The sequence below is a fragment of the Tetragenococcus muriaticus DSM 15685 genome (genome assembly GCF_000423785.1).
In the GTDB taxonomy this organism is placed as follows: domain Bacteria; phylum Bacillota; class Bacilli; order Lactobacillales; family Enterococcaceae; genus Tetragenococcus; species Tetragenococcus muriaticus.
The window spans coordinates 1-47,983 of sequence record NZ_AUIQ01000012.1; the positions used below are offsets into that span (position 1 = coordinate 1).

Sequence of the window (47,983 nt, forward strand, 5' to 3'; positions counted from 1 at the left end):
CCTTTTCGAATCCCTAGAAATTCATCTAAGGGATAACGAATGTCATTGGCTTGATTTTTCATTCGGCGACGAACATAGGTCACCGTGCCAAACAAAAAGGTGATGGTTCTTTCGCTTTTGCGGTCGACGCGAAAGCCTTCTTTCTTCCATTGGGCACAAATTTCTTCATCGAGCGTTTGAAAAGCTAGTTGGGTGATTGTCGCTATCAGTTGCGCAAAAAAAATCATCATGGCTCTTTCTCTTGCTAAAAAATTTCTTTCCTTCTTCATTACTTCCACTAAATCTGTTACAATAGAATCCATAAGAAACTGCCTTTATTCATTAGTGCCTGTCAGCCCAATGAATAGAGTAACGGTTTCTTTTTTATTCGTCTAGAGGAAACCTCAATAAATTTTACACTTAGTTAAGTCAAGTTCTTTTTGTGAGTCATTTAATTCTCTTTCATATAAGAGCAAATGCTCATCGTAACTATCAATCTTATTAGACAGCTGATTGATACTTTTATCAAGTTCTTCCCTTTTTTGGACTAAATTTTTTCTTTCTTTTTCCAAAATTTCCTTGCGCTTTTGTATTGTTTGATCGCCCTCTTGGAAAAGTTGGGTGTATGTTTTTAAAGACTCTACAGGAAGACCTACCTCCCTCATACACTTAATAAACTCAATCCAATTTATATCTATTTCAGAGTAATCACGAACACCACTACGGTCTCGATGAATAGGCGGGATTAACTTCATCATCTCATAATATCGAAGTGTTGATGGTGTTAGATTAAGTTTATCTGATACTTCGGAAATCTTCATTTATTGACCTCCTAAACTAATAAAAAAACCAATTTTAAAGCAGCTATAAAAACAAGTAAGCAATACTCAAACAGAAAATACCAAGTTCCATTTAAGTATTGCTTAGGTCAAATCACCAAAATAATGCTTGTCTTCTAATCATCAAAAATTTCTTTAGCTAGGCTGAATGCTGACCAAGCTTTAGGCCAACCAGTATAGAAAGCTAAATGCGTAATGACTTCCACGATTTCTTCTTTGGTTACCCCATTTTGTTTTGCCATGTTTAAATGCGCTTCTAATTGAGGCACCCCTTGGGTTAGTAGACTGGCTACAGTCACTAAACTCCGATCGCGAGGGGATAATTGTTCTTCTCGATCCCATACTTCACCAAATAGGACATCATCATTTAACGCCGCAAATTGAGGTGCAAAGTCTCCTAAATTGTCGCGTCCTGCCGTTTGTTTTGCCATAAATCCATTCCTCCTTTATTTCTTTTTAACATGCATCTTTTTATTTGTCTAACTGATCATAAATTTCATCAGAAACTGGTTCTAACCATTCGGGAGTGCCTGCTGTAATCGCAATATGTTCAAACCAGCTATCTTTGGTTGCGCCATGCCAATGCTTAACGCCGTCATGTGTCACAATCACATCGCCTGCTTGTAAGAATTGCGCTTCTTTTCCTTCTTCTTGATACCAACCTTCGCCACCGGTGACCAAAAGAATTTGATAACCATCGTGGTGAATGTGCCAGTTATTACGGCAACCAGGTTCAAAGGTCACATTGCCAACACCCACATTAACATCCGAATCTGTCACTAGAGGTTGCAAATAACTTTGTCCTACGAAATATTGCGCAAACGCTGTGTTTTTTTCGCCACTGGAAAAGATAATCCCATCTTTTACTTCTTCATTTTTTGCCATACTTTATCCCTCCATTTAATTTGTATTGAACAAGCCAGTTTTCAATTGCTATATCAACTCTAGACAGCCTAGACCCTCTATAAGGTAATCCTTTTTTAATAGTTGAATTTGGACATATGTTTTTTAGCTCAAATAGACTTCGACCAAATGCACTTCCCTCATGAGTACAAAAAGGATAAATGATTTGTTCCGAAAAATCATGATTTTCTAAAAAATGAGCGATGATTCTAGGAAATGAGCCGTCCCAATTAGGAAAACCAAGAAAAATTTCTTGCGAATTGTTTAAGACACTTTCATCGATAGGAAAATACTCAGGACGAAGTTCTTTTTCTCTCTCACTCTTAGCAACTTCTATCATTTCTTGATATTCTATCGGATAGCTTTTTTTAGGGACAATTTCCATTATTTCACCTTGAATTTTTTGGTGTAGCTTCTCAGCTAAAAATTCTGTATTTCCTTTTTCAAGATAAACAATTTCGCCATTTACAAAATTCTCATATTTTCTTGAAAAATAAACAATCACCGCCATCTGTGTTCACCAACCTAAAAAGCTATAAATTAAAAACTAATTTGTTCAAGTAACTTTAGCTTACAACTTTTGCGTTGTTTAGTCTAATGCTTAAGATGACACCCGGCATGCTTAAAAAGCATGCTTTATCTTTTCTAAAAAAGTGTCTATCGTAGGTGATAACATATTATTTTTGCGCCAAGCTAGCACACAGTTCGTTTTAATTTCTGGGAAAATGGGTAAAAATTTTAAAGTATTTAACATTCGATTTTTTACAGCGCCCTCAATGGTTAGAGCAAAACCAACTTTATTTTCTACTAAAGAAAAAACATTAAATATGAGATTGTAAGTCCCGATAATATTGAGCTGCTTATCTATGCCCGGCCAAGAAAAAAACATATTTTTAATAGCTGTTCTTGAAGGAATCATAAGCGGTAATCCGACTAAATCTTCTACATTAAGGTAATCTTGATTTGCTAAATAGGAATCCGTGGATACTAGTATTCCCCACCGTTCTTGTCTTGGGAAAATGATTTTTTCATACTTTTCTGTTGATATAGGTTCTAAAAGCAAGCCTAGATCCAACACCCCTTTGTCTAAACGCTCAAGTATATTATCTCCAGTACTACTAAAGATATCAAAATTCACTTGGGGATGCTCTGCAACCATTTCTTCTAAAAACATGGCTATAGTATCTGAATTCTCAGCCTCAACAGATCCAATAGAAATATTGCCACTTAATAGTTCTTGTGATTGATTTGCAAACTCTTGTTCTGTCTTATCGTGTATAGTTAAAATCTCTTCTGCTCTACGTTTAAGTAATATTCCGAATTTCGTCAAAAAAAGTTTATTATTTTCTCTAACAAATAGATCAGCGCCTAGATCCTCCTCTAGTTCTCTAATCTGTCTACTAAGGGTGGGTTGAGTAATATGTAACACTTTGGCAGCTTGTGTAATACTTTGCTCTTCAATAACTATTAAAAAATATCTCAACGTTCTTATTTCCATAAGCGCATCCCCTTGTTTGGTTTCTACAATTAATCATATATCAATTTCATAATTTTAGAAACTATAAATATCTAACCAAATAAAAATGGGAAGAATGAACTGCTTTTCCATTGTATATAACCTTTTCTATAGTGCAAACTAAATGACCACATATGCCAAAATAGCACAAAAATGAGTTCTTGCCAAAAAGCAAGCGAGCTGTTATTCTTTTTAAATACTAATTAATTAGGTTTCTTTATTATACGAAAACATTTGGAGGATAAATAATTGAGAATAGTCGTTTTAGCTGGTGGAAAAAGTGATGAGCATGATGTTTCGATGTCATCTGGAAGTATGATTGCTAACGCTTTGATTGCTAAAGGACATCAAGTACTTTTATTAGATTTATCGATGGATCTGCCTGATGTTTCAGATTTCGATACAGCTTACCAAAAATATAAAAAAGAGCAATATAGTGCAACGATTTTATCCACTTTTACAAAACAGCACGGCAAAGAAATCGGAGAAAATATTATCGAAATATGTCGTACAGCACAAATGACGTTTGTAGGCTTACATGGTGGCATAGGCGAAAATGGCAAATTAGCTGCATTATTCGATATTTATGATATTAAATATACCGGAACAGGCTATCAAGGCAGTTTACTAGCAATGAATAAACAAATTTCAAAAGAACTTTTGCGTTTTCATGGTTTTTTAACTGCTAACTGGAAAGTAATAACAAAAAATTATGAGCCTTCAACTATCAGCCTCCCTGCTGTCGTTAAACCGATAGATAATGGTTCTAGCATAGGTGTATCCCTAGTAAATCATTCGGACGATTTAAAAACAGCAGTAGAAGAAACATTAACCTATACGAATAATGGTAAACTTTTAATTGAAGATAAAATAGAAGGCAGAGAATTTTCAGTAGGGGTATTAGGAAAAAAAGTATTGCCCGTTATTGAAATTCGCCCTAAAAATGGGTTCTATGATTACACCAATAAATACCAACAAGGTTTAACTGAAGAAATAACACCCGCAGTTATTGCAAATGAAACAAAAATGAAGCTTCAGCATCTTGCAAAAGAAGTCCATGAACTCTTTTCATTAGAAGTATACTCACGAACGGATTTTCTCCTTTCAGACAGTGGAGATATTTTTATCATAGAAGCAAATTCTTTACCGGGAATGACGCCTACTAGTTTGTTCCCCCAAGAAGCACAGGCTGAAGGAATAGAGTACGAAGACTTGTGCCAAAAGATTATTGAATTGTCCATGCAGAAATCGTCATAGTTTTAGTCTTCAAAAAAACCAACGAACGTATTTAACAAAACATATGGTTCGTTGGTTTTTTGCTTCCACTATCTTTTTTTTGACAAAATTATTAAAAGCACACTTTTTCAATTTATTTCCGTATTTTTAACCCGCGATAACGATTCAACGCTGCACAAAATTCTTGTTTCCTTGGTAAGGCTAAATTACCTGGGTGTCCACTATAAGGAGAAATCGCATCTAACCCATTATCTTCAATATAGTTATACATCTGATCTGTCGCTTGAATGAGCGTCTTTTTTTCATCTAATATATGGTTTTGGAAGAAATCGATCATTCTAGCAATACAATTTGTCTGACTGTCGTCAACTAATTGCTCCAAACCAGAAATATCAATAGGATCGTGTCCATATAAAATTTTATGCCTTCCTTGTGCTTTTAAGCGTTGTTCTTTCCCCGAATGAGAAAAACTAGACTTTAAAGGAATTCTAGTAGGAATCCTACCAAATTCCTTCTGAGAAAATGCTTGTCTTTGATAACCTGTAGAATTTGCTATGGATTTAGCTGTATTTGTTACATCTTTTAGACAATATTCGTCCATCATAAGAATTTGATCAGCCACATCAAAATAATCTCCAGAACCACCTACTATAAGAATGGTAGAAACATTGAGTGTATCATATAGAGGCCTTACTTTATTCGTAAACGGGGTAATAGGTTCTTTTTCTGACGCTACTAATTCCTGCATGCGGCTATCTCGAATCATAAAGTTGGTAGCCGAAGTATCTTCATCGATCAATAGCAAAGAAGACTCTGCTTCTAAGGCTTCCACCACATTAGCAGCTTGCGAAGTGCTTCCACTAGCATTTTCCGTAGAAAATTGAGTCGTATCTTTTTTCCCAGGTAAATTATTAATAAACGCGCTAATATTAACCTTTTCTATACTTCGACCGTCTTCAGCACGTACTTTAACTGCATCCTGACGAGTAATAATCATTTCTCTTCCATCGCCTGCAATATGGTAATAACCCCCTCGTTCTAAAGCGTGTAATAGCGTAGATTTCCCATGAAAACCTCCCCCGACGATCAAACTAACACCTTCTGGAATGCCCATTCCAGTAATCGTTCGACCACTAGGCAAATGCATCTCAACAGTAAAATTTTCTGGACTCTTAAACACTACAGCATCTTTTAATGGCTTATCAGACACCCCACTACGACGTGGCAAAATCGAATCATTTGCTACAAAAGCTACCAAATTCCTGTGAGCTAATTCCTCTCTAATAAATACCTGGTCCAACATCAAGGTCACTTGTTGTTGTAAAGCCTTTTGATTCAAATTGCGATATAATAGAGACTGCTCAACGATTTGAGGTAATACATCCGTCAAAATACGGCTGGCTTCTTTCCCTAAAATTTTTCTACCAGCAGCTGGTAAGCCGACTTCAAAACGAGCTTCTATTTCATTTTCTTTAATTATTACAGAAGTTCGTTCCAAAATTTCTTGACCACAACGATCAATAAGAATCTTTCCGTTCGTACCAGACCCCTTAGTTTCCTTATTAAAAGGTTGAGCTTTTTCTCCAAATGTTCTTGTTAAAAAATCAGAAACAGCAATAGCTTTATCTTTAGTATCTAACCACTTAGCTGGAATACCTGCCGTTTCTCTTTTTATGTTTACTCGCATTTTAGATGGTGGCGCATAAGGATCAACTTGAATATGATCAACTGAAAGTTGAAAATTTCTAAACTGATAACTTCCTTGAAGCTTTTTATAAGCGCCATATTTTTGACCATCTAAAGATTTTAATAATCCTTCAAATTCTTTTGCGCTTTTCATGCAAAATCCCCTTCAAACTTTTTTCTTCATCATTTTAATAAAAATCTTTGTTCGATCCAAAAGCCTTGGTAGCCTGATCTTTTTATAATAGATAAAAATAACGAAACGATCAAAAGACCATTTCGTTATTTTTATCTATTATTCGTTCGAATTAGAATCGTTGCTACTATCTGAGTCGTCCTTTTGTTCGTCTACCTGTTTATTGATTTTTTCAGCTACTTTATCAGCAACTTCTTCTGCTTTATCTTTAGCTTTACCAAGACCTTGTTGCGCTTTGCCTTTGAGTTCTTCAGAACTATCGCCGGTTGCTTTTCCCTTAGCTTCGTTGAATTTTCCTTTTAAATTATCTTCATTTGCGCTCATATTATCTTCTCCTCTCTTGGTATTTTCATAATATCATGGTTCTTTTCCTAGAACAAACAAAAACCACTCGAACTTTCTTTGTTACGTTTTCTTTTTCTTCTTTTTTTTCTTTTTCTTGGTCTTTTTCATGGAACGATTCATGGCCATTTTACCAATCTTACCTTTGACGCCACCGCCAAGCATTTGCTCCATACCAGGAATATTCTCCATGTTTCCTTTCGACATTTGTTGCATCATCTTGCGCGATTCTTTAAACTGTTTGATCATGCGATTGACTTCAACCACACTATTTCCAGAACCTGCAGCAAGTCGCCGTCTCCGACTTGGATTCAATAATTCCGGATCTTCTCGTTCTGCAGGTGTCATCGAATAGACCATTGCTTTTTTTCGCTCAATATCTTTTGGATCAAGTTGCATATTTTCAATGCCAGACATTTCATTCATCCCTGGAATCATCTTCATGATATCTTCCATTGAGCCCATACCAGATAACTGGTCCATTTGGTCAATAAAATCATTAAAATCAAACGTATTTTCCCGCATCTTTTCGGCCATCTCTTCGGCCTTTTTCTCATCATAATCTTGTTGGGCTTTTTCAATCAATGTTAACATATCGCCCATGCCTAATATGCGACTAGACATACGGTCCGGATGGAAAACTTCTATATCGCTTAATTTTTCTCCAGTTCCCGTAAATTTAATAGGAGCGCCAGTTACTGAACGAATAGATAACGCAGCACCACCACGAGTATCTCCGTCTAGTTTAGTTATAACAACTCCAGAAGTCCCTAGTTGTTCATTAAAACTTTCAGCGACATTGACTGCATCTTGACCAGTCATAGCATCCACAACTAATAATGTTTCATTGGGTTGAGCCACTTCTTTAATATTTTGTAACTCTTGCATCAATGCTTCATCTACGTGCAACCGTCCAGCAGTATCAATCAATACATAGTCATTTTTCTTTTCATGAGCCAACTCCATCCCCTCGCGAACAATATCTACAGGGTTCGCTTCCGTTCCACGATCATATACCGGAACAGATAACTGCTGACCTAATACTTTTAATTGATCCACCGCTGCTGGCCGATAAACGTCACCTGCAATCATCATAGGTCGTGCGTTCTCATTTTTCATCAGATGATTCGCTAATTTCCCAGCAAAAGTCGTCTTTCCTGCACCTTGTAAGCCAACCATCATGATTACTGTTGGAATTTTAGGTGCTTTATTAAGCCCTACTGCTTCAGAGCCGAGGGTCTTAGTAAGTTCTTCATCTACAATTTTAACAATTTGTTGTGCAGGAGATAAGCTTTCTAATACATCGGCTCCTACTGCACGTTCTCGTACATTTTTAGTAAATTCTTTCACTACTTGTAGGTTAACGTCTGCTTCTAACAAAGCTAGACGGATTTCGCGCATCATTTCTTTTACGTCAGATTCTGAAATTTTTCCTTTTTTGCGTAATTTTTTCATCGCTTGTTGCAAGCGATCAGTTAAACTTTCGAATGCCATATTTTATTCCTCTTTCTTTATTCATCAATTTCTTGAAGATCACGGACAAGGTTGGTTAACGTTTCATCTGTTGGATAACTTTCTTCTATGTACTCAGCTAACTGGTCCAATAGTTCATTTCGAACTCTATAATCAGAATACATGGACAATTTATACTCATAATCTTCTAAAATCTTTTCTGTTCGTTTTATATTATCATATACTGCTTGACGGCTGACATCAAATTCCTCGGAAATTTCCCCTAAGGAAAAATCATCTGCATAATACAGCTCCATATAATTCATTTGCTTTTTAGTTAATAAAGTGGCGTAGAATTCAAAAAGTGCATTCATACGGTTTGTTTTTTCAATTTCCATCCTTTTCATCTCCGCCTATATATTCTTACGCTTCAATTATCACTCTAAACAACTTATAAAAAGTTCTTTTTAAAATCGATTCTAATTATACCATTTTATGAACGCTTGACATAGCCCTTTTACTGATTCCTATAAATTTGAAAAAGACATTTACTCACAAAAAGAATCGAACAATCTACATTTACTTTCAATAAATATAAAATCGCTCGATTCTAGCTTTTTATACGCTCATTAATTTAATTTTTATTGTTCTCCATATAATGTTTCATCCGTTTCAATGCTTCTTCTAGATCTTCCATACTAGCCGCATAGCTAAGGCGTATATAGCCTTCGCCTCCCACACCAAAAGCAGCTCCAGGTATAACGGCTAAACTTTCTTTTTCTGCAAGATCTACACAAAAAGCCATTGAATCCTGTATATAACCTGAGGGAATTTTAGCAAAAATATAGAAAGCCCCTGTAGGTTTAGCTAACTCAAAACCTAAATTTTGTAATTTCTCATACACAAAGTCGCGACGTTTTTGATACTCTTCTCTCATTGGTAAAGCATCATCAATCCCATTAGACAAAGCATTAATGGCAGCTACTTGAACTGCTGAAGCAGCTGAAGTAACTAAATACTGATGCGTTTTAATAATTTGTTTCGTTAACTCTTCCGGAGCAAAAATTAAGCCCAAACGCCAACCTGTCATTGCATGAGACTTAGATAGCCCATTAAGTGGAATCGTTTGCTCACGTGCATATTCAGCAATTGAGACATGCTCACCTTCATAAGTTAACTCACTATAAACTTCATCGCTAATAACAAATACTGGATATTTTTTTACAACTTCAGCAATCGCTTGAACTTCTTCTCTTGAATAAGTCACTCCAGTAGGATTACTAGGATAATTAAGTATGATCGCTTTAACTTGATCTCCATATTTTTGTAAAGTTTCTTCTAGTACTTCTGGAGAAAGAACAAAATCGTTCAAGCTTGTATCAATGTAAATCGGCTCAGCACCACTTAATGTAATGATTGGTTCATAACCAGGAAAAATAGGAGAAGGCACGATCACTTTATCACCAGCTTCCAATACGCTAATCAAACTGGCAGAAATCCCTTCTGTAACCCCTACAGTGACTAATACTTCTGATTGAGAATTATAAGATAAATTATATTTATCATGAACAAACTTAGAAGCGGCTTTTCTTAAATCCAAAAGCCCGGACATCCCTGTATAATGACTATAATTTTGCTCGATTGCAGAAATTCCAGCTTGTTTCACATGTTCTGGGGTATTAAAATCTGGCTCACCTAATGTTAATTTTAACATATTAGGGATATTGGAAACACGTTCATCAAATTGTCGAATCATGGACACCTCAATTTGATCTAAACGTGAATTAAATCTTTGTGTAACGTCTACCATTTTTATCATTCCTTTAACATAAACTTACAAATCTAATTGTTATTATCCTAACATAACTTAAAAAGCTAGAAAATTCAAAAGTTTCTCACGATTTTTTGAATTTTAAAAATGGCTGAAAGAAAACTATCCAGCCATTTTTAAATTTTATTTCAAATAAATTCTTTCTATGTTTATATGGTCAAGCAAACGAGCCTTTTTATCTTGTTCGCCTAGAACCTCGGCAATAACGTTTTTGCCAGATACCTTTTGTCGTGATTGATATACAATTTTTCCTGATTGTTTCAATTCATTAAGCATATCTGTTACACCACCAAAGCCCGTTTTTCTAGTAATGAAACCATGAGATACCATTCGTTCATCCAACGTTTTTGCTGAAATACTTGTTTCACTCATTAGATTTTCTTGCAGTTGTTGATATAACTCTTCTAAACCTGTATCAACAACTCTTTTTTCTATTATTTCAGGTGATTTTGACAACACATTTCCCTTACCATGTAAATCATCTAATTCTTGTACCAAGGCTTCGTATTGCTCTTGAGTTAGCATCACACCCGCTACTTTCTCCCGATTAAAAACATATACAGCCGTTCCTGCCTGTTTCGCTTGTTCAAATACCTCCATTGGTGAACGTTTCACTTCGGTAATGGAAGTCGTCGGAACTTCAAGCTTTTTTAGTTCCATTGTACTCCCCCTCTCATCAATTGTATTATAGCATAATAATTTCACCAGTTCACAATTTCAAATAGTAAAAATAAACACAAAAACAACAATCGCTTTGTAGAAAGACTCTTTTTGTTTAATAAAAAAAGCAGGCATTTTATCCCCTGCTTTAATTTATTAAGCTTATTAAATTACATAAGTTTCGCTGTATAACCTGTATCAATGATCTTTTTGGCAATTTGATTACTATCTATTTGTGTATCATCAAATTTAACTACTCCATTTTTACGTTTTAAATGAATACTTACCTTTTGAATTCCAGGTAATTCATTAATTGCTTTTTCAATGCTAGTAACACAATGGTTACAGTTCATATCTTCAATGGAAAACTTTTGTTTCATTCATCATTCCCCCATTTCATCTTCTTTGCATATACATTGTCCAGGGATGCAATTACAAGCAACGTCTGTTACTGGTGATTTTTTCAATAGAGCATCTTCAATATTATCAATATCTTCTTGAGATAACTCAGCTTCTGAAATCATATCTGCAATCGTACTTCCTACTTTTTTGGCACATATGTGTGAAAAGATGTTTTCTGTAGCACTACGCACCGTTTGCTCTTCGGTAACTTTTGCAGAATAAACGAACTTCTTTCCGGATTGTTCCGTTTGTAAGACATCTTTTTTGACCAATCTACCGAGTAATGTTTTTATGGTTGCTAATTTCCATCCTTTAGAGTGGCTTAATAAGTTATTGATTGTTTTAGCGTCTGTTTTCCCCTTGGTCCAAACAACACGCATAACTTCCCATTCGGAATCACTGATTTTTATCGGTTCCGATTCTACCAAGGTGTTCATAAAAACAGCCCCTTTCTCATACAATAAGTTTACAACTGTAATCATAATTTGTCAAAAAAACTATTTTTTTCTTCATAATAGTTAAAATAAAAGTTGGAAGTTAGTGATTTAACTTCCAACTTTTATTTTTTTTCATGTTTATTTTTATGTTTTGTTTTTTTTAACACATTTTGGCGATACCTACGATTACCCACAAATTTCAGTGTTCTCATTAATGGTTGGCGGTTTTCTCCTACTAATCCGATTAACTCAATAAATAATTCTAATCCAAACAAAGTACTTATCACCAATAAAACAATTGCCCAAGCACTAGCGTAGTTCATCAATAAAGCAATCATAGCAAATACCATCGCTAGCGCGTAAATTGTAAGTACAGCACCCCGATGAGTAAAACCTAATGAAAGCAAACGGTGATGAAGATGCATTTTATCTGCAGAAGAAATCGGCTTTTTATTAAAATAACGACGCAACATCGCATAAACGGTATCAGTAATTGGCACTCCTAAAATAAACATCGGAGTCAATACTGAAATAAATGTCGCATTTTTTAACCCTTGTAAAGAAAAAACCGAAATCATAAAGCCTAAAAATAAAGCTCCTGTATCTCCTAAATAAATCGCTGCTGGATGAAAGTTATAAGGGAAGAAACCGGTAATCGCAGCAACCAAAGAAAAAATCATAATCGCTAACGGTACGCCGTTGGTAGGTAAAAAGAAATAACTAGTCAAACCAATAGTGACCAAAGCAATAACTGCCACACCACAAGCAAGGCCATCTAATCCATCAATCAAATTTACCGCATTAGTAATAGCTAAAATCCAGATAAGAGTCATTGGAAGACGTAACCAATCAAGTTGGAAAGAACCAACAAAAGGAATAGAAAGAGTGTCAATCCCAATGTCGCCTATAAAGTATACCACTAAAGAAGCAAAAATAATGCCTAATGTTTTTTGGGCGGGAGTGATTTCATAGATATCATCCATTAAACCTGTTAATACGATAACAAAGGCAGCTATCAGCATAGGCCACACTCGTTGCGAGTCTAAAGTATTGTTAAATTCCCACAAAACAGCTACTGTAAATGAAATAAAAATACTTAAGCCACCAGCAGTAGGCATCGTCTTATTATTAACACGACGTTCGTCAGGGCGATCCACTGCTCCGATTTTAAAAGATAATAATTTTAACAACGGAGTTAAAATTACTGACAAGAACATTGTCGCAATTAATTTTAATATGAATTGAAAAGTAAATCCCATTCGCCTTGCTCGCTTTCATTCAACTTTTTCAGTGCTTGAACATTTTTTATTTATCAGATATCTCGTTTGCCTGTAGTTTACCATGATAAAATTCTTCCATTGAAGCATTCAACACACTACCTAAGATAATGATCATTGCTGCGAAATTTAGCCATAACATCAACACGACAAAACTCCCGATAATTTGGTATCCACTCACGGTTGTGGCAAAAAATCTCGCATAAAGTCCAAATACTTGCGATAATAACATCCAACCCACCGTTGCAAAGACTGCGCCTGGCAGAATTGAAGCTATCTTCATTTTGATATTTGGCACCATCCAATAAATAATTGCCATTAATAAGAATAAGGCTACAAAAGTAAGCGGCCATTTTACTGTTTGGAACACATTTAAAAAGGAATCAGGAATTTGGAAAATCGGCTGTATGGCATCTAAAAGAACTTGGCCCACTCCAATAATAAGAGATAAAGCAACCATCGCAAACAAAAAGACAATCAAAACAAGGACAGAAAGAACTCTAGCCACAATGCCGGCTCGTTGCTCAACACCTAAACTCTTGTTCATCGCTTTTTGTAAAGCATTAATACTCTTGCTTGCAGACCAAATAGTTGTAAGAGCTGAAATAGACAGTAGGCCTCCAGAGCTTTGTGTCAATAAATCTTCAATTGCCGGCCCCAAAAAACGATAAATAGTCCCAGGAATAATTTCTTGAATATAAGGTAAAACCGAATCAGGATCAATGTTTAGGAAAGGAAGTATATTTCCCACAGTAATCAGTAATGGAAAAAGAGATAATAATAAATAATAAGCTACTACAATAGAGTATGTAGTGAACTCTGAAACCTTAACTCTTTCTTTTAAAATATTAAAAAATCTCGAAAAACCCTTCTGGTCATTAACTGCTTCCTTTTTACTCATCGCCTTCTCCTTTTGCTAATATGTTCCTTCTGTACCTTGCGAAGTTAAAATACGTGGCCCTTCCTTAGTAATAGCTAGACTGTGTTCATATTGACAACTCAATCCGCCATCTTGTGTATAAGCAGTCCAACCATTGGAATCCATCTTCATTTCCCAAGTACCTGTATTAACCATTGGTTCAATCGTGATAACCATACCTTCTTTTAGACGCAAACCTTTGCCTTTATGCCCATAATGAGGAACAGCAGGCTCTTCATGAATCGTAGGACCAATTCCGTGTCCAATAAAATCACGCACGATCCCGTAGCCTTCACCTTCCACATAGGTCTGGATCGCATGTCCTATATCTCCAATACGATTACCAACTTGTGCTTGTTCAATACCAAGATATAAAGCTTTTTTCGTAACTTCCATTAAACGCTTGACTTCATCAGAAGGCTGTCCAACAACATAAGCCCAACAAGAATCAGAAACAGCCCCTTTTAAATCTACACACATATCAACTTTAATCAGATCTCCTTCTTTTAATGGCCTTTTTCGTGGAAAACCATGACAGATCTCATCATTAATACTCGTACAAGTTGCATATTCATACCCTTCGAAACCAATTTGTGCTGCAATTCCCCCATGACTTTCAATATAGTCTCGGGCAAATTCTTCGATATCCCAACTGCTCACTCCTGGTTTAATAAATGCTCGTAATTGTTTATGTACATCAGCTAGTAGGGCACCAGATTCATCCATACTATCAACTTCTCTTTTTGATTTTAACGTAATCATTTCCTTATCTCCTTTATTGAAATCTTACTTATTTTACCACAACACCCTCTTTTTTTCCAAATTTCATAGGTGAAAAGCTATGGGCTTATTATTTCTTTTTATCACTTATTTTGCTATAATGATAAATAATCAAATAAAAAATAATGCCTCTTTACCTATATAGTATAAATATCAAGGAGGAACTTATGCCTTTAGCAAAAATTATTTATGGTAGCTTAACAGGAAATACCGAGGAAATGGCGGATATTGTTTGTGAAGCTTTAGAAAAATTAGACATCGAAGTAGAAATCGATGAATGTACTCAGGTGGAAGCTTCTGAATTTACCAATGCAGATATCTGCATTGTCGGAGCCTATACTTACGATGAAGGAACCATCCCTGAAGAAATGCTCGATCTTTATGAAGATTTACAAGAATTAAACCTTAACGGTAAAGTATTTGGTGTATGTGGTTCAGGAGATACATTTTATGAACACTACGCAACAGCAGTAGACAAATTCGAGGAGGCTTTTCTAGCAGCAGGAGCCAAAAAAGGTACAGAAAAAATCAAGGTAGATCTAGCTGTAGAAAAAGAAGACATTCAACAACTAGAAGCCTTTGCTTCGCAATTAGTTACTACATACCAAACAATATAAGAAAAAAGCAAGAGCACTCACTAAAAAGAATGTCCTTGCTCTTTTTTAATGGAATTTAAAGTCTGAAAAAATTTGGTTTAACCTATCTTCGTTACTTGTCAAGTTTTTAATAGCTTCAGTTAATAAAGTGGTAATTTCCTCGTCTGAAGGTTTCATTATATTTGCAGAAGTCAAAGCAGCAAGACCGGTCACTATAATCCAAAAACCTGTATACAAAGCAGAAAGCTTATCTTGTGGTAAGTCTTTATACTCGGGTTCTTGTTGTGCAAGGTTGACAAAATAATCGAAAGAAAACTTTTGAATTGAACTGTCTTCCAAATTTTCTTCTAAATATAAGGCCTTATACAATTGCTTTTCTTTAGTAGCAAACTTAATATAGTTAAACCCTAAATCAACTAACTTATCTCCAGTTTGTTCTTTTGGAAGAACTTCAGCAGAAAGATAGTCAAATATTTCTTTAAGCAATTCTTGCTTTAAATCTTCCATGTTTTTGAACTCTAAATAAATTGGCTGTGTGGAACATTTCATTTTGGCCGCAATATTACGCGCAGTAAACTTAGAAAAACCCTCTTTTGCAACAACTTCGTAAGCCGCCTCTAAAATTTGATTTCTAGTAATCGTTTTCTTTCTTGCCATATATTCCTGCCTCCTTAAATGATTATACCGTTATTTATCATTTTATTTATTTTACCATTTTTTTTCACTAAAGCAAAATAACAAGTAAACTTCTTTATTTTTTTAAAGTAAACATTAAAAAAGGGGCCCGCTTTACTACTTCCAACAAGTTGTTTCTGTTTTATCTTAGTGTTATTATACTAAAGTATACAAAGGAGGAAAGAAATATGGATCTAGCAAAATTTGAAGAAAATTTAAACAAATACGCTCAATTAATCGTAGAGGTTGGCATCAATGTCCAACAATCACACACCGTTGTGTTACAAATTAGCGTCGAACAAGCCCAATTAGCACGTTTGATTACTAAAAAAGCTTATGAGCTTAAAGCTGCTGAAGTTATTGTAGAGTGGTCAGACGAAGAAATTCAAAAAGAATTTTTAACAAACGCAGCATTTGATCGGATACAAAATTTCCCTCAATATAAAATTCAACAAGCTAATGAATGGATCGAAAAAGGAGCAAGCCGCATTTCAGTAATATCTTCTGATCCACAGGCCTTAGCAGACGTTGACAGCCAACGTGTAGCTGCTTATCAAAAAGCAGCCGGCAAAGGGTTAATCAATTTACGTAAAGCAACTCAGTCAAATAAAGTGAGCTGGACAGTTGTTGCAGCAGCAGGAGAAAATTGGGCTAAAAGAGTGTTTCCTGAATTATCAACAGATGAAGCTGTAAAAACGCTTTGGGAAGAAATATTCAAAACAACTCGCGTCGATCGTAAAGACCCTATTGCTGCTTGGAAAGAACATGACGAAGCCTTAGAGAAAAAAGCCGATACATTAAACCAACAACAGTTTGCCGCTCTTCACTATCAAGCTCCTGGAACAGATTTAACAATAGGTCTACCAGAAAATCATTTGTGGGAAGGCGCAGGTAGTTTTAATTCAAGAGGAGAAAAATTTATTGCAAATATGCCAACCGAAGAAGTATTTACTGCTCCTGATAGTCAAAAAGTGAATGGTGTTATTGCAAGTACAAAACCATTAAGCTATGCCGGAACAATTATTTCCGGAATGAAATTTACTTTTGAAAATGGAAAAGTTGTAGATTTTTCAGCGGAAAAAGGACAAGATGTATTAGAACAACTGTTAGAAACTGACGAAGGAGCTAAATACCTAGGCGAAGTTGCATTAGTGCCTGATCCTTCTCCTATCTCTCAATCAGGCATTATTTTTTTCAACACCTTGTTTGACGAAAATGCCTCCAATCACTTAGCACTGGGATCTGCGTATGCCTTCAACTTACAAGGTGGTACTGAAATGGATGAACAAGAACTTGAGGAACGGGGGTTAAATTCGAGTCAGACACATGTTGATTTCATGGTAGGTTCGAATCAAATGTCTATTGATGGTATAAAAAAAGATGGAACAGTTATTCCAGTTTTTCGTAATGGCGACTGGGCGTAATTAAATTTCTAATAGGGGCGAAGATAGGTCTTTTTCGACGATATTTCATCAAGTAAACATCCAAGTCAATTTGTTATTGTAAAATATGTTTATGTGTGAATACATTATGGTTAGAAAATGCTGTCTAAGCCTCTTTTTCTATCTTTTGCATCATAAGTTTTTTACATAGTAAAAAAAGCAAATTTTTGATAAAATCAATTTTATATAGAAGGGATGAAAACAATGACCCCAAATCGTGAAGATTACCTCAAGCTTATTTTAGAATTAGGTGGTGATCAAGTAAAAATCAATAATAAACAAATCGTTTCAGGTTTGGTAGTATCTCCCGCTTCCGTTAGTGAAATGATTACGAAATTAGTAAAAGAAAAACTTGTCGAACACACTCCCTATCAAGGCGTCCAATTGACAACTACCGGCTTAAAAAAAGCCAGTGCGCTTGTGAGACGTCATCGACTTTGGGAAGTTTTTTTAGTTGAACATTTAAAATATAGCTGGAATGAAGTACATGATGATGCTGAAGTCCTTGAGCATGTTACCTCTGAAACTCTGGCTGATCATTTAGACGACTATTTAGAGCATCCAAGTTATTGCCCGCATGGAGGAATGATTCCTAAAATAGATCAATTAGTCCATGAGAAAAAAAGAGAAAAACTCAGTGATTACCCAGTAGGAGCAAAAATTCGAATTGCTCGTGTTCTTGATGAACGTGAGCTATTAGACTATCTAGTTTCTATTGACTTAGTCATCAATGAAGAGTATACAATTACTGACATAGCTGCCTATGAAGGAGATATTACTCTTAAAAACCAAAAGAAAACCGTACAAGTAAGCTATAAAGCAGCAGATACTATATTTGTTGATAAGCTTTAATGGTTACTTTTTTATTCAAAGGAGTGAAAAAAATGGATCAAAAAAATGTATTGTTTACCATTTTCGGAGGAACAGGTGACTTAGCAAGACGCAAATTATACCCTTCCTTATTTCGTTTGTATCAGAAGGGAAATTTAGGCGAAGATTTCGCTGTCATTGGTACAGCACGTCGCCCATGGAGTGATGAAACGTATCACGAAGTAATCAAAAGCTCTATCGCTAGCTTCCAGCCATCAAACAAGGAGGCAGAAGATTTTGCTTCCCATTTTTATTATCAATCTCATAATGTTAAAGATACACAACATTATGACGCATTAAAAAAATTAAGCGATGAATTAGATGAGAAATACAGTATTCAAGGAAACCGGATTTTTTATCTAGCCATGTCTCCAAATTTTTTTGGTACGATTGTCTCCCACCTAAAATCTCAAGGATTACTTAATACAAATGGTTACCATCGTGTCATTATCGAAAAACCATTTGGCAATGACTATCAATCAGCGGCTGACTTAAATGATGAAATTAATCAAGTTTTTACTGAAGAAGAAATTTATCGTATCGATCATTACTTAGGGAAAGAAATGATTCAAAATATTTCAGCCATTCGCTTTGCTAATTTGATTTTTGAATCGATTTGGAATAATCGATACATTGATAACATTCAAATTAGTTTAGCTGAAGACGTAGGCGTTGAAGAACGTGGCGGCTACTATGATAAAAGCGGCGCTCTAAAGGATATGGTACAAAATCATATATTACAAATGCTATCATTACTAGCAATGGAACCCCCAGTTGCTTTTTCGGAAAAAGAAATTCGTACAGAAAAAATTAAAGCTTTAGAATCCATTCGCATGTTTTCTGAAGAAGAAGTACGAAAGAACTTTGTACGCGGACAATATGTTGCCGGAGAAATTGGTGATGATCAGTTCCGAGGTTACCGAGAAGAAGAAAATGTAGATGAAAATTCATTAACGGAAACTTTTGTTGCGGGTAAGTTTTTAATCGATAACTTCCGTTGGTCCGGAGTTCCTTTTTATGTACGTACTGGTAAACGACTAACAGAAAAAGGAACTCGTATTAACGTAGTCTTCAAACAAGTACCTGTAAATGTTTTTAAAGATTCTGTCACTGGTCCTTGCGATCAAAAAAGCCTAGCTCCTAATATTTTAACCATTTATATCCAACCAACAGAAGGTTTTTCACTAACTTTAAATGGCAAAGAAATTGGTCAAGGATTCCAAACAGATCCGATAAAATTAGAGCATCGTAATAGTTCCGATATTATCGAAAATACGCCAGAAGCTTATGAAAAATTGTTACTCGACGCTTTAAATGGAGACGGAACAAACTTTACTCATTGGGACGAAGTCGCTCAGTCTTGGAAAATTGTAGATCGCATTCGAGAAACATGGGATAAAGATCAACAAACACCTCCTGGCTATCGAGCTGGAACAATGGGACCTGATGAAGCCTACCAATTACTCGAAAAAGAAGGACGCCATTGGGTTTGGGAACCAGATGAATGGTACCGCCAGCGAGGCTTATTAAAATAGCAAAAATACCAAAGAGCTAAAGTAAATTTTTTATAATAAAAATACCCGAACTATATAGAGAAGAGGCAAAATGGCCTTCTCTTATAGTTCGGGTATTTTATTTTGCTTTTAGGCTATTCGAATCCTTCTTGGATAGCTTCTGGATGTTCATCTTCTACAATTGCCGCACAATGCGCACACATTGTAGGGAAATGTTCATTTTCTCCTACGCTTGTCCTCATTTGACGACAACGTTGACAAACTTCCCCATCGGCTTTTTCCACCATGATAGCTACATCTTCAAAAACTACTGCCTCTTCAGGTGCTTTTTCATTAGCATCTTTAATTGTGAAAAAGTCAGGAGAGACAATTAATAATTGAGCGATATTAGCATCCACAGCATTCAACATAGCTGATACTTGTTCATTAGGATAAATCGTTACCTTAGCTTCCATTGATTTACCAATTAGTTTTTCATTTCTAGCAATTTCTAAAGCTTTCAATACTTTATCCCGGAAATTCATAAACGCCGTCCAAATATCCATTAACTCTTCTTGGTTAGAATAAACTTGGTAAGCAGGAAAATCTGTTAATTGAACATATTCTTCCTCTTCTTCGACATAAGACCAGATTTCTTCGGCTGTATGTGGAACAATTGGCGTTAACAATTTCGCAATAGCTACTGTAGCTTGGTAAAAAACAGTTTGCATGCAACGACGTTCGTAACTATCTTCTTCTTCAATATAAACAACATCTTTAGCAAAATCTAGATAAAAGGAAGATAAGTCATCTGTAATAAAATTCAAAATTGTACGATAAACATGTAAAAAGTCATATTTATCATAGCCATTATCACGTACTTCTTTGATTACTTCATTTAAACGAATCATCATATACTTATCCACAGAACGTAAGTCAACAAATGCTATGCCATCTGTTTGAGGATCAAAATCACTTGTATTAGCTAATAAAAATCTCACCGTATTTCTGATTTTCCGATAAACTTCAGATACTTGTTTTAAGATATCCATCGAAACTCTGACGTCTGATTCATAATCAACACTGCCAACCCACAAACGTAAGATATCTGCACCCATTTGTTTAAGAACTTTATCTGGCACGATCGTATTGCCTAAAGATTTACTCATTTTCCGACCTTCGCCATCTAAAGTAAACCCTTGAGAAAGAACGGATTTATAAGGCGCCACACCATTAATAGCCACGCTAGTTGTTATATTAGAATTGAACCAGCCGCGATATTGGTCAGAGCCTTCTAAATACATATCAGCAGGAAATGTTAATTCAGGACGTTGTTGTAAAACTGCTTCGTGAGAAGAACCTGAATCAAACCATACGTCCATAATATCAGTTTCTTTAGTAAATTTACCATTTGGCGAAGCAGGATGCGTAAAACCTTCTGGTAACAAATCTTTAGCTTCACGTTCAAACCAAACGTTAGAGCCATATTCTTCAAATAATTGAGCCACATGCTCAACTGTTTCTGGTGTAATAATAGCATCGCCATTTTCTGCATAAAAAATTGGTAATGGAACACCCCAAGTACGCTGTCTTGAAATTACCCAATCTCCTCGATCACGAATCATATTATACATACGTGTTTCGCCCCATGGGATAATCCAATCTACTCTTTTGACTTCATCTAAAATATTTTGACGAAATTTATCAATCGAAATAAACCACTGCGGCGTTGCTCTATAAATGACCGGTTTTTTAGTTCGCCAATCATGAGGATAACTATGAACAAGAAAATCGAGTTTTAACAATGCACCTTTTTCTTGCAATAGTTCAGTAATCATCGGATTGGCCTTATCATAAAAGACACCTTCAAAACCAGGGGCTTCTTCAGTAAATACACCTCGACTATCAATTGGTGAAAGAACAGGAAGTCCATATTTTTTGGCTACATAGTAGTCATCTTCCCCATGTCCAGGTGAAGTATGAACTAGACCAGTACCTGTATCTAAAGTGACATGGTCTCCTAAAATTAATAAAGAAGTACGATCATAAAACGGGTGCTGTGCTGTTATATTTTCTAATTGTGCTCCCTTAAATTCTTGTAGAATTTTTACTTCTTCCCATCCTAATTGTGCTTGAACATCTTCTAATAAATCTTTAGCAATAACATATTTATTCCCATCTGCCTTTAGTTGAACATAAGTAAAATCTGGATGAACAGTAATCGCCAAGTTAGAAGGAATCGTCCATGGTGTAGTTGTCCAAATGATAAAGGAAGTATCTTGATCTAAAAGACCTTTGCCATCAACTACCTTAAAGGCTACATAAATCGAAGGCGATTTGATATCCTTGTATTCAATTTCTGCTTCTGCTAGGGAGGATTCACTTGAAGGTGACCAATGAATAGGCTTCATCCCTTTATAGATATATCCTTTTTCTGCCATTTTCCCAAAAACACTAATCTCTGCAGCTTCGTAACTAGGAGCTAAAGTTAAATAAGGATTTTCCCAATCGCCTTGAACGCCTAAACGTTTGAAGTCTTCTCGTTGTTTATCAACTTGAGTTAACGCATATTCATAACACTTTTGTCGATACTCTGCTGTCGACATTTCTTTTCTTTTAATTCCTTTATTGGCTAATATTTGCTCAATTGGTAAGCCATGTGTGTCCCAACCAGGAACATAAGGAGCTCGGAAACCAGACATTGATTTTGCCCGCATAATAATATCTTTACTAATCTTATTTAATGCGTGTCCAATATGAATATTTCCGTTAGCAAATGGAGGGCCATCGTGTAAAACAAAGGTTGGTTTGCCTTCATTTATTTTTTGGCGTTTGCCATAAACGTCATTTTCTTCCCATTCTTGTTGCCAATTTCCTTCACGATTAGGTAGATTGCCGCGCATTGGAAATTTGGTCTTTCCTAAATGAAGTGTATCTTTCATTTTCATCCTATTCATCCTCTCATAAAACCCATTTTAAATTTTTTATTCAAAAAACTTCAAAGCACGCACAAAAAAATAACTTATACCATAAAATTTCCATTAAAAAAACGCTCGCCCATAAAAGGGACGAACGTGTCGTGGTACCACCCAAAGTTTGAAAATCTTATAATTTTCCTCTAGGGTCATTAACGCGACCAACCGTTATTCTTTACTTTTTTCAAGAATAAGACTTGTAGAGGATCTAACGGAATGTAGGGTTTACCGGACTTTCACTAGCACCGGCTCGCTTTGAAAATACAAACAGTTTTTCTATTCTACTTACTATCGACTATATTCTTCTGTATCTTCGTGATCATCTGTAGAAACAGGAACCACTCGATGGCTTGAATCAACTACTGAAACATCTTCGTCTTCTTCATCTCCATCAGCTGCTTCTGTTTCTTGCTCTGAAGTTGCTTGTTCCGAGTTTACTTCAGAGTCGTTTTCGTTGTCAAGTTCTTCAGCTAATATTTCGCGAAAAACTTCATGGCTATCTTGCACATAACTTGAAAATGGAGCAAGAATTTCATCCCATTCTGGGCTTTTCACTTGTTCTAACTGAGTTTCAAGCATTAAAGATAAATTATTATGGAATACTCTAGTTTTCTTTTTCAAGTCATTCGTTTCAGTTGTTAATTCACGCGCTTTTCGTGTAGCATCGCTCAAAATTTCTTTAGCACGTTCTTGAGCGGCTTGAGTTAGTTGGTCTGCTTGTTTTTCTGCATTAGCTACCAACTCATCAGCTTTATTTTGTGCTGAAGTAACAACCACTTCAGATTCCTTATTAGCACTCTTTTTCACTTTATCAGCTGTATCTTGCGCAACAACAATGGACTGATTTAATGCATCTTTTAATTCATTAAAATACTCTAATTTTTCTTCTGCGTGTTTTAATGATTTTTCCATTTCACGATTTTTTTGTACGACTTCTTCATAATCTCTTACAACAATGTCCAAAAAATCGTCAACTTCGTCTTTTTCATAACCTCTCATCTTTGTTTGGAAACTCTTATTCTGAATATCTAGCGGAGTTAATGCCATTTTCTTACACCTCTTTATTTTATTTACGTAATAGGCCTAAATTCAATCGAATTTTCCCTTTTTTAGTTGTACCTTCTATGTCTTGAATTTGTAAACGCCCAAAACCTCGGATAGAGACAATATCTAATAAGTCTAAAACAAAATCCGGGCGTTGGGTAACTGCCCAGTTTACCTTCACTTTCTCACTTTCAACTAATTGCTTTGCTCGCTGTCTGGATATATTAAATAAAGTTGCTATAACATTATCTAGCCGTAAGGAGCTTACTGTTGTTGTTTCATCAGACCAACTATCCTTTGGCATTAAAATATCAACATAAGAGCGTTCTTCCAAGCGAGCTTTCACGTTGCCAATCTTTGTCAATTGTAATTGGATATAATGGCTAATTTCTTTAGCGATAAAAACTTGCCAATTTTCACCATCTGATATGATATCACCGAGAAACTCCCGTTTAATTCCTGTACCAATCAAACTTCCTAATATTTTTCCATGACTCAAAACTGCAAATTTTTTAGGATAATGAACGTTAAATAATTCAATTTCAAAATCTTCTTGCGTAGGTTCGTAATACTCAGGAAAAATTAAACAACGTTTTCTTTCAGCAGCCTCATATCCTCCAAAAAGGCGAAAACGTAAGTCTGACTCTTGCCTAACAAGCGTTTCTAAAATAAATGCTTGTCTAGGATCTAAAAATTCAGTCAATACTGGAGCGTATTGAATGTTTACTTGCTCAATCCAATCTTGAACTGTATCAATAAACGGGCGTTCCTCGCTTCTAAAATGCTGATATACATTGGCATCCATTGTTTCTTACCCCCTGCTAAAAAATAGCGACTATGATACGAGTCAATGCTTGTACGGCAAGTTGAAGTACAATAATAGCAAAAGCTATATTAAAATTTATCGGCCCAAGCGATAAGTTCAAATGATCAAATAAACTTAAATATGGTTCACATATCCTACGCAGAAAGCGCCCAATAGCCGAATCATATCCCCCTGGAAACCAAGATAAAAGTGCATATACTACCAGTAAAATAGTGTACAAATATACAATATCATTGACTAAATTTAATAATTGATAAAGTACGATGATACTTCCTCCTCTGGACTATAAATCAAATAAATTACTTTCAACTAGTGACTGAGCTGTCCCATCTATTTCTACTTCTTTAGGAGTGCATAAAAATATCTCGTCTGCTACTCGCTTGATATCACCGTCTTCAGCGTACACTGTCCCCGTTAGAAAATCGACAATACGACGGGCTTGGGTTTCTTCAATCAAACGAAAGTTAACAAGTACTGATTGACCTCCAATGACATACTTAGCAACTGTCATTGCTTCTGCATACGCCCTAGGCTCAATGATCATAATTTTACCTGACTGATGTTGTTGTGTTTGTTTAGGCTGATTTGCTTTCATCTCAACTACGTTATTTTCTGAGCGGTTTGGAGTTGGCGTTTGTTGTCTTACTCTTTGTTCATTCGGTCGTTTATTTTCAGTCATACGTGTGTTTTGTAACGACTGTTTTTCTGGTTGAGCCTTTTCATACATTGGTTTACGAACAGACGCCCTCGCATTGGAAGCTTGTGAGGTTGAACTTTTTTTCTGACTAGGCGCTGATTTTTTTGCCGTACGATTTTGCTGTACTGTTTTTGCTGCCACTTTTTGTGTTTGTTCTCTTTGTTCATTTCCCGCATATTCTTCATCTTCCAAACCAAAAAACGTTGAAACTCTTTCCATAAAAGACATGTCACGCCCTCCTTCTAATTTTTAAATAAAGATGTCCCCACTCTAATAAAAGTCGCTCCTTCTTGTATCGCAATTGAAAAATCATTACTCATTCCCATACTTGTTTGAGTACAAGGAGCATAATCTAACCCTTTTTCTTGAATCATTTCTTGTAAGCTTTTTAGTTTAGCAAAAAGTTCATGTTGTTCTTCTTGAGTCGATTGTAACGGAGCTAAAGTCATCAAGCCGATCACTTTTATTTTATCAAAGGGTGCTAATTGCTCAACAAAATCTTCTAAGTTTGCATCAGCAATTCCTTGTTTGGAAATCTCTCCACTTACATTAACTTCTATAAAACAACAAACCGTTGTCTTTGCTCTTTTTTGAATCTCACTGGCAAGTTTCAAGCTATCTAAAGCATGAAAATAATCCACTTCATTTATGATAGACTTTACTTTTCTTCGTTGTAAATTTCCAATAAAATGCCACGAAAGATCAGTAAAATGACTCATTTCTTCTTTTTTTGCTAAAAATTGATCAGCTCGATTTTCAGCTAAATGTTTGACCCCCTGATTAGCCAATTCAATTGTTTGTGCAGTATCTACTGACTTTGTCACGCCAACTAATGTGACTTCTGTGCTAGAACGTGAAGCAAGAGCACAAGAATCCTGTATCTCTTGCTTCACCTCCCGCAAGTTATCAGAAATCATGTGCTCTTCCTCCTTATCTTTTACGACGGAAAAATGGGGGTGTATCTAGTTCGTCGTCGTCGGATTTTGGTGTATCTCTTTTGAAAGTATCAAAATCTTTTTTTTCGATTTCTTCAAATTGTGTATCATCAATTTTAGGTCGGGTACTTTCTTCTTTTTTTCGAATGTCCCAGTCTGAAAAACTATTACTTTCTTCTCTTTGCGTAGGTTGTGCTTGGTCCATATCATAAAGTGGTCTTTTCGCGCTTGTTTGATTTTGGCTTTGGTTTTGTCTAGAAGCGCTACCGGGCTTTTTTTCGCTTTTTGTAGGATCAATTCCTGTTGCAATTACCGTCACACTAATTTCATCTTCCAACTCTTCATTAATAGATGTTCCTAAAATAATATTTACATCACCTGTTGAAGATTGGGAAACAATATCAGAAGCATCTTGTGCTTCAAATAAAGTCATATCTAAACCACCTGTAATGTTAAGCAACACTTGTTCTGCCCCATCAATAGATGTTTCCAATAATGGAGAGGAAATGGCTTTTTTGGTTGCTTCAACAACGCGCTCCTCACCACTAGCAACACCAATACCCATTAATGCTGTTCCTTGATTTTTCATTACTGTTTTAACATCAGCAAAGTCCAAGTTTACATAGCCAGGAGCTGTTATTAAATCAGAAATACCTTGAACCCCTTGACGTAACACATTATCTGCTTCACGAAAAGCTTCCAGCATTGGAGTTTTCTTATCAACAACTTCTAATAGTCGGTTATTTGAAATAATCAATAATGTATCCACATTATCTTTTAATTGAGCAATACCTTCTGCGGCAAAATGACCACGTTTTGGACCTTCAAAAGTAAAAGGGCGTGTTACAACGCCAACAGTCAGTGCGTCCAATTCTTTAGCAATACTTGCTACAATTGGTGCAGCACCGGTACCAGTACCGCCTCCCATACCAGCAGTGATAAAGATCATATCAGCTCCACCAAGAGCATCGCGAATAGCATCCTCACTTTCTTCAGTCGATTTTTGTCCAACTTCTGGTTGTGAACCAGCCCCTAAACCTTGTGTAAATTTAGGGCCTAATTGTATAACTGTTTCTGCTTTTGAATTTTTTAAAGCTTGCACATCAGTATTGACAGCAATAAATTCAACGCCTTTGACGTTTTCTTCAATCATACGATTGACGGCATTACCGCCTCCACCGCCAACGCCGATCACTTTGATCACTGCACCTTCGTTGACGATATTATCCATTGAAAATTCCATAGTCTATCTTCCTTTCACGGTTATTATTCAAAAATGTTCGAGAAAAAGTTTTTGACCTTATCGCCAAAACCTTCTTTAGGCTCTGTCTCTTCTGGTTCTTGATAGTTTTGTTCTTCTGGTTCATACGACGTTTGTTCGTATATGGGTTGTTCTCTTGTATAAGATTGCGGCGTTTCTTGAATTTGAGTCGGTTCACCAGTTACAGCACTTTTAGCTAGCTGATAAACATCTCCAAGTTCAGCTGTATATTCTAGGATACTTATCACATTTGTAAAAACAGGGTTCCTAAGCCCCATATGATTTGGTACATGTAATTTTACATTCACACCAAAAATTTCTTGTGCCAGTTCTACTACTCCTGGGAGACTCGCAGCGCCTCCAGACAGCACAATCCCGCCTGGTAATTCTAATGCCTCAATATCATCAAGAGCCTCTTTTGCTTTCATAAAGATTTGTTCAAGCCGAGCTTCGATAATTTCTGATAAATACCGTTCGTCCACATTTACCGGTTCTGATTGTCCAATAACATCTACTGGGAATTCTTCACTAGTAGATGTCCTATCAGGGTAAGCATCCCCATAGTTAATTTTTAATGCTTCTGCATTGTTAAACGATGTATTTAGCACAGTAGAAATGTCTTTTGTTACATATTCTCCGCCTTCTTGATCTACATAAGTAAATTTCAATTGTTTATTATGCATTACAGCCGCTGTAGTTTGACCACCACCAATATCAATAACTGTAGTTCCAAAGTCTTGTTCGCCATCTGAAAGAATCGAACTTGTTAAAGCTAATGGAGCAATAACCATTTCGTCGATAAATAAACCCGCCTCTTCAACGCATTTACGAACATTATGAATGATCGTCTTAGGGCCGGTAAAAACTACACCATTTATTTCTAAACGAACACCAATCATCCCTCTAGGGTCTTTAATACCTTCAAAACCGTCAACGGTAAAATCTTGTGGCAGAATCGTGATCATTTGTCTTTCAGGAGGGATAGAACGGACAAGAGCCGCGGACGCCACGTTTCGAACATCTTCATCTGTTATCTCTTTCGATTCATTGTTAACAGCAATCATGCCTTGGCAGTTTTCAACCTCTAAAAGATTGGCAGGCAAACCAACACAAACATTACGAATTTGTATTCCTGCTTTTTCTTCTGCCTGTGTAACAGCACGTTGAATTGCTTGAACCGTTTTATCAATATCGATCACAATTCCTCGATCGATCCCTTCTGATTTTGCATTTCCTACACCAATAATGTTCATTTGGCCTTCTACATATTCTGCAACAACAACTTTTACCGAAGTCGTGCCAATATCTAGTCCAACATACATTCCAGTTTTAGCCATGGCTGGGATTCCCTCCTACTTTTTTGCATCTATCGCAAATAAAAATTGTTCATATTTATGTTTTTAAAGTCTTCCATTATTCACTGTGACTAATTTTACCATAGTTAAGGCGTTTTGAGAAAGAAGTTAATGAAAAATATTCAGATATTTAGCCTAAAAATTATATTTTTACTCAGCTTCGTTTCCATCCTGTTCGTCTTCTGTTGAATTTTCATCATATGGACGTACAAAAATGCCAACTTCCATATCAACAATACCATTATCATCCATTTCTTGTGCTACTTGTGGATAGTATTGCATTTGTTGCTCCATATTAGAAATGTTTACTATTACCCGGTTTCCATCGTTCATAAAAATCGTTAATAACTCTTCATTATTTCTTGAAGGTGTGTAGTTGATTTGTGAAACGTCACTTTGGATTTCATCCGGGAGATTATAATAATTTTCAATCGTCGGCATAATTTGGTTTTGAGAGTTAAAGTTTTCTAAAATGACTTTATTTTCATCTGCCCTTTCCTCTGGTTGTCTAACTACCTCTCCATTTTCTAAAATAGGATAATACTTTTTATCCTCAGCCAATAAGGAAACCTCTTCGTGCTCAGTAACATCAATTGTAAATTGATTTAATGCAGAAAACTTAATTTCAGCATTTTTCACTCTAGGAAGCTCCTGAACAATTTTTCTGGTAAACTCTTCGCGATCCAAATACTGACTCCATAATTTCTGGCCTACTTGCAAATCAGAAGAAGCAATAATTTCTTGTGAATCAATATTTTGGTTTCCCTCCACCTCTACTTTAGATAAACTATTTAAAGGAGAAATATAATAAAGGGTGACAAGTAGAGGAATAGTAAAAAGCGTGATGAGTATAAATAAACGCTTATGTAATTGTTTATGATGACTTTTTAGCTTAGGCAGACGATCAGTAAAAGAAGTAGACTTGTCCTTTCCTTGTTCTTGGTCATTATTATTTTCCGTAAAATCTCCTTCTTGGTTTTCTTCAGAAATTTCCGCAGGATTTGTTGGTTTACTTGTCTCTTCTTTTTCTCCGCTTCCATCTTTTTCTTTTAAGTATCGTTGGTGTTCTTTTTGCCAAGGAGTTAAATTCTCTTCATTCTCTTCTTCTCTTTTTTTTGAAGAATTACGGTTAAATATTCCTTTTTTACTGATGGTATTCGCCTCCTTTGCTAAGTTTGGCTTTACTGTTATTAAATAATGGTTTGAATAAATTGGTATAAGCGTTTAGAAGCATCAGGAATGCCTTGCTTTTTTGTTTGCTCTATCATTTGTTGCAAAAGGGCTTCATCTTCCATAATTTCGTCCACAGTAGCCACTAAGTTTTCTGCGGTTAATTCGTCATCTTGGAGCATTTTTGCTGCTCCTTCTTTAACTAAACTCATCGCATTTTTTGTTTGATGGTCATTTGTTACATAAGGACTCGGGATTAATACAGCTGGTAATCCTAAACCAGTAAACTCTGCAATCGAAGTTGCTCCTGCTCGTCCAACCAATAAATCACAATTTACCATTACTTCTGTCATATTTTTGATATAAGGTTGGATACTAATATTAGTAAAAGCATCTTTGTTCATACCAATCGATTCATTAATTTCTTCATAGTAACGTTCACCAGAAGCATATAGTACTTGATAATCCTTTTTAGCAAACTCAGGAAGAGCTGCGACAACAGCTTGGTTAACTTTTAACGCCCCTTGGCTACCCCCAAATATTAAAACTGTCTTTTTTGCCGGGTCTAAATCAAATTTATGTAACACGTCTGACGGTTGCATCCCTACTACTTCTTGAGCCCTTGGATTTCCCACTAGTATCGTTTTATTTTTAGGGAAATACTGGGATGCATCAGAAAAAGCAAGTCCAATTTTATCCACATAACGCGCTAAAAATTTATTTGTAATTCCTGGAACACTATTTTGTTCGTGAACTACTGTAGGAACCCCTAACTTTGCAGCAGCATAAACAACGGCCCCAGAAACATAGCCCCCAGTACCAAGGACTACATCTGGTTGAAAATCACTTATGATTCTTTTTGCTTGCTTAATACTTTTTAAAAATAATTGAATGGTCTTCAAATTTTCAAACGTCAACTTACGTTTAAACCCTTGAACTTCTAGTGTTAAAAAAGGGATATCTGTTTGGGGCAAAATCTTATTCTCCATTCCTCGTTCTGCCCCCACGTATAAAAAACTAGAATCGGGCTCTACACTTTTTACATAATTAATAAAAGCTAACCCTGGATAGATGTGACCACCTGTGCCGCCACCTGTGACTAGTACTCTCATTGACTGCTCCTTTTCATTTGCCTCAACTGTTCAACTGCTGACATAAAACGTTCTCCGCGAATTTCAAAATTATCATATTGGTCCCAACTTGCATTAGCAGGAGACAACAAAACGGCATCGCCTCTTTCCCCTAGTTCAAAGGCAGTATTTACTGCTGTTTCAGCATTTTCAGCAAAATATATGCTAGTAATACCTGCTTTTTGAGCAGCTTCTTCCAGTTTATATTTTGTTTGGCCAAATAATACTATCGCTTTGATACCACTTAATGAAGAAACCAATGGATCAAAATCATTGCCTCGATCTAAACCACCACACAATAAAATAAGTTTATGCGGATCAAAACCTTCTAAAGCTTTTTGTGTTGCCAAAATATTCGTTGCTTTAGAATCATTGTAAAACGCAATATCATCCACTTTGCCAATATATTGCGTACGGTGCTTAACGCCTGAAAAACTACGTAAAGTATCTGCAATAGTTTGAACATTTATTCCCCAAAGAGCAGCTGTCGCAATAGCTGTTAGTGCGTTTTCTATATTATGGGTGCCTGGTATTCCAATTTCATCAGCTGCCAGAATAGCTTCATCCTTATAATAAAGTTGGCCATGATATAAATAAGCCCCATTTACTACTTCTTTAGTAGAAAATGGAATCACTTTGGCCTTTGTCTTTTGTGCTAATTCTCGAATCTCTTTTTGATCCCAATTTAAAACGAGAGAATCATCATAACTCATATTTTGCTGAATTCGCCATTTAGCAGCTACATAGTTTTCCCAGCTGCCATGATAATCTAAATGGGCTTCATATAAATTAGTAAGTACAGCAATTTTAGGATGAAACTGTTCAGTCCCCATTAATTGGAAACTCGATATCTCCATTACAAGACAATCATTACTTTCGACTTTTTTTGCTATTGTACTTGCTGGATAGCCAATATTCCCTGCCAAATGTGCTTTAGAATCAACCATACCAGCATTTAAAATATGCTCTATCATAGTGGTAGTGGTTGTCTTGCCATTTGTTCCAGTAATAGCAATGACTGGAGCTTCAGCAATTTGGTAAGCTAGTTCGACTTCCGTAATAATAGGAAGCCCTTTTTCTTGTGCTTTTTGAACTAATGGGTGAGTATAAGGAATGCCAGGATTTTTCACCATCATAAAAAAATCCTCGTCTAACAGCTCAATTGGATGACTGCCACAAATCACTTTGATCCCTAAAGCTAATAAATCTTGGGCTTCTGGGTTTTCTTTAAACGGTTTTCCGTCATTAACGGTAACAAATGCGCCCAACTCATGTAATGTTTTGGCCGCACTCACCCCGCTTTTAGCTAATCCCAAAACAAGTATTTTTTTATTTTGATAGGTTGTAACGTTTTTCAACTTTTTCATCTCCTGCAAGTATTAACTGCTATTTTTATTTCATTAATTTAAACAAATGATTAAAGTAATAAGAGAAAAAATAAAAGCGGTCGTCCAAAATATACCATCAATTTTCCATTCAGACCAGCCGCCCATTTCAAAATGATGATGAATAGGCGACATTTTAAACAGACGTTTTCCTGTTAATTTGAAACTAACCACTTGTAAGATGACACTTGCTGTTTCAATCACATAGATCATTCCAATAAGTAACAAGGTCCATTCCTGATGTAAAAGAATAGAAATAGCTGCCAACAAACCACCTAAAGCAAGAGAACCTACATCCCCCATGAAAATCTTAGCTGGTTTACGGTTATAAAGAAAGAAACCTACTAAGGCTCCTACTACACTTAAGCAAACGATTAAAATATCTAATTGGTTCTGGTACCAAGCAATTATTGCATAAGTCGTAAAAGAAATGATTGCAAGTCCTGAAACGAGCCCATCAATCCCATCAGCTAAATTTACAGCGTTGGAAAAACCAACTAACCAAAATATGACGAACAATCCATAAAAAACGGATAATGGAACAGCTAGACCAAAAAAGTTTAACGTATTTATGTTTCCTTCATACAAAAAAACCAAATAAAAGACAAGCGCACCTACGATTTGTCCTATCAACTTTTGCATTGATGTTAAGCCCATATTTTGTTTTTTGAACACTTTGATAAAATCATCTAGAAAACCTAATAAACCATAAAGCATTAAAACAAAAAGCAAAATTAAAAGCGATGGGGTCAGCTCTGTTTGCCATAGACCAACCCAAACGCTCGTAATAACTGAACCAACTAAAAAAACGAGACCACCCATTGTCGGAGTTCCAGCTTTTACGTTATGCCATTTCGGCCCTTCTTCACGGATCTCTTGTCCATATTTTTTCATCTGGAAATAACCAATAAATAATGGCGTTAAGATGACTGTTATCGCAAAACCACTCGCAATCGGCAGAATCATTTTTGTCCAATCCATATTCTTTCTCTCCCTATATCCAATATATCATTTATCGTAAATTTTTAACTTTCATTATCGGCTAATGTAAAACTTAATTATCATCTGTAATTTGATTATAAACTGCAACGCTCTGTTCGGTACATAATTTTCTCCCTCAAATTCAACTTTCATTTTTTGCACATTACTAACTGCAGCATCGGCATCTAAGTTACGTTAATCTTCTACTTCAACTTCTTCATTACTAGTTTCTTCGTTTTCTTCCGTTTCATCAACATCATGAAGATCCATAGCCCGCTCTAATAATGGATTTGCTATACTTGGTAATACATCTGTATCCTCTTGGTCCGGTCGATCCAACGTAAGATACATCACATATTGTGGGTCTTCAGAAGGAGTCATTAAAACAACAGAGTGTAAGTAGTCTCCTTGCCCATTAAGATAACTACCATCTTGAGAAATTTGTGCTGTTCCTGTTTTAGCAGAAACATTTTCATTTGGCACCCTATACTGATCATAAGCAGTTCCGTACTCTTCACTTTCCACTGTATCTCTCATATATTCACGCACGTCTTCTGTCGCCTCTTCAGAAACAGGATGACCTACAACTTCTGGTTCTGTCACCGTTTGATCATTATTCGCTTCATCAACAATCTTGTCGATAACTTGCGGTTTTAACATTTCTCCATCATTAGCGATAGCACTAAATGCTTGTAGCATTTGGAATTGAGTAACACCAATAGCTTGTCCAAAAGATGTCATCGCATGACTAACGACATTATCTTCTGGCAAAGTTCCACTCTTTTCGCCAGAAAGTCCTGAATGAGTACTTCTGCCAAATCCAAACTCTTGTAAAGAACGTTGCCAGCCTTCTTTCATCCGCTGTTCTAACTTGACCATTCCTACATTACTTGACCATGATAAGGCTTGACGCATCGTTAAACTTGGTTTAGCTCCTCTTTGATAGTCCCAATCTCTAATTGTAGCATCAAGTAAGTCTATTTCCCCAGGTTCATACGTCTCATCAGGGTCAAAAACCCCATTATCAATTGCACTAGCCACTGTCATTATTTTCATAGTAGAACCAGGCTCATAATTGTCTTCCACAAACAAATTAGACCAAACAAAGTCTTCGTCATTGATTCCTCTTTTTGTTTCCGGATTAAAAGTAGGTCGTTGTGACATGGAAACAATTTCGCCTGATTCAGCATCCATCAATACGGCTGTCATGTCTTGGGCATCTACATCTTCCCACGCTTGATCCATCAATGTTTCTAGATAGCTTTGTAATCGACTATCTAAAGTTGTATAAATATCTTGTCCATCAACAGCTGCTTGTGATTCAGCAACAGTACCAGGCAACGGATTTTGGTAATTATCTTTTTGATAAATAATTCTTCCGTCTTTTCCTTTAAGGATATCATCATAATCTTTTTCAATCCCCATACGCCCAACAAGACTTTCTTGATCCGTATCCTCCTCATTTTGAACGTCAGCATAACCTATAAAATGAGACGAAAATACTCCATTAGGGTAAATTCTAGATGGATGTTCTGTAAAATATAACCCAGCAATATCCTGATCTTCCATCTCGCTTTCGATTTCTTCTCTTTGCTGCAAGCTTATACTTTTAGCATTAGGAATATCTACTTGGTATCTATCTTCTTCAGCCCCTTCTTCTAACACATCGAGCGTGTCGTCTTCATCTACATCTTCAACTGTATCTGAGATAATTTCTGCTAACTTCTCAAAGTTTTTTTGTTCGGCATATAATTTTTCGTCGCCATTTCTATAATTTTCTGACAAAACGGCGTATAAAGAGTAAGAAGTTGCATCTTCAGCTATAGCTTCACCATTACGATCATAAATTGTACCTCGTTTGGCTTTTACAACTTCTGAACCTTGATATAAATTTTTTGTTCGTGTTTCTAATGATTCCCCGGCAACGTCACCTACAACAACAATATAACTTAACCGTGCGACAAATAAAAAGAACAATCCAATACTCGTAGCAAAGAGAATAATTCCTACTTTTTTGCGATTGTTCCTTGTAGACAAATTTTTCTTTTTAAAGTATTGCCGGATTTTTTCTATCATACGCATTTAATTCACTTTCCTTAAATGATCACTATCAATAGATAGCCCCTGATCTTCAGCAATTTCTTGAATTCGTTCGCTTTTAGACAACTCATTTTTTTCTTGTTGTAAACGTGTCACTTCTTCTTCACCTTGATTCACATTTTCTTGCAAGGAGGAAACGTCTTGTTCAACCTCACTAATAGAAGTTCGTAAACTAATGGTCAACAAACCTAAACCAATTAACGCCACTAACAAACCAGCAACTAAAATCTTTTCCAAGCGGGAAATTTTTGACAATTTACGGCTAGGGGATAAAGGAACGACCACCACATCCGGTCGATTAGGAGTATCCGACGGTTGAGTATCCATCTCTTCTTGCGATAGTTCATCTTCCATTTCGTAAGAAGCATCTTGTGCTTTCAGTTCTGCCATTGGTTTTACTCCTCCTTTATCTTTTCAGCTACACGCAATTTGGCACTACGTGAACGATTATTTTTTTGGACTTCCTCTTCATTAGGAAGCATTGGTTTTTTTGTTACATTAAAAAGTATAGGCTGAAACTCTTCTGGTATTATAGGAAGACCAGGGGGTGTTTCCTTTGCTCGGCTATATTCTTTAAATATATTTTTAACAATACGATCTTCTAAAGAATGAAAGGTAAGAACAGCGACGCGTCCATTTTTTGTTAATAATGGAATTGCCTGTTCCAAGGAATCTTCAATTGCACCTAACTCATCATTTACCGCAATTCGAATAGCTTGAAATACTCTTTTTGCGGGGTGCCCTCCTTTTCTTCTTGCAGGAGCGGGGATAGCTGATTTTATAATATCTACTAATTGGGTAGTAGTTTCAATTGGCTGGTTTTGACGAGCTATTTCAACCTTACGAGCAATTTGTTTAGAGAACCGTTCTTCTCCATAACGAAAAAATATTTTTACTAATTGTTGATAATCATATTCATTGATAATTTCGTAAGCAGATAATGCTTGGTTTTGGTCCATTCGCATGTCAAGAGGAGCTTCTTGATGGTAGCTAAACCCACGGCTAGCTTCATCCAACTGGGGAGAAGAAACGCCTAAATCATAAAAAATACCATTTACTTTTTGCACGTTTAATGCTTCAAGTTCTTCTTTTAAAAAGCGAAAATTCTTTTTTATGAACGTTACTTGACCATTTTTTATATAATCCTGTAAATGAACCTTAGCATAATCAATTGCTTGTTGATCTTGATCAAACGCATATAAATGTCCATCAGATGCTAACTGTTCTAATAAATATTGACTGTGACCGCCCCCACCTAAAGTACAATCAACATAAATGCCATGTGGGTCAATATTTAAATTGTCTACAGTTTCTTGTTTCATTACGGTAAAATGTTGAAACATTACCATCTAACTGCCTCTTTCTACAAACCAAAATCAATCATTGATTCGGCAATATCGTCAAAATTTTCTTCTGTTTTTTCAGAAAAATCGTTCCAACGTTGTTCATCCCAAATTTCAATACGGGTAGAAACTCCAATAATCACACAACGTTTTTCTAAACTCGCGTGCTTTCTCAAAGTCGTTGGAATATTAATACGACCTTGTTTATCAATTTCACATTCAGTGGCTGCGGAATAAAAGAAACGTACAAAACTTCTTGCGTCTTTTTTAGCAAGAGGCATTTGATCTAATTTTTCTTCTAACTTCTCCCATTCAGTCAGAGGATAGCCAAATAGACACCCATCTAAACCTCGTGTTACAACAAATGTTTCACCTAGTTGCTCACGGAGCTTGGAAGGTATGATCAAACGACCTTTTGTGTCTATCGAGTGTTGAAATTCACCCATTAGCATCTTAATCCCTCCGATTACCACCTGATAAACACAGTCTACCACAATCCCCCACTTTCTACCACATTTTGTATGAAATTGCTGAAGAACTTTTTTGACTATTTTTTACCAAAAGGAAATATCGGGCATAGCGAGATTTTTCAAAGTCTTTTAAAAAACTTTTTCTTAAAAAAGTTTAAAATGATTGGATTATACTAAAGACAATTAGCACTATATACAAAAGTAAAGTAAGCAAAAAAACCAAACGCCAATACATTCTAAAAAAGCGTCGGTAATCAATGGCATCAAAATAATAAGCATGTAAAATAGCTAAAGCAATTCCCAACAAAAAGAGAGTGAGTAAAAAATAAGGAAAAATGGAGAACCGAAAGCTAAGACTTGAAAGTCGATGAATACCTACTAGCAAAAATGGCACAGATAAGTCAACAGCTTTTAAACGAAATCTTTTTTTTAACGAGAAAGCAGTAACGCATAATTTCCCTGCAAGTAAAACAATGACAGGAAATACATACCAAAATAAATAAATCGGAGAAAATATAGTCATAAAGGAGCCCTTTCTAAAATAGTTTCTTTTGAGATTCTAAATTATATTATTGTTTTTTTATTTCTGGTAAAATAGATACGACGCAACAAAGGAGGGGGACAACATGCTTTATTATTATACATTTGATGAAAACTACTTGGCGAGACAGGAGACGCTCAAACAAAATACTTTATGGATCCATGTTGAAAAACCAAGTACCCAAGAAATCGACACTTTGCGAAAAAACTATCACTTGCCTAAAGATTACTTAACAGCTGTTTTAGACGATGAAGAAAACTCTCGCAGCGAAGGATTAAATCAACAACATATGAAAAAGGCCGCACTTTTGCTCTTACAGTTTCCTTACGAAGTCCAAAGCCCTTCAGGTTTTCAACAGTTCGAAACTTATCCGTTATCCTTAATTATAACGCCAGAAAATAGAATCATTACAATAGCTAATTATTTCTTGCCATTTTTTCAAGCAATTAAAAATCATTACTTCAAACCCAACGATAATGTCCCTGAAATGAATATTGCATTAGAAATTTTATGGCAAGTAGTCCTTTCTTTTAATAATCGTTTAAAAACTACAAAGGATCATTTAGATCGCTTGGAAAAACAGATTAAAGTTTCCACACAAAATGAACAATTATATCAAATTATGGATGTTCAAAAAAGTCTAGTCTCTTTTGATGAAGCAACCTCAGCTAATTTGGACACTTTAAAAGCTTTATCCAATACAGAACTAATTCAATTAAAGGGACATCATGCATTTAAACACCATTTACGAGATGTTATTGAGGAAACAAAGCAATCTTTAACTTCAGCAAGCATCCAACTAAAATTTGCGACACATATGAATGATACTTTTTCGTCTGTTGTTTCTAATAATTTAAATAATGTCATGAAAATTTTAACTTCAATCACCTTAGTTCTGACTATACCAACAATTATTAGCGGAATTTATGGCATGAACGTTAAACTACCGCTAGACACATATCACAATACTTTTTGGGCTATTATGTTAGTTACCATTATCATTAGCTGGATTGCGGTAAAAATTTTAAAGAAAAAAAGTCTTTTATAATATCCTTGAGGTATTTCCTTGTTTTCTAGTCGCTTAAGTTGTAAACTATCACTAAAATATTAAAAGGATGAATAAATATGCGGGACAAAAAGCCAACCAACACTTTTTCGAAAATTATGAAAGTTGTCATATGGATTATGTTGATCGTAACCGTTGGCACTATCGTATTAAGTGCTGTTACAGCTCTCCTATAAAATTTGCAACACAGCTTCTTTTTTGGAAGCTGTGTTTTTTATGCAATTTTACCGGCTTTTGCCAACATTTCTTTGGCGTTTTCCATTGTTAATTCAGTGATCTCAGTTCCTGATAGCATTCGTGCAATCTCTTGGATACGTTTAGTCTCGTTAATTTCTTTGACCACTGTTCGTGTTCTTTCATTTTGTATTTCCTTATTAATAAGATATTGATAATCACCGACTGCGGCAACTTGTGGCAAATGCGTAATGCAAAGAACTTGTGAGTTATAAGCAATTCCGCTAATTTTTTCTGCGATAGCTTGTGCAACTCGCCCACTAACCCCAGTATCTACTTCATCAAAAACGATACTTGTTTTTTCTTGAGCTCTAGAAAAAATTGATTTTAAAGCTAGCAATATACGTGATAATTCTCCCCCAGAAGCGACTTTAGCGAGTGGTTTTACAGGTTCACCTAGATTAGTTGTTAAATAAAATTCAATTTTATCAAACCCTGTTTGATTTAAATGCTTTTCTTCAGAAAATCGAACCTCGAACTGAGCATTTTCAAGATATAAGTCTGCTAATTCCTGTAGAATATCTTTTTCTAATTGACGTGCAACTTTTTTTCGTTGAGCATGCAATTTTTCAGCCATTTTCCAAATTTCGTCATTCTGTTTATCTAACTTAGCTTGCATTTCCTCTAAATGGTTTTCTGTATCACCTGCTTGAGTTAATTCTTCTGAAATTTTTTTATAATAACTTAAAATTGCATCTATTGAATCCCCATACTTGCGCTTTAACTGACGAATCACTTCTAAACGTGCATTAACTTCTTCCAAACGTCCTTCATCTAACTCCAACTGATCCAATGTATCAGAAATCTCTCCAGCAGCATCTTGTAATAAATAATACGCATTTTGAACATTTTCGTTAATTTGTTCATATTCTTTATCCAAATGAGCTACTTCTTGTAATTCTTGAGCTACAACTCCGATTCCATCTAAGCTATTTTCGGTTTCTGAGGCTAAAGCCTCATGACTTTTAGCAAAGGCATCTACAATTTTTTGGAAATTTACTAACTTGTCTCGTTCTTCTACTAGTTTCTCTTCCTCATCTATTTGTAAATCCGCTTCTTCAATTTCTTGTTTTTGAAATTTCAACATATCAATTCGCTGAATATAGGACTGTTCGTTTTCTTGTATATCTCGAACTTTTCTTTCGAGTTCACGAAATTCACTATATTTTTCTTTAAAAACAGCTAACTGATCTTTAAAATTCTGCGAACCAAAATTATCAACCATCTGTAAGTGTTTTTCTGGCTGCAAAAGGTCTTGATGCTCATTTTGTCCCTGAATATCTACTAAGTAGTTTCCAATTCTTTTTAAGTTTCCTAGGTTCACCATTCTACCATTTACACGACAAATGCTTTTGCCAGAATTTGTGATTTCACGTTGAATAATTAGTAATTCATCTTGTTGATCAATTCCCAATTCCTCTAACAATGTATTAAAAGAAGACAATTTAGGTAATTCAAAAAGCCCTTCTAATACACACTTTTGTTTTCCCTGACGAATGTAATCTATCGAACCTCTCCCACCTGCTAGTAATCCCATTGCATCAATAATAATTGACTTACCAGCTCCAGTTTCTCCAGTTAATGCCGTCATTCCTTTATGAAAGGTTAAATGAAGGTCTTCTATAATGGCAAAATTTTCAATAGACAACTCTAACAACATATGTAACACCCCTTATTAGATATACTTTTGCAGCTCTTGAAATAAGCGTTCTCTAGCTTGAGTTGTCTTTGTGATCATCAAAATATTATCGTCATCATTTAAAATAGCAAACAGCTCTTTAGTAAAACGTTTATCGATCAAATTAGCAATGGCAGAAGCATTGCCGGGCAAGGTTTTTAAGGTGACAAACTTGTCCATATGGTCCAGTGACACAAAAGCATTTTTTATTAATTTAGTTAGTTTTTCATTCATTTCCTCGTCTGATTCTACAGGAAGACTATAACGATAACCATCTCCTGTGGCGGGAACTTTAATCAATTTTAATTCTTTAATGTCTCTTGATACAGTTGCTTGTGTTACTGCAATATCACGTTCTTGCAAAGCCTTTACCAATTCCTCTTGTTTTTGAATATTTTCTTTTTCTAATAATTGGATAATGAGTTGATGCCGTTCTTCTTTTTTCACATTATGCCTCCTTTTCCCTTTATTTTTAAGTGAATATTCTTGTTTTCCTATTTATCATAACCTATTTTAAATGATAAGGAAAGTTAGAACAAAAAATCCCATTCCGTATAAAAAAACAAAATAAAAAAGCTGAGGCATTTCATTCCCACAATGATTGCAAATAAGCATTGTCGAATTCTATTGCCCCTGCTTTGTTATTTGTCTAATGCCTCATGCGCTTCATTTACTACTTCAGCGATGCTTTTATCTTCTCGGTTTATACCTAGATCTTCCGCTTTTTTTAAATGAGCAATAAATTCAATATTACCCTGGCCACCTGTGATCGGTGAATAACTTAGTGCTCGTACATCAAAGCTTTCACCTAAAGTAAAGTTTACGACATCTGTTAACACTTCTTGATGTACATTAGCATCGTGGATGATTCCTTTTTTCCCCACAGAGTTTTTCCCTGCTTCAAATTGCGGCTTAATTAAAGCCATTACTTCTGCATCACTTGTAAGTATCGAATACAAAGCAGGTAGTATTTTTTTTAAGGAAATAAAAGAAACATCAATCGTCGCGACTTCAGGTATTCCTTGCGTAAAATCGGAAGGAGTACAATAACGAAAATTTACCCTCTCCATTACAACAACACGTGGATCTTGTCTTATTTTCCAAGCTAGTTGATTATATCCTACATCAAGAGCATAGCTTAATTTTGCCCCATATTGTAATGCACAATCTGTAAATCCACCAGTAGAAGCACCAATATCAAGTAATATTTTACCTTTTACATTAAAATCAAATATCTTTAATGCTCTTTCTAATTTCAATCCACCACGAGAGACGTAGGGGAGCTGTTCTCCAATGATTTTTAAGATAGTATCTTGCTGAATCTTTTCTCCAGGCTTATCTAACCGTTGATTTTCTTTTGTATAGACCATACCTGCCATAATCCCTCTTTTGGCCTGTTCTCTTGTAGCAAAAAGACCTTGCTGAAAAGCCAAACTATCTACCCGCTCTTTTTTCATTCACTGCCTCTTTCCAGTTCAAATAACTTTATAACCTCTTGTAACAACCTGGGAGTAAAATTTTCATTAGTGATTTCTTCAAGAGCATTACGCGCTTGCCTTAGTTGTTCTTCGAGTGCTAATTTTGCCTCTTCTATGCCTAACAATGCTGGAAATGTATTTTTCCCTGCAATATTATCTTTTTGCGTTTTCTTGCCCAACTGCTTTGTAGTGGCTAATTCATCAAGTAAATCATCTCTAATTTGAAAAGCTAATCCCAAATGGTCAGCAAATTCACTTAATTGAGCTAAAACCACATCACTTTGTTCCGTTAAAATCCCTCCACTAACTACAGCAAAGCGGATCAAGGCCCCTGTCTTTTTTTGATGAAGATTCGCTAGCTCTGCAAAGGAAAGTCTCACCTGCTCACTTTGAATATCCTCCACCTGCCCAGCGACCATTCCACTAGGTCCAGCTGCGCTAGCGAGTAACTGCAAAAGTTGGTTTTTTTTCTTAGAAGTTGTCTCCGTTCTAGTTATTAGTTCAAAAGCGCCTGTTAATAATGCATCACCAGCTAGAATCGCTAAACCTTCCCCAAAAACCATATGATTTGTGGGGTTACCGCGTCGTAGATCATCATCATCCATCGCTGGCAAGTCATCATGAATAAGAGAATAAGTGTGAACCATCTCTAAAGCAGATGCAATTTGATATGAGGATAAAGATAATTCCTGTTCAAAATCATGCACAGTAGCTAACACTAACAAGGGACGCAGCCGTTTACCTCCAGCATTCACGGAATACAACATACTTTCTTTTAATTGTTCATTAGAAATGTAGTTATGAATAAACTTTTTGATTTGTTTTTCAACTTTAGGTAATTCATTTTCTTGTAGCCCAAATAAAGAACTCATTCTTCTTCCTCTTCAAACGGTACTTCTTTTTCTTCTTCTGTCATCATTTTTGTTAATGTTTTTTCTGCTTTAGACAGAGTTTCCTTGCATTGTTTACTTAGCTCCATCCCTTTTTGAAAAGAATCTAAAGCTTCTTCTAAAGAAACGTCCCCTTGTTCCAAGCGGGTCACAATTTTTTCTAATTCTTCTAAAGATTCTTCAAATGTTGCCTCTGTCATCTTCATCCTCCTTAACATCTGTTACTTTTGTTTGGACTTGTCCATCTTTATAATGTACTTGTAGTGTATCGTTTTGCGATAATTCTTGCACAGATTTTATGACTTTTTCTTGCTTAGTTGTGTAACTATATCCTCTTCCCATCACTTTTAGAGGACTTAACAAATCTAAAGCGTGCACCATCTGTTCAAAAGATTGTCGTTTTTTACTCATCGCTTGTTGAGCTTGATTTTTTAATTGTTCTTGTAAATAGTCCACTTCTTGTTTTTTTTCTTTTACTTTTGTTGTAGGAGCTGACTGATACAAACGAGATGCTATTTGTGTATAAGCTTTTTGTTTTTCATAAACTATACGTTGTAGTATTTGATTTATCCGTTGATTCAACTGATCCAACTTGATGGATTGTGCTTCATACAAACGCTCCGGTTGACGAAAAATATAAGAATTTTGTATTCTTTCAAAACGCTCCTGTTTTCGCTGAATCTGTCGAGTATATGCTTGTTGTAAGCGAGCTTGTTTTTCTTCAATTCGCATAATTTCTTCTGTTAAAACTGGTACAGCTAATTCAGCAGCAGCCGTCGGGGTTGCGGCACGAACATCTGCCACCAGATCCGCAATTGTTGTATCTGTTTCATGCCCAACAGAAGAAATCACAGGAATATTACATGCAACAATAGCCCTAGCGACACGTTCTTCATTAAATGGCCACAAATCCTCGATTGATCCTCCACCACGGCCAATAATCACAGCGTCGAAATTTTCTTCTTTTTCTACGCGTTGAATATTTCTAACAACATCATCTGCTGCCTTTTCACCTTGAACAACAGTTGGAAATAAGACAACTTGAGCAATAGGATATCTTCTTTTAGTTGTCGTAATAATATCTCGAATGACAGCGCCACTAGGGCTCGTCAAAACAGCAATTTTTTTAGGAAACTTAGGCAATGCCTTTTTCGGTAAATGAAATAAGCCTTCATTTTCTAACTTTTTTTTCAACTGTTCGTATGCTTGATATAAAGCTCCAATGCCATCAGGTTCCATTTGGTCAATATAAATCTGATAATTTCCAGTTGTTTCATAAATTGAAATACGGCCTACCACCATAACCTTCATTCCTTCTTCTGGTTGAAAATTTAATTTACGGAAGGCATTTTTAAACATTACCGCTGAAATTTTTGCTTGATCATCTTTGATACTAAAATATTGGTGGTTGGGACGTAAACGAAAATTTGATATTTCTCCTGTTAAAAATACTTTTTCTAAATATGGATCCGCATCAAATTTTCTTTTTATATACTTAGTAAGTGCACTGACAGTTAAATATTCCATCGTTAATTAAACTCCTGACGTTTACAAGCTTCAATCGTTTGCTGCATCAGCATGGTAATCGTCATTGGACCCACTCCTTTAGGGACAGGAGTAATAAAACTAGCTTTGGGCTCTACTTCAACAAAATTCACATCCCCAATTCGTTTGCCGTTTTCATCACGGTTCATCCCCACATCGATCACTACTGCTCCTTCTTTCACAAAATCTTTCGTAACAAAGTTACCCTTGCCCACTGCAGATACGATCACATCTGCTTGTTTAGCTAAAGCTGGCAAATCTTTGGTATGGGAATGAGCCATCGTTACAGTGGCGTTTTTAGCTAGTAACAATTGAGCCATTGGCTTGCCGACAATGTTACTGCGACCAATAACGATCGCGTGTTTCCCCTCTAAATGAATTTCATATGCTTCAAACATTTTCATAATACCATAAGGGGTGCATGGTAATGTTTGCGGTTGCCCTAGCAAAAGTTTTCCCATATTCATCGGATGAAACCCATCTACATCTTTTTTAGGATCAATAGCAAGTAATACTTTTTCTTCATCAATATGGCCTGGTAATGGTAACTGTACTAAAATTCCATGGTAATTAGGATCGTTATTATACTTTTCTATTTCCGCTAATAATTTTTCTTCACTAATATCTGAAGGATAATTTTCCACAGTTGATTGAATCCCAATTTTTTGCGATGCAATTTCCTTATTTTTTATATAAGTTTTACTTGCTGGATCATCTCCTACTAAAAAAACAACTAACCCAGGAAAGACTCCTTGTTTTTTTAATACATCAACTTCTAGACGCATCTGTTCTTGCAAATTATCTGCTAATTCTCTACCGTTAATTAATTGCGCCATTTACACATCACTCCCCATATTATTTGTTTATTTTAGCACAACTTTTTCTTTTCAACAAAAGAAGCTAGCTGTTTAGCTAGCTTCCATCTCTGTATTTACAGTCGATAAAATACCATTAATAAATTTACGTGATTGTTCATCGCTAAATGTTTTGGCTAATTCAACAGATTCATTTAATGCCACTTTGTTAGGAACATCTTCTACATACAACATTTCATATAATCCAATGCGTAAAATAATGACATCGATTTTGGCTAGCCTTTCAAAACGCCAGCCCTTACGCAGATGTTGTTCAATTTTTTCATCAAGTACTGCTTTTTTATCACAGACGCCAGTAACTAGAAAATCTAAATACTCAGGAACAAAATGCTCTTGTTCATCATCCACCATTTCATCTTGTTCTAATTCCAATGCAGCAGTAATCGCATTTGTTTTTTCCAGTGCCTGGTTTACGTCTAGGGGAAACAAAGCTTGCACTGCTTTTTTTCGAATTTCATGTCTTGCTAGTTCTTTACTCATTTTCTTCCTCATCATTTTCAAAAAAATCTTCTACATTCAATTGCTCCGTTTTTTCTGGAACCACTGCTACTACATGAATATTGACTTCAGCAAGTTCAACGTCTGTCATGAATAAGACCTGTTCTTTTACTCGGTTCTGTATATCCATTGCAACTTTAGGCACAGAAACGCCATATTTCATATAAGTATAAATATCTACTTTAATTCCATCTTCATCCATAGTTAAGTAAACACCTTTACCATAAGTAGAGCGTCCTAGTAATTCTGTTACGCCATTGGCAAAGTTTCCTTGCATGCGATAAACCCCTTCAACGTTTGAAGCAGCGATCCCGATAATTACTTCAATCACTTCAGGAGCAATCACAATTTCTCCTAATTCCTGATTTGCATCCAAAACAAAATTTTTTTCATCAGCCATTTAGATTCCTCCATTTTAGGACTATCTTGTAGTCTTTATTCTATCATTTCATTGGTAGATAAGCCACGCTAACACTCATTAATCATCAAAGCTTGATAAAATTATAAGATAATCAATTCTTTAGGAGAATGCGTTAGTACTTCATTACCAACAGAAGTAATTAATAAATCATCCTCAATTCTGACACCACCAGTTTCTGGTAGATAAATACCAGGTTCATCCGTAATAACATTACCAGATACAAATGTTTTATCGGCACGTGAAGAAACGTTTGGTCCCTCATGAATATCTAAGCCAATACCATGTCCTGTTGAGTGTCCAAAAGCTTCTCCATAACCAAATGAAGTAATATAATCGCGAGCCACAGCATCCAATTCGATCCCGCTGACTCCCGGTTGGGCTGCTTCAATCACTTTTAATTGCGCATCGAGTACAATTTGATAAATTTCTTTCATTTTTTCTCCAGGGTCACCAATGGCAAAGGTGCGTGTCATATCCGACACATAGCCATCATAGTAACATCCAAAATCTAGTGTAATGATGTCGCCTTGTTCAATTCTTTTTTGGCTAGCCACACCATGTGGCATAGCTGCGCGCGCTCCAGAAGCTACGATTGTTTCAAAAGAAACGCCACTAGCACCCAACGAACGCATGAAAAAATCTAACTGATTGGCCACTTCGATTTCAGTCATTCCCGGTTTAATCATCTTCAGAATATGATCAAATCCTTGATCAGCAATATTGCAAGCTTGTTGAATAGCTTCAATTTCTTTTTCTTCTTTTACCTCTCGTAAACCTTCTAAAAGACCAGAAATTGGTACTAAGTTAGTCGTTGTCATTAGTTCCTTTAGCAAGCCATACTCTGAAAAAGTAATATAATCTTCCTCAAAGGCAAGCGTATTTACTTGTGTGTGTTGTACAAGCTCAGCTACTGTCGCAAAAATACTTCCACTATTTTTTACAATTTCAAAATCTTGCGCTTGTTTTGCAGCTTGTTGAGTGTAACGAAAATCCGTAACAAAGAAAGCTTGTTCATTTGTTACAACAGCTAACCCCGTTGTTCCAGTAAAATTAGTAAAATAGCGTAAATTATAAGGGCTCGTAATTAAAAAAGCGTCCAAATTTTCTTGTTTCATTTTTTCTCGCAAACGACTAATCCTCGTCATACTTCATTTCCTTCTTTCCGTATAAGTTCTTTTTTATTATAGCAGACTTCATTGCTAAGTTAAACGAAGGAAATCTTTTGTATGTGTCAAGTTTATTGAGGTTGAATAAAAAAACCGTCTTTTGGGCAGACACGAAGTTATTTTTCAACCTCACTTTCGTTCGGTTCGCCCTCATCATCTCTAACAAAAACAAGTTTTTATTAGAGATAATTCGGGGTCATTATTAATTGATTTAGTCCTTTGGCGAATTGGCCTAAAGGTGCACTTTTCGCTTTTCCTTCGCCCATTTGCCCTTTAAACGCACCTTCATGAGCTTGAAAGTTAGGTTTTTTCTGTACCCAACGTTTCATAGCTTGCCAACGCTTTTCTTGAGCGACCACGTCGTCCGGAAGGGCTTCGTATTGATTCAACC

50 protein-coding genes and 3 pseudogenes are annotated in these 47,983 nt (G+C 35.8%); 7 read left to right on the forward strand and 46 right to left on the reverse strand.

The annotated features are described in order from the left end of the window. The 6 genes and pseudogenes from G577_RS0103240 to G577_RS0103265 all read right to left on the reverse strand — a co-directional run. Positions 1–302 (reverse strand): annotated as a pseudogene (locus tag G577_RS0103240) (ISLre2-like element ISTeha1 family transposase); the annotation flags it as partial. A gap of 81 nt (positions 303–383) precedes the next feature. After that, positions 384–800, reverse strand: coding sequence for a MerR family transcriptional regulator (locus tag G577_RS0103245; protein ID WP_028789940.1), 417 nt, complete (start codon positions 798–800; stop codon positions 384–386). Between the two features lie 134 nt (positions 801–934). Then, positions 935–1,249 carry a carboxymuconolactone decarboxylase family protein gene (locus tag G577_RS0103250; protein WP_028789941.1) on the reverse strand — a complete coding sequence of 105 codons (315 nt, stop codon included), beginning with the start codon at positions 1,247–1,249 and terminating at the stop codon, positions 935–937. Positions 1,250–1,289: 40 nt separating this feature from the next. Continuing rightward, complete coding sequence (locus tag G577_RS0103255; RefSeq protein ID WP_028789942.1) at positions 1,290–1,703, reverse strand: cupin domain-containing protein; 414 nt, start codon at positions 1,701–1,703, stop codon at positions 1,290–1,292. Next, positions 1,690–2,232: a flavodoxin gene (locus G577_RS0103260; RefSeq protein ID WP_028789943.1), complete on the reverse strand. Its 543-nt coding sequence runs from the start codon at positions 2,230–2,232 to the stop codon at positions 1,690–1,692. The genes G577_RS0103255 and G577_RS0103260 overlap by 14 nt, the downstream gene beginning before the upstream one ends. A gap of 111 nt (positions 2,233–2,343) precedes the next feature. Further along, the gene (locus tag G577_RS0103265) at positions 2,344–3,219 is read right to left on the reverse strand and encodes a LysR family transcriptional regulator (RefSeq protein ID WP_028789944.1); all 876 of its coding nucleotides are present in this window, start codon (positions 3,217–3,219) and stop codon (positions 2,344–2,346) included. A gap of 267 nt (positions 3,220–3,486) precedes the next feature. On the opposite strand from G577_RS0103265, the gene G577_RS0103270 reads away from it, so the two are divergent. Next, entirely contained in the window at positions 3,487–4,494 is a 1,008-nt protein-coding gene (locus G577_RS0103270; protein ID WP_028789945.1) for a D-alanine--D-alanine ligase family protein, read from the forward strand. A 112-nt stretch (positions 4,495–4,606) separates the two neighbouring features. Here G577_RS0103270 and G577_RS0103275 read toward each other — a convergent pair whose 3' ends face one another. From G577_RS0103275 to map, 11 genes are all read right to left on the reverse strand, one after another. After that, the gene (locus G577_RS0103275; protein ID WP_028789946.1) at positions 4,607–6,313 is read right to left on the reverse strand and encodes an ABC-ATPase domain-containing protein; all 1,707 of its coding nucleotides are present in this window, start codon (positions 6,311–6,313) and stop codon (positions 4,607–4,609) included. A 138-nt stretch (positions 6,314–6,451) separates the two neighbouring features. Further along, entirely contained in the window at positions 6,452–6,676 is a 225-nt protein-coding gene (locus tag G577_RS0103280; RefSeq protein ID WP_028789947.1) for a hypothetical protein, read from the reverse strand. 81 nt (positions 6,677–6,757) lie between these two features. Beyond that, entirely contained in the window at positions 6,758–8,188 is a 1,431-nt protein-coding gene (ffh, locus tag G577_RS0103285; protein WP_028789948.1) for a signal recognition particle protein, read from the reverse strand. 17 nt (positions 8,189–8,205) lie between these two features. After that, positions 8,206–8,544 carry a putative DNA-binding protein gene (locus tag G577_RS0103290; protein WP_028789949.1) on the reverse strand — a complete coding sequence of 113 codons (339 nt, stop codon included), beginning with the start codon at positions 8,542–8,544 and terminating at the stop codon, positions 8,206–8,208. A gap of 236 nt (positions 8,545–8,780) precedes the next feature. Further along, complete coding sequence (locus G577_RS0103295; RefSeq protein WP_028789950.1) at positions 8,781–9,956, reverse strand: pyridoxal phosphate-dependent aminotransferase; 1,176 nt, start codon at positions 9,954–9,956, stop codon at positions 8,781–8,783. Between the two features lie 144 nt (positions 9,957–10,100). Beyond that, entirely contained in the window at positions 10,101–10,637 is a 537-nt protein-coding gene (locus G577_RS0103300; RefSeq protein WP_028789951.1) for a prevent-host-death protein, read from the reverse strand. 170 nt (positions 10,638–10,807) lie between these two features. Continuing rightward, positions 10,808–11,017, reverse strand: a complete 210-nt coding sequence (gene copZ, locus G577_RS0103305; protein ID WP_028789952.1) for a copper chaperone CopZ — start codon at positions 11,015–11,017, stop codon at positions 10,808–10,810. Between the two features lie 3 nt (positions 11,018–11,020). Continuing rightward, positions 11,021–11,476 carry a CopY/TcrY family copper transport repressor gene (locus G577_RS0103310; protein WP_028789953.1) on the reverse strand — a complete coding sequence of 152 codons (456 nt, stop codon included), beginning with the start codon at positions 11,474–11,476 and terminating at the stop codon, positions 11,021–11,023. A 122-nt stretch (positions 11,477–11,598) separates the two neighbouring features. Then, positions 11,599–12,735: a glycosyltransferase family 4 protein gene (locus G577_RS0103315; RefSeq protein WP_028789954.1), complete on the reverse strand. Its 1,137-nt coding sequence runs from the start codon at positions 12,733–12,735 to the stop codon at positions 11,599–11,601. A 46-nt stretch (positions 12,736–12,781) separates the two neighbouring features. Then, positions 12,782–13,654: a YihY/virulence factor BrkB family protein gene (locus G577_RS10965; RefSeq protein WP_051176615.1), complete on the reverse strand. Its 873-nt coding sequence runs from the start codon at positions 13,652–13,654 to the stop codon at positions 12,782–12,784. Positions 13,655–13,669: 15 nt separating this feature from the next. After that, positions 13,670–14,434 (reverse strand): type I methionyl aminopeptidase, encoded by a 765-nt coding sequence (gene map, locus G577_RS0103325; RefSeq protein ID WP_028789955.1) that lies wholly within the window; start codon positions 14,432–14,434, stop codon positions 13,670–13,672. Positions 14,435–14,619: 185 nt separating this feature from the next. Here map and G577_RS0103330 point away from each other — a divergent pair, with 185 nt between their 5' ends. Then, on the forward strand, positions 14,620–15,069 hold the full coding sequence (locus G577_RS0103330; RefSeq protein WP_028789956.1) for a flavodoxin: 450 nt from the start codon (positions 14,620–14,622) through the stop codon (positions 15,067–15,069). 45 nt (positions 15,070–15,114) lie between these two features. On the opposite strand, the gene G577_RS0103335 is transcribed toward G577_RS0103330, so the two are convergent. Continuing rightward, on the reverse strand, positions 15,115–15,705 hold the full coding sequence (locus tag G577_RS0103335; protein ID WP_028789957.1) for a TetR/AcrR family transcriptional regulator: 591 nt from the start codon (positions 15,703–15,705) through the stop codon (positions 15,115–15,117). Between the two features lie 206 nt (positions 15,706–15,911). On the opposite strand from G577_RS0103335, the gene G577_RS0103340 reads away from it, so the two are divergent. The 3 genes from G577_RS0103340 (at position 15,912) to zwf (ending at position 19,570) form a co-directional block, all read left to right on the forward strand. Continuing rightward, a complete protein-coding gene (locus G577_RS0103340; RefSeq protein ID WP_028789958.1) occupies positions 15,912–17,147 on the forward strand; it encodes an aminopeptidase in 1,236 nt (411 codons plus the stop codon). A gap of 222 nt (positions 17,148–17,369) precedes the next feature. Then, a complete protein-coding gene (gene efaR / locus G577_RS0103345) occupies positions 17,370–18,017 on the forward strand; it encodes a transcriptional regulator EfaR (RefSeq protein ID WP_028789959.1) in 648 nt (215 codons plus the stop codon). A 32-nt stretch (positions 18,018–18,049) separates the two neighbouring features. Further along, positions 18,050–19,570: a glucose-6-phosphate dehydrogenase gene (zwf, locus tag G577_RS0103350; RefSeq protein ID WP_028789960.1), complete on the forward strand. Its 1,521-nt coding sequence runs from the start codon at positions 18,050–18,052 to the stop codon at positions 19,568–19,570. Positions 19,571–19,683: 113 nt separating this feature from the next. Here the strand turns inward: zwf and ileS are convergent, their stop codons facing one another. The 17 genes and pseudogenes from ileS to G577_RS0103435 form a co-directional block, all read right to left on the reverse strand. Further along, complete coding sequence (gene ileS / locus G577_RS0103355) at positions 19,684–22,476, reverse strand: isoleucine--tRNA ligase (protein ID WP_028789961.1); 2,793 nt, start codon at positions 22,474–22,476, stop codon at positions 19,684–19,686. 315 nt (positions 22,477–22,791) lie between these two features. Then, positions 22,792–23,550 (reverse strand): DivIVA domain-containing protein, encoded by a 759-nt coding sequence (locus G577_RS0103360; RefSeq protein WP_028789962.1) that lies wholly within the window; start codon positions 23,548–23,550, stop codon positions 22,792–22,794. A 19-nt stretch (positions 23,551–23,569) separates the two neighbouring features. Further along, positions 23,570–24,352, reverse strand: coding sequence for a YlmH family RNA-binding protein (locus G577_RS0103365; protein ID WP_028789963.1), 783 nt, complete (start codon positions 24,350–24,352; stop codon positions 23,570–23,572). A 16-nt stretch (positions 24,353–24,368) separates the two neighbouring features. Beyond that, the gene (locus G577_RS11750) at positions 24,369–24,638 is read right to left on the reverse strand and encodes a YggT family protein (RefSeq protein ID WP_155988481.1); all 270 of its coding nucleotides are present in this window, start codon (positions 24,636–24,638) and stop codon (positions 24,369–24,371) included. An 18-nt stretch (positions 24,639–24,656) separates the two neighbouring features. Then, positions 24,657–25,298: a cell division protein SepF gene (locus G577_RS0103370; RefSeq protein WP_028789964.1), complete on the reverse strand. Its 642-nt coding sequence runs from the start codon at positions 25,296–25,298 to the stop codon at positions 24,657–24,659. Positions 25,299–25,312: 14 nt separating this feature from the next. Then, the gene (locus G577_RS0103375; protein ID WP_028789965.1) at positions 25,313–25,987 is read right to left on the reverse strand and encodes a YggS family pyridoxal phosphate-dependent enzyme; all 675 of its coding nucleotides are present in this window, start codon (positions 25,985–25,987) and stop codon (positions 25,313–25,315) included. A 13-nt stretch (positions 25,988–26,000) separates the two neighbouring features. Further along, on the reverse strand, positions 26,001–27,248 hold the full coding sequence (gene ftsZ, locus G577_RS0103380) for a cell division protein FtsZ (RefSeq protein WP_028789966.1): 1,248 nt from the start codon (positions 27,246–27,248) through the stop codon (positions 26,001–26,003). A gap of 23 nt (positions 27,249–27,271) precedes the next feature. Then, on the reverse strand, positions 27,272–28,603 hold the full coding sequence (gene ftsA, locus G577_RS0103385; RefSeq protein WP_028789967.1) for a cell division protein FtsA: 1,332 nt from the start codon (positions 28,601–28,603) through the stop codon (positions 27,272–27,274). 168 nt (positions 28,604–28,771) lie between these two features. Then, positions 28,772–29,839: a cell division protein FtsQ/DivIB gene (locus G577_RS12625; RefSeq protein ID WP_342341849.1), complete on the reverse strand. Its 1,068-nt coding sequence runs from the start codon at positions 29,837–29,839 to the stop codon at positions 28,772–28,774. Next, positions 29,812–30,903 (reverse strand): undecaprenyldiphospho-muramoylpentapeptide beta-N-acetylglucosaminyltransferase, encoded by a 1,092-nt coding sequence (gene murG / locus G577_RS0103400; RefSeq protein ID WP_028789969.1) that lies wholly within the window; start codon positions 30,901–30,903, stop codon positions 29,812–29,814. The genes G577_RS12625 and murG overlap by 28 nt, the downstream gene beginning before the upstream one ends. Then, positions 30,900–32,279 carry a UDP-N-acetylmuramoyl-L-alanine--D-glutamate ligase gene (gene murD / locus G577_RS0103405; protein ID WP_028789970.1) on the reverse strand — a complete coding sequence of 460 codons (1,380 nt, stop codon included), beginning with the start codon at positions 32,277–32,279 and terminating at the stop codon, positions 30,900–30,902. The genes murG and murD overlap by 4 nt, the downstream gene beginning before the upstream one ends. Before the next feature lie 42 nt (positions 32,280–32,321). Beyond that, positions 32,322–33,287, reverse strand: a complete 966-nt coding sequence (mraY, locus tag G577_RS0103410; RefSeq protein WP_028789971.1) for a phospho-N-acetylmuramoyl-pentapeptide-transferase — start codon at positions 33,285–33,287, stop codon at positions 32,322–32,324. Positions 33,288–33,485: 198 nt separating this feature from the next. After that, positions 33,486–35,369: pseudogene (locus G577_RS10975) on the reverse strand (penicillin-binding transpeptidase domain-containing protein); the annotation flags it as partial. Next, complete coding sequence (gene ftsL, locus G577_RS0103420; RefSeq protein ID WP_028789972.1) at positions 35,370–35,777, reverse strand: cell division protein FtsL; 408 nt, start codon at positions 35,775–35,777, stop codon at positions 35,370–35,372. Positions 35,778–35,782: 5 nt separating this feature from the next. Beyond that, positions 35,783–36,736: a 16S rRNA (cytosine(1402)-N(4))-methyltransferase RsmH gene (gene rsmH / locus G577_RS0103425; protein WP_028789973.1), complete on the reverse strand. Its 954-nt coding sequence runs from the start codon at positions 36,734–36,736 to the stop codon at positions 35,783–35,785. 14 nt (positions 36,737–36,750) lie between these two features. Continuing rightward, entirely contained in the window at positions 36,751–37,182 is a 432-nt protein-coding gene (mraZ, locus tag G577_RS0103430) for a division/cell wall cluster transcriptional repressor MraZ (protein ID WP_028789974.1), read from the reverse strand. A 172-nt stretch (positions 37,183–37,354) separates the two neighbouring features. Further along, complete coding sequence (locus G577_RS0103435) at positions 37,355–37,723, reverse strand: DUF3397 domain-containing protein (RefSeq protein WP_028789975.1); 369 nt, start codon at positions 37,721–37,723, stop codon at positions 37,355–37,357. 103 nt (positions 37,724–37,826) lie between these two features. Between G577_RS0103435 and G577_RS0103440 the strand changes: the two genes are divergently transcribed. Both G577_RS0103440 and G577_RS11755 read left to right on the forward strand, forming a co-directional pair. Further along, the gene (locus G577_RS0103440; protein WP_028789976.1) at positions 37,827–38,789 is read left to right on the forward strand and encodes a magnesium transporter CorA family protein; all 963 of its coding nucleotides are present in this window, start codon (positions 37,827–37,829) and stop codon (positions 38,787–38,789) included. A 77-nt stretch (positions 38,790–38,866) separates the two neighbouring features. Beyond that, positions 38,867–38,983 carry a DUF4044 domain-containing protein gene (locus G577_RS11755; protein ID WP_081675722.1) on the forward strand — a complete coding sequence of 39 codons (117 nt, stop codon included), beginning with the start codon at positions 38,867–38,869 and terminating at the stop codon, positions 38,981–38,983. Positions 38,984–39,021: 38 nt separating this feature from the next. Here the strand turns inward: G577_RS11755 and recN are convergent, their stop codons facing one another. The 11 genes and pseudogenes from recN to G577_RS0103500 form a co-directional block, all read right to left on the reverse strand. Beyond that, complete coding sequence (gene recN, locus G577_RS0103450; RefSeq protein WP_028789977.1) at positions 39,022–40,701, reverse strand: DNA repair protein RecN; 1,680 nt, start codon at positions 40,699–40,701, stop codon at positions 39,022–39,024. Positions 40,702–40,716: 15 nt separating this feature from the next. Then, complete coding sequence (locus tag G577_RS0103455; protein WP_028789978.1) at positions 40,717–41,166, reverse strand: arginine repressor; 450 nt, start codon at positions 41,164–41,166, stop codon at positions 40,717–40,719. A gap of 194 nt (positions 41,167–41,360) precedes the next feature. Next, positions 41,361–42,176 (reverse strand): TlyA family RNA methyltransferase, encoded by an 816-nt coding sequence (locus G577_RS0103460; protein WP_028789979.1) that lies wholly within the window; start codon positions 42,174–42,176, stop codon positions 41,361–41,363. Continuing rightward, positions 42,173–43,069: a polyprenyl synthetase family protein gene (locus G577_RS0103465; RefSeq protein WP_028789980.1), complete on the reverse strand. Its 897-nt coding sequence runs from the start codon at positions 43,067–43,069 to the stop codon at positions 42,173–42,175. The genes G577_RS0103460 and G577_RS0103465 overlap by 4 nt, the downstream gene beginning before the upstream one ends. Next, the gene (locus tag G577_RS0103470) at positions 43,066–43,287 is read right to left on the reverse strand and encodes an exodeoxyribonuclease VII small subunit (protein ID WP_028789981.1); all 222 of its coding nucleotides are present in this window, start codon (positions 43,285–43,287) and stop codon (positions 43,066–43,068) included. The genes G577_RS0103465 and G577_RS0103470 overlap by 4 nt, the downstream gene beginning before the upstream one ends. Further along, positions 43,268–44,614, reverse strand: coding sequence for an exodeoxyribonuclease VII large subunit (gene xseA, locus G577_RS0103475; RefSeq protein WP_028789982.1), 1,347 nt, complete (start codon positions 44,612–44,614; stop codon positions 43,268–43,270). The genes G577_RS0103470 and xseA overlap by 20 nt, the downstream gene beginning before the upstream one ends. A gap of 2 nt (positions 44,615–44,616) precedes the next feature. Further along, on the reverse strand, positions 44,617–45,468 hold the full coding sequence (locus G577_RS0103480; protein WP_028789983.1) for a bifunctional methylenetetrahydrofolate dehydrogenase/methenyltetrahydrofolate cyclohydrolase: 852 nt from the start codon (positions 45,466–45,468) through the stop codon (positions 44,617–44,619). Positions 45,469–45,540: 72 nt separating this feature from the next. Further along, positions 45,541–45,987, reverse strand: a complete 447-nt coding sequence (gene nusB / locus G577_RS0103485) for a transcription antitermination factor NusB (RefSeq protein ID WP_028789984.1) — start codon at positions 45,985–45,987, stop codon at positions 45,541–45,543. Beyond that, positions 45,980–46,405 (reverse strand): Asp23/Gls24 family envelope stress response protein, encoded by a 426-nt coding sequence (locus G577_RS0103490; RefSeq protein WP_028789985.1) that lies wholly within the window; start codon positions 46,403–46,405, stop codon positions 45,980–45,982. Before G577_RS0103490 ends, nusB begins: the two co-directional genes overlap by 8 nt. 101 nt (positions 46,406–46,506) lie before the next feature. Then, entirely contained in the window at positions 46,507–47,571 is a 1,065-nt protein-coding gene (locus G577_RS0103495; RefSeq protein ID WP_028789986.1) for a M24 family metallopeptidase, read from the reverse strand. Positions 47,572–47,771: 200 nt separating this feature from the next. Next, a pseudogene (locus G577_RS0103500) lies at positions 47,772–47,983 on the reverse strand (ISLre2-like element ISTeha1 family transposase); the annotation flags it as partial.

Excerpts from the sequence above, each read along its gene's own strand:
- G577_RS0103245 (WP_028789940.1), bottom strand. The coding sequence starts at position 800 with ATGAAGATTTCCGAAGTATCAGATAAACTTAATCTAACACCATCAACA.
- G577_RS0103250 (WP_028789941.1), bottom strand. The coding sequence starts at position 1,249 with ATGGCAAAACAAACGGCAGGACGCGACAATTTAGGAGACTTTGCACCT.
- G577_RS0103255 (WP_028789942.1), bottom strand. The coding sequence starts at position 1,703 with ATGGCAAAAAATGAAGAAGTAAAAGATGGGATTATCTTTTCCAGTGGC.
- G577_RS0103260 (WP_028789943.1), bottom strand. The coding sequence starts at position 2,232 with ATGGCGGTGATTGTTTATTTTTCAAGAAAATATGAGAATTTTGTAAAT.
- G577_RS0103265 (WP_028789944.1), bottom strand. The coding sequence starts at position 3,219 with ATGGAAATAAGAACGTTGAGATATTTTTTAATAGTTATTGAAGAGCAA.
- G577_RS0103275 (WP_028789946.1), bottom strand. The coding sequence starts at position 6,313 with ATGAAAAGCGCAAAAGAATTTGAAGGATTATTAAAATCTTTAGATGGT.
- G577_RS0103280 (WP_028789947.1), bottom strand. The coding sequence starts at position 6,676 with ATGAGCGCAAATGAAGATAATTTAAAAGGAAAATTCAACGAAGCTAAG.
- ffh (WP_028789948.1), bottom strand. The coding sequence starts at position 8,188 with ATGGCATTCGAAAGTTTAACTGATCGCTTGCAACAAGCGATGAAAAAA.
- G577_RS0103290 (WP_028789949.1), bottom strand. The coding sequence starts at position 8,544 with ATGGAAATTGAAAAAACAAACCGTATGAATGCACTTTTTGAATTCTAC.
- G577_RS0103295 (WP_028789950.1), bottom strand. The coding sequence starts at position 9,956 with ATGGTAGACGTTACACAAAGATTTAATTCACGTTTAGATCAAATTGAG.
- G577_RS0103300 (WP_028789951.1), bottom strand. The coding sequence starts at position 10,637 with ATGGAACTAAAAAAGCTTGAAGTTCCGACGACTTCCATTACCGAAGTG.
- copZ (WP_028789952.1), bottom strand. The coding sequence starts at position 11,017 with ATGAAACAAAAGTTTTCCATTGAAGATATGAACTGTAACCATTGTGTT.
- G577_RS0103310 (WP_028789953.1), bottom strand. The coding sequence starts at position 11,476 with ATGAACACCTTGGTAGAATCGGAACCGATAAAAATCAGTGATTCCGAA.
- G577_RS0103315 (WP_028789954.1), bottom strand. The coding sequence starts at position 12,735 with ATGGGATTTACTTTTCAATTCATATTAAAATTAATTGCGACAATGTTC.
- G577_RS10965 (WP_051176615.1), bottom strand. The coding sequence starts at position 13,654 with ATGAGTAAAAAGGAAGCAGTTAATGACCAGAAGGGTTTTTCGAGATTT.
- map (WP_028789955.1), bottom strand. The coding sequence starts at position 14,434 with ATGATTACGTTAAAATCAAAAAGAGAAGTTGATAGTATGGATGAATCT.
- G577_RS0103330 (WP_028789956.1), top strand. The coding sequence starts at position 14,620 with ATGCCTTTAGCAAAAATTATTTATGGTAGCTTAACAGGAAATACCGAG.
- G577_RS0103335 (WP_028789957.1), bottom strand. The coding sequence starts at position 15,705 with ATGGCAAGAAAGAAAACGATTACTAGAAATCAAATTTTAGAGGCGGCT.
- G577_RS0103340 (WP_028789958.1), top strand. The coding sequence starts at position 15,912 with ATGGATCTAGCAAAATTTGAAGAAAATTTAAACAAATACGCTCAATTA.
- efaR (WP_028789959.1), top strand. The coding sequence starts at position 17,370 with ATGACCCCAAATCGTGAAGATTACCTCAAGCTTATTTTAGAATTAGGT.
- zwf (WP_028789960.1), top strand. The coding sequence starts at position 18,050 with ATGGATCAAAAAAATGTATTGTTTACCATTTTCGGAGGAACAGGTGAC.
- ileS (WP_028789961.1), bottom strand. The coding sequence starts at position 22,476 with ATGAAAATGAAAGATACACTTCATTTAGGAAAGACCAAATTTCCAATG.
- G577_RS0103360 (WP_028789962.1), bottom strand. The coding sequence starts at position 23,550 with ATGGCATTAACTCCGCTAGATATTCAGAATAAGAGTTTCCAAACAAAG.
- G577_RS0103365 (WP_028789963.1), bottom strand. The coding sequence starts at position 24,352 with ATGGATGCCAATGTATATCAGCATTTTAGAAGCGAGGAACGCCCGTTT.
- G577_RS0103370 (WP_028789964.1), bottom strand. The coding sequence starts at position 25,298 with ATGTCTTTTATGGAAAGAGTTTCAACGTTTTTTGGTTTGGAAGATGAA.
- G577_RS0103375 (WP_028789965.1), bottom strand. The coding sequence starts at position 25,987 with ATGATTTCTGATAACTTGCGGGAGGTGAAGCAAGAGATACAGGATTCT.
- ftsZ (WP_028789966.1), bottom strand. The coding sequence starts at position 27,248 with ATGGAATTTTCAATGGATAATATCGTCAACGAAGGTGCAGTGATCAAA.
- ftsA (WP_028789967.1), bottom strand. The coding sequence starts at position 28,603 with ATGGCTAAAACTGGAATGTATGTTGGACTAGATATTGGCACGACTTCG.
- murG (WP_028789969.1), bottom strand. The coding sequence starts at position 30,903 with ATGAGAGTACTAGTCACAGGTGGCGGCACAGGTGGTCACATCTATCCA.
- mraY (WP_028789971.1), bottom strand. The coding sequence starts at position 33,287 with ATGGATTGGACAAAAATGATTCTGCCGATTGCGAGTGGTTTTGCGATA.
- ftsL (WP_028789972.1), bottom strand. The coding sequence starts at position 35,777 with ATGGCAGAACTGAAAGCACAAGATGCTTCTTACGAAATGGAAGATGAA.
- rsmH (WP_028789973.1), bottom strand. The coding sequence starts at position 36,736 with ATGGTAATGTTTCAACATTTTACCGTAATGAAACAAGAAACTGTAGAC.
- mraZ (WP_028789974.1), bottom strand. The coding sequence starts at position 37,182 with ATGCTAATGGGTGAATTTCAACACTCGATAGACACAAAAGGTCGTTTG.
- G577_RS0103435 (WP_028789975.1), bottom strand. The coding sequence starts at position 37,723 with ATGACTATATTTTCTCCGATTTATTTATTTTGGTATGTATTTCCTGTC.
- G577_RS0103440 (WP_028789976.1), top strand. The coding sequence starts at position 37,827 with ATGCTTTATTATTATACATTTGATGAAAACTACTTGGCGAGACAGGAG.
- G577_RS11755 (WP_081675722.1), top strand. The coding sequence starts at position 38,867 with ATGCGGGACAAAAAGCCAACCAACACTTTTTCGAAAATTATGAAAGTT.
- recN (WP_028789977.1), bottom strand. The coding sequence starts at position 40,701 with ATGTTGTTAGAGTTGTCTATTGAAAATTTTGCCATTATAGAAGACCTT.
- G577_RS0103460 (WP_028789979.1), bottom strand. The coding sequence starts at position 42,176 with ATGAAAAAAGAGCGGGTAGATAGTTTGGCTTTTCAGCAAGGTCTTTTT.
- G577_RS0103465 (WP_028789980.1), bottom strand. The coding sequence starts at position 43,069 with ATGAGTTCTTTATTTGGGCTACAAGAAAATGAATTACCTAAAGTTGAA.
- G577_RS0103470 (WP_028789981.1), bottom strand. The coding sequence starts at position 43,287 with ATGACAGAGGCAACATTTGAAGAATCTTTAGAAGAATTAGAAAAAATT.
- xseA (WP_028789982.1), bottom strand. The coding sequence starts at position 44,614 with ATGGAATATTTAACTGTCAGTGCACTTACTAAGTATATAAAAAGAAAA.
- G577_RS0103480 (WP_028789983.1), bottom strand. The coding sequence starts at position 45,468 with ATGGCGCAATTAATTAACGGTAGAGAATTAGCAGATAATTTGCAAGAA.
- nusB (WP_028789984.1), bottom strand. The coding sequence starts at position 45,987 with ATGAGTAAAGAACTAGCAAGACATGAAATTCGAAAAAAAGCAGTGCAA.
- G577_RS0103490 (WP_028789985.1), bottom strand. The coding sequence starts at position 46,405 with ATGGCTGATGAAAAAAATTTTGTTTTGGATGCAAATCAGGAATTAGGA.
- G577_RS0103495 (WP_028789986.1), bottom strand. The coding sequence starts at position 47,571 with ATGACGAGGATTAGTCGTTTGCGAGAAAAAATGAAACAAGAAAATTTG.